This is a genomic window from Anaerovibrio sp. RM50, assembly GCF_000622005.1.
GTDB lineage: Bacteria > Bacillota > Negativicutes > Selenomonadales > Selenomonadaceae > Anaerovibrio.
Window position 1 is genome coordinate 288,358 of sequence record NZ_JHWV01000005.1, and the last position, 52,502, is coordinate 340,859.

At 46.7% G+C, this 52,502-nt stretch carries 47 protein-coding genes and 3 tRNA genes; 43 read left to right on the forward strand and 7 right to left on the reverse strand.

What is annotated here, in order from left to right; translation table 11 throughout:
• The first annotated feature begins 33 nt into the window (after positions 1-33).
• From atpB to atpC, 8 genes are all read left to right on the forward strand, one after another.
• Complete coding sequence (gene atpB / locus T525_RS0103325) at positions 34-702, forward strand: F0F1 ATP synthase subunit A (RefSeq protein WP_027406037.1); 669 nt, start codon at positions 34-36, stop codon at positions 700-702.
• A 72-nt stretch (positions 703-774) separates the two neighbouring features.
• Positions 775-1,026 carry a F0F1 ATP synthase subunit C gene (gene atpE, locus T525_RS0103330; RefSeq protein WP_027397629.1) on the forward strand — a complete coding sequence of 84 codons (252 nt, stop codon included), beginning with the start codon at positions 775-777 and terminating at the stop codon, positions 1,024-1,026.
• A gap of 43 nt (positions 1,027-1,069) precedes the next feature.
• Positions 1,070-1,573 (forward strand): F0F1 ATP synthase subunit B, encoded by a 504-nt coding sequence (gene atpF, locus T525_RS0103335; protein WP_027406038.1) that lies wholly within the window; start codon positions 1,070-1,072, stop codon positions 1,571-1,573.
• The gene (atpH, locus tag T525_RS0103340; RefSeq protein ID WP_027406039.1) at positions 1,567-2,109 is read left to right on the forward strand and encodes an ATP synthase F1 subunit delta; all 543 of its coding nucleotides are present in this window, start codon (positions 1,567-1,569) and stop codon (positions 2,107-2,109) included. Before atpF ends, atpH begins: the two co-directional genes overlap by 7 nt.
• 22 nt (positions 2,110-2,131) lie before the next feature.
• Positions 2,132-3,649 (forward strand): F0F1 ATP synthase subunit alpha, encoded by a 1,518-nt coding sequence (gene atpA / locus T525_RS0103345; RefSeq protein WP_027406040.1) that lies wholly within the window; start codon positions 2,132-2,134, stop codon positions 3,647-3,649.
• Between the two features lie 19 nt (positions 3,650-3,668).
• Positions 3,669-4,529 (forward strand): ATP synthase F1 subunit gamma, encoded by an 861-nt coding sequence (atpG, locus tag T525_RS0103350; protein WP_027406041.1) that lies wholly within the window; start codon positions 3,669-3,671, stop codon positions 4,527-4,529.
• A gap of 12 nt (positions 4,530-4,541) precedes the next feature.
• Positions 4,542-5,954 carry a F0F1 ATP synthase subunit beta gene (gene atpD, locus T525_RS0103355; RefSeq protein WP_027406042.1) on the forward strand — a complete coding sequence of 471 codons (1,413 nt, stop codon included), beginning with the start codon at positions 4,542-4,544 and terminating at the stop codon, positions 5,952-5,954.
• Positions 5,955-5,957: 3 nt separating this feature from the next.
• Positions 5,958-6,386: an ATP synthase F1 subunit epsilon gene (gene atpC / locus T525_RS0103360; protein WP_027406043.1), complete on the forward strand. Its 429-nt coding sequence runs from the start codon at positions 5,958-5,960 to the stop codon at positions 6,384-6,386.
• Positions 6,387-6,529: 143 nt separating this feature from the next.
• Here atpC and T525_RS14045 read toward each other — a convergent pair whose 3' ends face one another.
• The gene (locus T525_RS14045) at positions 6,530-6,868 is read right to left on the reverse strand and encodes a hypothetical protein (protein WP_051533369.1); all 339 of its coding nucleotides are present in this window, start codon (positions 6,866-6,868) and stop codon (positions 6,530-6,532) included.
• A 257-nt stretch (positions 6,869-7,125) separates the two neighbouring features.
• Here T525_RS14045 and T525_RS0103370 point away from each other — a divergent pair, with 257 nt between their 5' ends.
• The 13 genes from T525_RS0103370 to T525_RS0103430 all read left to right on the forward strand — a co-directional run bounded on the left by T525_RS0103370 (position 7,126) and on the right by T525_RS0103430 (position 19,129).
• Entirely contained in the window at positions 7,126-9,042 is a 1,917-nt protein-coding gene (locus tag T525_RS0103370; protein WP_027406044.1) for a sigma 54-interacting transcriptional regulator, read from the forward strand.
• A gap of 16 nt (positions 9,043-9,058) precedes the next feature.
• A complete protein-coding gene (gene trmB, locus T525_RS0103375; protein ID WP_027406045.1) occupies positions 9,059-9,709 on the forward strand; it encodes a tRNA (guanosine(46)-N7)-methyltransferase TrmB in 651 nt (216 codons plus the stop codon).
• On the forward strand, positions 9,706-10,920 hold the full coding sequence (locus T525_RS0103380; protein ID WP_027406046.1) for an FtsW/RodA/SpoVE family cell cycle protein: 1,215 nt from the start codon (positions 9,706-9,708) through the stop codon (positions 10,918-10,920). The genes trmB and T525_RS0103380 overlap by 4 nt, the downstream gene beginning before the upstream one ends.
• A 38-nt stretch (positions 10,921-10,958) precedes the next feature.
• On the forward strand, positions 10,959-11,786 hold the full coding sequence (locus tag T525_RS0103385; protein WP_027406047.1) for a pyridoxamine kinase: 828 nt from the start codon (positions 10,959-10,961) through the stop codon (positions 11,784-11,786).
• A gap of 31 nt (positions 11,787-11,817) precedes the next feature.
• Positions 11,818-12,480, forward strand: a complete 663-nt coding sequence (locus tag T525_RS0103390) for a TatD family nuclease-associated radical SAM protein (protein WP_027406048.1) — start codon at positions 11,818-11,820, stop codon at positions 12,478-12,480.
• 3 nt (positions 12,481-12,483) lie between these two features.
• Positions 12,484-13,329, forward strand: coding sequence for a selenium-dependent molybdenum cofactor biosynthesis protein YqeB (yqeB, locus tag T525_RS0103395; RefSeq protein WP_027406049.1), 846 nt, complete (start codon positions 12,484-12,486; stop codon positions 13,327-13,329).
• A gap of 12 nt (positions 13,330-13,341) precedes the next feature.
• Positions 13,342-13,701 (forward strand): hypothetical protein, encoded by a 360-nt coding sequence (locus T525_RS14050; protein ID WP_037324949.1) that lies wholly within the window; start codon positions 13,342-13,344, stop codon positions 13,699-13,701.
• Between the two features lie 74 nt (positions 13,702-13,775).
• A tRNA-Arg gene (locus tag T525_RS0103405) sits at positions 13,776-13,853 on the forward strand.
• Between the two features lie 121 nt (positions 13,854-13,974).
• On the forward strand, positions 13,975-14,625 hold the full coding sequence (locus tag T525_RS0103410; RefSeq protein WP_051533370.1) for a TetR/AcrR family transcriptional regulator: 651 nt from the start codon (positions 13,975-13,977) through the stop codon (positions 14,623-14,625).
• Positions 14,626-14,696: 71 nt separating this feature from the next.
• Complete coding sequence (nirJ1, locus tag T525_RS0103415; RefSeq protein ID WP_027406051.1) at positions 14,697-15,887, forward strand: putative heme d1 biosynthesis radical SAM protein NirJ1; 1,191 nt, start codon at positions 14,697-14,699, stop codon at positions 15,885-15,887.
• Entirely contained in the window at positions 15,887-16,879 is a 993-nt protein-coding gene (nirJ2, locus tag T525_RS0103420; RefSeq protein WP_027406052.1) for a putative heme d1 biosynthesis radical SAM protein NirJ2, read from the forward strand. The genes nirJ1 and nirJ2 overlap by 1 nt, the downstream gene beginning before the upstream one ends.
• Before the next feature lie 537 nt (positions 16,880-17,416).
• Positions 17,417-18,214 carry an HAD family hydrolase gene (locus tag T525_RS0103425; protein WP_027406053.1) on the forward strand — a complete coding sequence of 266 codons (798 nt, stop codon included), beginning with the start codon at positions 17,417-17,419 and terminating at the stop codon, positions 18,212-18,214.
• 63 nt (positions 18,215-18,277) lie between these two features.
• On the forward strand, positions 18,278-19,129 hold the full coding sequence (locus tag T525_RS0103430; RefSeq protein WP_027406054.1) for a PHP domain-containing protein: 852 nt from the start codon (positions 18,278-18,280) through the stop codon (positions 19,127-19,129).
• A 131-nt stretch (positions 19,130-19,260) separates the two neighbouring features.
• On the opposite strand, the gene T525_RS0103435 is transcribed toward T525_RS0103430, so the two are convergent.
• Positions 19,261-19,824: a hypothetical protein gene (locus T525_RS0103435; protein ID WP_027406055.1), complete on the reverse strand. Its 564-nt coding sequence runs from the start codon at positions 19,822-19,824 to the stop codon at positions 19,261-19,263.
• Positions 19,825-19,997: 173 nt separating this feature from the next.
• Here T525_RS0103435 and T525_RS0103440 point away from each other — a divergent pair, with 173 nt between their 5' ends.
• The 6 genes from T525_RS0103440 (at position 19,998) to T525_RS0103465 (ending at position 25,785) form a co-directional block, all read left to right on the forward strand.
• Positions 19,998-20,870, forward strand: a complete 873-nt coding sequence (locus T525_RS0103440; protein ID WP_027406056.1) for a hypothetical protein — start codon at positions 19,998-20,000, stop codon at positions 20,868-20,870.
• Positions 20,871-20,900: 30 nt separating this feature from the next.
• On the forward strand, positions 20,901-21,842 hold the full coding sequence (gene metA, locus T525_RS0103445; protein WP_027406057.1) for a homoserine O-succinyltransferase: 942 nt from the start codon (positions 20,901-20,903) through the stop codon (positions 21,840-21,842).
• A 79-nt stretch (positions 21,843-21,921) separates the two neighbouring features.
• Complete coding sequence (locus tag T525_RS14055) at positions 21,922-22,635, forward strand: hypothetical protein (RefSeq protein WP_051533371.1); 714 nt, start codon at positions 21,922-21,924, stop codon at positions 22,633-22,635.
• Positions 22,636-22,677: 42 nt separating this feature from the next.
• Positions 22,678-23,391: a DUF2225 domain-containing protein gene (locus T525_RS0103455; protein WP_037324950.1), complete on the forward strand. Its 714-nt coding sequence runs from the start codon at positions 22,678-22,680 to the stop codon at positions 23,389-23,391.
• A 23-nt stretch (positions 23,392-23,414) separates the two neighbouring features.
• Positions 23,415-24,086 carry a hypothetical protein gene (locus T525_RS0103460; RefSeq protein ID WP_027406059.1) on the forward strand — a complete coding sequence of 224 codons (672 nt, stop codon included), beginning with the start codon at positions 23,415-23,417 and terminating at the stop codon, positions 24,084-24,086.
• 22 nt (positions 24,087-24,108) lie between these two features.
• Positions 24,109-25,785: a DUF4127 family protein gene (locus T525_RS0103465; RefSeq protein ID WP_027406060.1), complete on the forward strand. Its 1,677-nt coding sequence runs from the start codon at positions 24,109-24,111 to the stop codon at positions 25,783-25,785.
• 105 nt (positions 25,786-25,890) lie between these two features.
• Here T525_RS0103465 and serC read toward each other — a convergent pair whose 3' ends face one another.
• Complete coding sequence (serC, locus tag T525_RS0103470) at positions 25,891-26,982, reverse strand: 3-phosphoserine/phosphohydroxythreonine transaminase (RefSeq protein ID WP_027406061.1); 1,092 nt, start codon at positions 26,980-26,982, stop codon at positions 25,891-25,893.
• A 211-nt stretch (positions 26,983-27,193) separates the two neighbouring features.
• Here serC and serA point away from each other — a divergent pair, with 211 nt between their 5' ends.
• The 10 genes from serA (at position 27,194) to T525_RS14060 (ending at position 38,606) form a co-directional block, all read left to right on the forward strand.
• Positions 27,194-28,774, forward strand: coding sequence for a phosphoglycerate dehydrogenase (gene serA / locus T525_RS0103475; protein ID WP_027406062.1), 1,581 nt, complete (start codon positions 27,194-27,196; stop codon positions 28,772-28,774).
• A gap of 134 nt (positions 28,775-28,908) precedes the next feature.
• Positions 28,909-29,361: a YaaR family protein gene (locus T525_RS0103480; RefSeq protein WP_027406063.1), complete on the forward strand. Its 453-nt coding sequence runs from the start codon at positions 28,909-28,911 to the stop codon at positions 29,359-29,361.
• A complete protein-coding gene (gene holB / locus T525_RS0103485; RefSeq protein WP_027406064.1) occupies positions 29,361-30,371 on the forward strand; it encodes a DNA polymerase III subunit delta' in 1,011 nt (336 codons plus the stop codon). The genes T525_RS0103480 and holB overlap by 1 nt, the downstream gene beginning before the upstream one ends.
• Position 30,372: 1 nt before the next feature.
• On the forward strand, positions 30,373-31,200 hold the full coding sequence (locus tag T525_RS0103490) for a stage 0 sporulation family protein (protein WP_027406065.1): 828 nt from the start codon (positions 30,373-30,375) through the stop codon (positions 31,198-31,200).
• The gene (locus tag T525_RS0103495) at positions 31,190-31,963 is read left to right on the forward strand and encodes a tRNA1(Val) (adenine(37)-N6)-methyltransferase (protein ID WP_037324951.1); all 774 of its coding nucleotides are present in this window, start codon (positions 31,190-31,192) and stop codon (positions 31,961-31,963) included. The genes T525_RS0103490 and T525_RS0103495 overlap by 11 nt, the downstream gene beginning before the upstream one ends.
• A 32-nt stretch (positions 31,964-31,995) precedes the next feature.
• Positions 31,996-32,853: a 16S rRNA (cytidine(1402)-2'-O)-methyltransferase gene (gene rsmI / locus T525_RS0103500; protein ID WP_027406067.1), complete on the forward strand. Its 858-nt coding sequence runs from the start codon at positions 31,996-31,998 to the stop codon at positions 32,851-32,853.
• A gap of 26 nt (positions 32,854-32,879) precedes the next feature.
• Positions 32,880-34,835, forward strand: coding sequence for a methionine--tRNA ligase (gene metG / locus T525_RS0103505; RefSeq protein ID WP_027406068.1), 1,956 nt, complete (start codon positions 32,880-32,882; stop codon positions 34,833-34,835).
• 155 nt (positions 34,836-34,990) lie between these two features.
• Entirely contained in the window at positions 34,991-35,782 is a 792-nt protein-coding gene (locus T525_RS0103510; protein ID WP_027406069.1) for a TatD family hydrolase, read from the forward strand.
• Between the two features lie 182 nt (positions 35,783-35,964).
• Positions 35,965-36,732 carry a G5 and 3D domain-containing protein gene (locus tag T525_RS0103520; protein ID WP_051533372.1) on the forward strand — a complete coding sequence of 256 codons (768 nt, stop codon included), beginning with the start codon at positions 35,965-35,967 and terminating at the stop codon, positions 36,730-36,732.
• 182 nt (positions 36,733-36,914) lie between these two features.
• Positions 36,915-38,606, forward strand: a complete 1,692-nt coding sequence (locus T525_RS14060; protein WP_051533373.1) for a bifunctional diguanylate cyclase/phosphodiesterase — start codon at positions 36,915-36,917, stop codon at positions 38,604-38,606.
• A 48-nt stretch (positions 38,607-38,654) separates the two neighbouring features.
• On the opposite strand, the gene T525_RS14065 is transcribed toward T525_RS14060, so the two are convergent.
• Positions 38,655-39,032 carry a hypothetical protein gene (locus T525_RS14065; RefSeq protein ID WP_037325031.1) on the reverse strand — a complete coding sequence of 126 codons (378 nt, stop codon included), beginning with the start codon at positions 39,030-39,032 and terminating at the stop codon, positions 38,655-38,657.
• Positions 39,033-39,298: 266 nt separating this feature from the next.
• On the opposite strand from T525_RS14065, the gene T525_RS0103535 reads away from it, so the two are divergent.
• The 5 genes from T525_RS0103535 (at position 39,299) to T525_RS16695 (ending at position 45,899) form a co-directional block, all read left to right on the forward strand.
• Complete coding sequence (locus tag T525_RS0103535) at positions 39,299-40,657, forward strand: amino acid permease (protein WP_027406071.1); 1,359 nt, start codon at positions 39,299-39,301, stop codon at positions 40,655-40,657.
• 36 nt (positions 40,658-40,693) lie between these two features.
• The gene (locus T525_RS0103540) at positions 40,694-42,166 is read left to right on the forward strand and encodes a hypothetical protein (RefSeq protein ID WP_027406072.1); all 1,473 of its coding nucleotides are present in this window, start codon (positions 40,694-40,696) and stop codon (positions 42,164-42,166) included.
• Between the two features lie 64 nt (positions 42,167-42,230).
• Positions 42,231-42,306, forward strand: a tRNA-Thr gene (locus T525_RS0103545).
• 293 nt (positions 42,307-42,599) lie between these two features.
• Entirely contained in the window at positions 42,600-45,482 is a 2,883-nt protein-coding gene (locus tag T525_RS0103550) for a transporter substrate-binding domain-containing protein (protein ID WP_198022596.1), read from the forward strand.
• A gap of 291 nt (positions 45,483-45,773) precedes the next feature.
• Complete coding sequence (locus T525_RS16695; RefSeq protein WP_255346600.1) at positions 45,774-45,899, forward strand: hypothetical protein; 126 nt, start codon at positions 45,774-45,776, stop codon at positions 45,897-45,899.
• Positions 45,900-46,145: 246 nt separating this feature from the next.
• On the opposite strand, the gene T525_RS0103560 is transcribed toward T525_RS16695, so the two are convergent.
• The 3 genes from T525_RS0103560 to T525_RS0103570 are packed head-to-tail and all read right to left on the reverse strand — an operon-like array spanning position 46,146 to position 52,161.
• The gene (locus T525_RS0103560; RefSeq protein ID WP_027406074.1) at positions 46,146-48,572 is read right to left on the reverse strand and encodes an amino acid permease; all 2,427 of its coding nucleotides are present in this window, start codon (positions 48,570-48,572) and stop codon (positions 46,146-46,148) included.
• Positions 48,573-48,585: 13 nt separating this feature from the next.
• Positions 48,586-51,048: an amino acid permease gene (locus tag T525_RS0103565; RefSeq protein ID WP_027406075.1), complete on the reverse strand. Its 2,463-nt coding sequence runs from the start codon at positions 51,046-51,048 to the stop codon at positions 48,586-48,588.
• A gap of 12 nt (positions 51,049-51,060) precedes the next feature.
• On the reverse strand, positions 51,061-52,161 hold the full coding sequence (locus T525_RS0103570; RefSeq protein WP_027406076.1) for a chemotaxis protein CheB: 1,101 nt from the start codon (positions 52,159-52,161) through the stop codon (positions 51,061-51,063).
• Between the two features lie 262 nt (positions 52,162-52,423).
• On the opposite strand from T525_RS0103570, the gene T525_RS0103575 reads away from it, so the two are divergent.
• Positions 52,424-52,499 (forward strand) — tRNA-Gly (locus T525_RS0103575).
• The last annotated feature ends 3 nt before the right edge of the window (positions 52,500-52,502 follow it).

The following is a 52,502-nucleotide window of genomic DNA, read 5'->3' on the forward strand; positions in this document are numbered from 1 at the left end:
ATGGTTCGGATACAGTAGAAGGGGGTATAGGTTATGCATGAAATCGGTGTTCGCGAAACAGTGCAGTTTGCCGGCCTGACCTTCAATTGGGAGACACTGGTGATGACCTGGATAAGTATGGCTATTGTTTTGTTTATAGCTATACTTGCCACCAGGAACCTCAAAATGGTACCAACTGGTGCCCAGAACATTGTTGAGGGACTCATCGTGTGGCTTAGGGAACAGACGCTTACCAGTCTTGGGCCAAAGGGAGAATTCCTTTGTCCATTGATTGTAACATTGTTCCTTTTCCTGATTGTAGCCAATTGGCTTGGTTTGGTGCCTACTATGGCATCGCCGACAAATGATCTGAACACCACCTTGGGCCTGGCGCTCTTCATTATCGTTATGGTACATACTTTGGGTGTGTACATGAAGGGAATGCATTATATTAAGCATTTCTTCCAGCCGTTCCCAATTTTTGTTATCATCAACGTTATTGAGGAAATAGCCAAGCCAATCACACTGGCCTTCCGTCTATTTGGTAACATTCTGGCAGGTGAGATTCTCATCATTATTTTGCTTATGCTGGCTAAATGGGCAATTCTCCCATCTGTAGCATGGCTGGCCTTCAGTTTGTTTATCGGCGGAGTACAGGCATTTATCTTCACCAGCCTTTCCCTGGCTTATTTGGCCAATGCAGTAAAGGACAGTGAGGAGTAAGAACGTTTTCTCGATATTTTTATCACGACGAAAACAGAAAAAATCGTTATTTATTTTAAGGAGGATTATCTAATGGAACATTCAGTTATGGTAGCGGCAGCTATGATCGGTGTAGGTATTATTATGGGTTTGGCAGCAGTTGGTGCAGCTTTGGGCGATGCACTGGTAACCAGTAAGTTTATTGAGGGCTTGACCCGTCAGCCAGAGGCAAAGAATGCACTCTTTACTAACACCCTGATTTCCGTAGGTCTGATTGAGGCAATGTGTATTATCGCAACCGTTATTGCCCTGATTATTCTCTACGCTAATCCGCTCATCAAGTAATTAACGCTACCGATGAGGCTATTAAGTAGAGGGGGCAATAGAATTGATTGATATTAACGCAACATTAATTGCGCAGATGCTGAACTTCTTGGTTCTTGTTGTTCTTCTCCGTATTTTTGCGTATAAGCCTATTGTTAAGATGCTGAAAGAGCGTGAGGAAAGAATCGCCGGCAGCATTAAAAAAGCTGACGACGATGCCGCAGCTGCCGAAGCTACCCTGAAACAGTATCAGGACCAGCTGGCAGGTGCCCGGATAAAGGCTCAGGAGATTATCGACAAGGCAGAAAAGCGCACCCGTGAAGATCATGAGGCCAGCATGCAGACAACAAAAGCTGAAATCGATCAGATGAAGCATGCTGCCCAGCAGGAAATTCAGAGGGAACGCGCTCTGGCAGTTGAAAAACTCAAGGGACAGGTTGCTGCACTTTCCATTGCCGCAGCTGAGAAAATCGTTTCCAAGAATATTGATGCTGCTGAGAATGAAGCACTTATCAAGGAGTTTATCGACCAGCTCGATAAGGACAAGATTGGTGATTTGCCATGTTAAATATACAGCTTGCCCGTAAATACGGGGTTGCAATCTTTGAGATTGCCAAAGAGGAAAACCAGCTTGAGAAGTACGGCAAGGAGCTTACCCAGGTGAGCCATGACCTGTTTTCCCAGGCTGATCTTAAGGGCTTCCTGACCAACCCGCAGGTACAGCCTCAAGCCAAGAAAGACCTTATTTCCAAGCTTTTGAAGGGTGAGGTTTCTGACTTGATGTTTAAGTTTTTGCTGCTTCTGGTGGACAAGCGGCGTATTGTTCTGCTGGAGGCCATTAACGAGTGCTATCAGGAAATGTCCAACAAAGCACAGGGCATTGTAATCGCTGATGTAACCAGTGCATTTGATTTGAAGTCAGAACTCAAGGCAAGTCTTGGCAGCAAATTGGAAGAGGTGACCGGCAAAAAGGTACAGCTTCGCATGCACCAGGATAAGGGTATCATTGGCGGCGTAGTTGTAAAAATCGGTGACAGACGCATCGACGGCAGTGTGACCGGCCGTTTGCAGGCACTGAAGGCTGAATTGATGGCAAGTAATTGAGAAAATGGGGTGACAGCGAAGTATGAAAATGAATCCGGAAGAAATAACAGCCATTATCAAGGATCAAATCAAGAACTACAATGTTGATTTGAATGTTGATGATGTAGGCACTGTTATCGAAATCGGTGATGGTATCGCCCACGTTCATGGCCTCAGCAAGGCTATGGCCGGTGAGCTGCTGGATTTCGGTAACGATATATATGGTCTTGTTCTTAATCTGGAGCAGGACAACGTTGGTGCAGTTATTCTTGGTGGCGATACTGCCATCAAGGAAGGCGATATGGTAAAACGTACCGGCACCATCATGCAGGTTCCTGTAGGCGAAGCCATGGTTGGCCGTGTAGTTGATGCACTGGGCCGCCCTGTGGATGGCAAGGGACCTATCAACACAACAGAATATCGTCCGGTAGAGTATAAGGCTCCTGGTATCGCTGACAGAAAGTCAGTACATGAGCCACTCCAGACCGGTTTAAAGGCTATTGATGCCCTGGTACCTATCGGCCGTGGCCAGCGTGAGCTGATTATCGGTGACCGTGGTACTGGTAAGACCGCTATTGCCGTAGATACTATTCTGAACCAGAAGGGACAGAACTGTACTTGCGTATATGTGGCAATTGGTCAGAAGGCATCCACCGTTGCCCGCGTAGTTAAGACATTGGAAGATGCCGGTGCCATGGAGTACACCATCGTAGTTGTTGCTACAGCATCTGACAGTGCTCCACTTCAGTATCTGGCTCCTTATGCCGGCGTTGCTATGGCTGAGTACTTCATGTACAAGGGCGGTCACTGCCTCTGCGTATATGATGACCTTACCAAGCATGCGGCTGCATATCGTGCCATGTCACTGCTGCTCCGCCGTCCACCAGGACGTGAGGCATATCCGGGTGATGTATTCTACTTACATTCCCGTCTGTTGGAGCGTGCTGCCAAGCTCTCCGATAATTTAGGTGCCGGTTCCATTACCGCCCTGCCTATTATCGAGACTCTGGCAGGTGACGTTTCTGCATATATTCCTACCAACGTAATCTCCATCACCGATGGTCAGATTATGCTGGAGACTGATGCGTTCTATTCTGGTATCCGTCCTGCCATCAGCGTAGGTCTGTCCGTATCCCGTGTAGGTGGTAGTGCTCAGATTAAGGCTATGAAGCAGGTTGCCGGTACCATGCGTTTGGATCTGGCTCAGTATCGTGAGTTGGCTGCATTCGCACAGTTCGCTTCCGATTTGGATAAGGCCACCAAGGCTCAGTTGGACCGCGGTGCCCGTATGGTTGAGACTTTGAAGCAGGCCCAGTATTCCCCACTGGCTGTTGAGGAACAGGTTGTTGTAATCTTCTCCGCAGTTCGTGGCTTCCTGACTGATATTCCGGTGGACAAGGTTGTTACCTTCCAGAGTGACCTCCTGAAGTTCATGCACAACGAGCATGAGGCTGTTCTCCAGAAGGTTGCAGATCAGAAAAAGCTGGATGATGCTTTAGAGGCTGAGATTTCCAAGGCTATTGAGGAATTTAAGGAAACTGTAACCTACAAAATGGCATAAGGCAGCGAGGTGATTTTATTTGGCTAGTTTACAGGACATACGCCGTCGTATCAAGAGCGTAAAGAGTATACAGCAAATCACAAATGCCATGAACATGGTAGCAACCTCCCGCCTTCGTCAGGCCAAAGAGGCTGCTGTTGCCAATAAGCCTTATGCAGATAAAATGGCCCAGGTCGTATCTGATGTTGCCAAGAATGTGACTGATTTCAGTCATCCCCTTCTGGAGGTTTATCCGGGGGGAAAACGCCTTATACTGGTAATGACTTCTGATAAGGGACTTGCCGGAGCATATTCCAGCAATGCCATCAAGGAAGCCGTTTCCCAGGTGGTGGATAAGGGCAATACCCAGCTTATAACTGTGGGCCGTAAAGCAAGAGATTATTTTTCCAACCGTGGCTATGATGTTTGCAGCGAATACATCGGTGTCAGCGAACGCCCTAAGTTCGATAACGCCAAAGACATAGCTGAAAATATCATTGAACGTTTCAAGTCCGGTGAAATTGAAGAGGTGTATATGGTTTATACCAGATTCATTTCTGCAATTAACTGTGTTCCTGAAACTGTCAAGCTGCTTCCTTTTGGCAATCTTGCCACAGAGGAGGGCGAAGAGAAAAAGATTCGTTCAGAATACATCTATGAGCCTAATGCAGCAGAGGTACTGGGGTATCTTCTGCCACAGTATCTCGTTACCACCATTTATGCGGCGCTCCTACAGGCATCTGCCAGTGAGCTCAGTTCCCGCATGAATGCCATGAGTAACGCTACGGATAATGCTCAGGAGCTTATCGCAAAACTTGATTTGCACTATAATAAAGTTCGTCAGGCCGGCATAACCCGCGAGATCACAGAGATCGTGGGCGGTGCTGAGGCACTTAAATAAGGGGGTTTACCATTGGCAAACGGTAAAGTCGTACAGGTAATCGGACCTGTCGTAGATATTGAATTTCCCGCAGGTGAACTGCCAGAGATTCTTAATGCAATTACAATCCAGGGTAAAGCCGGCGACGTGGAAATAGATCTGGTGGTAGAGGTTATGCAGCATTTGGGTGACAGCGTTACCCGTTGTATCGCCATGAGCTCTACTGATGGTCTTACCCGTGGCATGGAAGCTGTAGATACTGGGGCTCCAATTAAGGTTCCAGTAGGCGATGCTTGCCTTGGCCGTGTATTTAACGTATTGGGTCAGACAGTTGATAATAATCCAGCACCAGTTGGCAACAAGGAATTCTGGCCAATTCATCGTCCGGCTCCTAAATTTGATGAGCAGGAGACTGCAACCCAGATTCTGGAGACTGGTATCAAGGTCGTTGACCTTATTGCTCCATATTCCCGCGGCGGTAAAATCGGTTTGTTCGGTGGTGCCGGCGTAGGCAAGACAGTTCTTATCATGGAGCTGATTCATAACATTGCTACCCAGCACGGCGGTTATTCCGTATTCGCCGGTGTAGGCGAGCGTACCCGTGAGGGTAACGATTTGTGGACTGAGATGACCGAGTCTGGCGTTATTGACAAGACTGCTCTTGTTTACGGCCAGATGAATGAGCCGCCTGGAGCCCGTATGCGTGTAGGTCTTACCGGCCTCACCATGGCGGAGTATTTCCGTGATGTTCAGGGTCAGGACGTGCTTCTCTTCATTGATAACATTTTCCGTTTCATTCAGGCTGGTTCTGAGGTATCCGCACTGCTTGGTCGTATGCCATCTGCAGTAGGTTATCAGCCAACCCTGACTACGGATATCGGTGCCCTTCAGGAGCGTATTACCTCCACCAACAAGGGTTCCATCACCTCTGTACAGGCTGTATATGTACCAGCCGATGACTTGACAGACCCAGCACCAGCTGGTACCTTTACCCATCTGGATGCAACCACAGTTCTGTCCCGTCAGATTGCTGAGCTGGGTATTTATCCGGCAGTGGACCCACTGGATTCCACTTCCCGTATTCTGGATCCAAATGTTATTGGCTCCGAGCATTACGAGGTTGCCCGTGGCGTTCAGGCAGTTCTCCAGAAGTACAAGGAGTTGCAGGATATTATCGCAATTCTGGGTATGGAAGAACTTTCCGATGATGATAAGCTGACAGTAGCCCGTGCCCGTAAGATTCAGAGATTCCTGTCCCAGCCATTTGCTGTAGCAGAAATCTTCACAGGCACACCTGGTAAATATGTTCCGCTTCGTGACACCATCCGTGGCTTCAAGGAGATTCTGGAGGGCAAGTACGACGAACTGCCAGAGGCTGCTTTCTATATGGTAGGCGGTATCGAAGAGGTTCTGGAGAAGGCAGAGAAGATGAAAAAGGAGGGATAATCCATGGCTACAATAAAGCTAGAGATTGTATCTCCGGATAAGATCGTTTATTCTGCTGATATTGATATGCTCATTGTCCGTTCCACTGACGGTGAGCTGGGTATTCTCCCTCATCATGCCCCATTGGTAACCGGCCTTGTGCCTCATGCCATGCGGGTAAAGATGGAAGGTACCGAGAAGCTGGTGGCTGTTGGCGGTGGCTTTATGGAGGTTCAGCCGGAAAAAATTTCCGTACTGGCTTCCGTTGCCGAGCTTCCTGAGGACATCGATGCAGACCGTGCACGTAAGTCCATGGAACGTGCCAAGCAGCGCATTGAGGCCTATAAGGCTGGCGGCGAGGCCCGTGGGGATATTAATCTTCTCCGCGCCGAGGCTTCCCTGCAGCGGGCATTGGCCCGTCTTAAGGCTCTTGGAACCAAGGGTGATATTTAATAACCAACAAAATTATGAGACTGGTCTACGGGCCAGTCTTTTTATTTGCAAAAATAGCCAGATAGGTCTGACTTTATTGCAAAAAAAACCAGCTTCGCGAGGAAGCTGGCCCAAAAATCCAATTATAATTTTTTACTTTGGTTTTATGCAAAATACTGCATGTATACGCTGAGACCCAAGAGACCGATGGAAGCAAAGAGGGTACCCATGCTTACGCCCACCAGAATTCTGTGAACCTTGTCGGTGAAGTTGCCGTGACGGTTAATGTAAACCACCAGCATACCAATCATAAGGCAGGTATACATAGCCACACCGATCTGGTCCAGAGCCTGCCAACCCAAAGCCATAACGAACATGGTAAGGGCAATCATAATGAGAAGCAATAAATCCTTGGAAGCCTTTGGCTTCATGTTGGCCTTGCTGTTTGTTCCCTCAACGGCGGGGGAAATGTTCTTCTGAATTTTCTTATATTGAGTAGACATTAATAAACCACCATTCTCCTTTTTATTCATATACATTATAGTACGAACAATGAGATTATATCATAATTAAACCTTTGAAAAAAGCCAGTAAACAAAATATTACATTATATAGGGCAAAATTGAAGGATAATTGTAACTTTTAGGCCGGAAAATTTGCAGAGAAAAATCACTAATGTTAAAATAGGTGTATATGTATAGTTTTAGAATTATTTTGCTTTTGAAATACAGAATATGATAAAGGGGAGAGTGAAGGTTTTATGATTAGAGAGCGTCGAAGTCGTGAAAAACTGGAAGCATATTATCATAGATTTATTGAAACTGGTGAAATTGACCCCAACGTGCACCCATGGGTGGCAAAGTCCTGGGAGAAAAGTGCTGCTTTAAAGGTGCCATACGATAAAATGTCCACTTCCAGGCGCCTTTCTGCGGAAGAGCTGCAGGAGGCCCAGAAGCTTCACGGCCCGGCAATAAAATATCTGGAGGATATCAGCGGTAACGTGCGTGAGTTTTTCCAGAAATACAACATCAGCCTGCTGATACTGGATGCCAACTGCACCGTTTTAAAGAGTTATTCCATGCCCTTTTATCAGATGACCCCGGGTGAGATTGAAGGGGTTCGGGTGGGCATAGAGGAGGTAGGTACCTCTTCCATCAGTATTGCCTATGAGCACAAGGCACCATTCTGGCTCTTTGGCCCTGAGATGTGGGCGGCAGAGTGCCAGCAAAGTGATGCCTGCTCTGCACCGATTATTGTTGATAATGAGCTGCAGTATCTGATTTCTCTTGTGGCAGTGGAGCAGACTGATATGCCTCAGGATGCCATTATCGCCATGCTGCTTACTATTAAGGAGTCCCTGGAGGTTTATCTCCATCAGTTTACCCGCATCAAGGCCCAGGAGGCTATTTTGGATGCAACTCCTTTTGCGGTGTACCATGTTATGGCCGGGGATGAGGTGGCCTATGCCAATAAGCTGGGCATGAGCAGACTAATGGGGATTGGGGCTCAGCCTCAGGACAATAATGAGGTGAAGACAAACCTTAACGAGGTTATAATGAATTATCGTCACACCCCTATTTATCGTGGCTTTAAGGGGGTGCCTTCCTATAATAAGGAGGTGACCTGGATTACCCAGGCCAAGACATACGAGGATATTACCACGGTAGTTCCATTGGATTATAACGGGGACGAGACGGTACACAGCGTAGTGGCAGTATCTATGCCAATCGAGGACCTTCGTACTCTGGTGGCTCACGCCGCTGGCTTTACGGCAAAATACAGCCTTAATTCCCTTGTGAGCGCCGGCACCAACTTCAGCTCCATTAAGGACAAGGCTCTTCGCATTGCCAGAAATAAGCATCACATGCTGATTCAGGGGGAGGCAGGAACAGGCAAGCAGCGTATGGCCCATGGTATTCATCAGGCCAGTCCGCGTGCGGCGGGACCTCTTATTACCATTCATTGCGGGGATACCACTCCGGAAATTCTGGAGCAGGAGCTTTTCGGCGTGGCCCTGAATTCTGAAATCAGCCATCCTGGCAAACTGGAACTGGCTTCAGGCGGCACTCTCTTTATTGATGAAATCGAGAAAATGCCAAAAAATATTGCCATTGAGCTGGCAGCAGCCCTTAATACCTCCCAGTCCAACCGTGTGGGGGAGGATGTGGACCGATCCATTGATGTGCGCATTGTGGGGGCCTGTGACAGCGATTTGAAGCGTCTTACTGAAAGAGGCTTGTTTGCAAGAGAATTATATGATATCATTTCGAGAAGTGTGATTCGTATACCGTCCTTGAGAAACCGTCGGGAGGATATACGGGATTTGGCAGTCCACATTGTCAATGAGCTGGCCAGCCAGCACCAGATGCCGCAAAAGACCATTGCGGAGGAAACTGTAAATATTCTCACCAATTACGATTGGCCGGGGAATATCAAGCAGCTTCAGGGGGTACTGGAGGTGGCCTTCTTCAAGACCACTGATGGTGTTATCAGACCAGAGGATATTAACCTCATGGGTGATGTTAAGCCTGACAATAAGTGGAAGGAAGATAAGGATATTTTCGTGAAGGCCTGGAAGGCTGCGGGGGGGAACGTGTCCCGCATGGCCAATCTCCTTCATGTAAGCCGTGTTACACTTTATCGGTATCTGAAAAAATACGGATTCGAAAAGAAATAGAATAGGAGCGATAAGTTTGCGTTTACGTAGAAAGCCTTGGGTTGACCAGGCTATTCATGATTTTGAGGATTTTGTGTTCCCTAAGGACAAGCCGGCTTCTGAGGAACAGAAGGGCAAGTGGGCTGAGGTCTTTGGCCGCCAGGCTGATCTTCACGTGGAGCTGGGTACAGGCAAGGGGGATTTTATCAGTCAGATGGCCCTCCGTCATCCTGATATAAATTTCATTGGCATTGAGGCACAGCAGGATGTGCTTTACATGGCAGCAAAGAAGATTCGGGAGCTGGGTATTACCAATGTTAAGCTTCTGGTATTTGATATAAATAATATCGAAGAAATTTTCGCTGAAGGGGAGGTAGACCAGTTCTACATCAATTTCTGCGATCCATGGCCAAAGGCAAGACACGCCAAGCGCCGCCTTACCCATGTGGGTTTTTTGAAGCGTTATTCCAAGCTGCTGAAGCATCCGGGCAAGCTGGTATTTAAGACAGACAACCGCCCTCTCTTTGACTTCTCACTGGAGCAGTTTGAGGAGGCCGGCCTTCAGGTGGATGATGTGTCCTTTGACCTTCATTCTGAGAATAGACCAGACAATATTATGACTGAGTATGAACGCAAGTTTAGCGGATTTGGTGAAAAAATAAATCGTTGTGAGGTAACCTTTCAGTGAGTAAAGTAGAGCCACTGGCAGCACGAAGACGAGGCCTGAAATTATGGAAAAACAACCATGAAGCCGTTTTGACTCTGGTGATAATACTGCTTATAGCAGGGCTTTTTAACGTGTTCAGTTCAACCTTCGTAATGGCTGAACGGGATTACGGAAGCCCCTATGCTTTTTTGATAAGGCATGCTGTCAGCATGTTTTTGGGGCTGGTGCTTTGTTTTGTGGGTGCCAGGGTGGATTATCACAAATGGCGCTCGCTGATAATGCCAGTGACGGTAATCCTTTTGGGCTGCCTTTTGGTGGTACTGCTCTTTACTGATCCTGTAAACGGTGCCCGCCGCTGGATTCCTTTACCGGGCTTTTCATTCCAGCCTGCGGAATTTGCCAAGCTGGTTAGTATTATGCTGGCTGGATATTATATTTCCTACCGAAATGGTCTGGGAAAAGAACTTAATCTTTTTAATCGCCAGCTGGGTGTAGTGGGCTTGTTGGCTCTTCTGGTTTACGTTGAACCGGATATGGGGACCGCCTGTATCGTTATGGGTATTCCCGTAATCATGCTTATGGTTGGCGGCCTCCGTTTAAGCAAGGTTAAGTGGCTGATTTTGGGCGGTTTTATATTGGTAGCCATTATGATTTACATGCAGCCATACCGTCTGGAGCGTCTCATGGTTACCTATGACCCTTGGCCCTATGCCCAGGATCAGGGCTATCAGACAGTGCGTTCTCTGATGTCCATAGGTTCCGGCGGACTTTTTGGCATGGGTATAGGAGAAGGCCTCAGCAAGTATGATTACCTGCCGGAGGCCCATACGGACTTTGCCTTTGCTGTGTTCAGCCAGGAAATGGGCTTTTTTGTGGTTTTGGCAATTTTGATAGTATATATGCTCTTTTGCCGTTATGCAGCCGCTATTGCCAAGCAGGCCCAGGATATGTACGGACAGATGCTGGCGGTGGGGGTTCTGCTCCTTATTGGGGGTCAGGCGGTGGCCAATCTTATTATGGTCAGCGGCATGATGCCCGTGGTTGGTGTGCCTCTTCCCTTTATCAGCTATGGCGGTACTTCTTTAGTTATGTCCTTGTTTTCTGTGGGAATTTTGGTGAATATCAGCATACAGACTGCCCGAGAAAAGGAAAAGGAGCTTATCCGTGAGATGCTGAAAAAGGAGCCTCAGCTTATTAGACGGCCGGGGCCAAAGCTCAGACGGGTTAAATGATTGATATTGTATGACAGATGATAGAAGGTAGATGTTTCATGAAAAGGCAGAAGCGTATTGCGCTGGTTAATGATATTACGGGTTTTGGCAGATGCTCAGTTACGGTGGAGCTGCCCCTGATTTCCGCCATGAAGATTCAGGCCTGTCCATTGCCAACGGCCATATTGTCTGTTCATACGGGCTTTGAGAATCCTTTTATTGACGATTACACTTGGCGTATGATTCCCTATATGGACAGCTGGGAACAGCATAATATTGAATTTGACGGTATTTGCACTGGCTTTTTGGGGAGCCTTGACCAGATTAATCTGGTGGAGGATTTTATACATCGCTTCAAGGGTGAGAATACCCGGGTTATGGTGGACCCGGTGATGGGTGACTATGGACGGCTTTATTCCTCATATACTCCTGAAATGTGCCGGGAAATGCGCCGGCTTTTAAAATGGGCTGATTTGGTGACACCAAATCTTACAGAGGCCTGCCAGCTGCTGGATGTGGAATACCCGGAAAACGGCAGTATTACTGAGGATGAGCTGGCCAAAATGGCCAGGGCCCTGTCCCAGCGCGGCCCGGAGCAGGTGGTTATTACCGGCCTCAGCGATGATACCCACATCAAAAATTACCTTTATGAAAAGAACGGTGTACAGCGCATTGTGAAAAAGGACAAGGTGGGAGATGACCGTTCAGGCACAGGGGATGCCTTTGCTGCCATTGTGGCGGGAAGCCTTGTAAATGGGGAAACATTGGAGGAGGCGGTTATAAAGGCCGCTGACTTTATTAATAAGGTTCTGGAATATACCTGCGAGCTGGAGCTGCCGTGGAATTACGGACTGGCCTTTGAGGAATTTTTAACAGAGCTGAAATAATTTTGAAGTATATATAGTGTGGGGTGGCAATATGATAGTTTATGCAACTCATGAAGGCGGCAGATATTTGCAGGTGGCGGACAGCTTAAAGGAGCAGCCCGAGGGCAAGCGGGGAATTTACGTTAATCTTACCAATAAATGTAATTGTGCCTGTACCTTCTGTCTGCGCAATATGAAGGAAATGGCGGAGCAGAGCTCCCTTTGGCTCAAGGAGGAGCCATCTGTTGATGAGGTGAAGTCACTTCTTGCTGAGCTTCCCTGGGATATGGTATCGGAAATCGTTTTTTGCGGCTTTGGTGAACCCACCTGCCGTATTGAGGCAGTGGTGGAGCTTTTAAAATATGTTAAGAGCACCCATCCTGAGGTGAAAACCAGACTTAATACCAACGGCCTGTCTGATTTGATGTATGGCCGCAGTACGGCGGGAGATTTTGCCGGGGGAATTCTTGATACTGTTTCCATCAGTCTCAATGCCTCCAACAGGGAGCGTTATCTGGAGCTGACCCGTGCCAAATATGGCATAGAGTCCTTTGATGCCATGCTGAAATTCGCAGTGGACTGCAAGGACTATGTGCTCAATGTGGTAATGACTGTGGTGGAAAAGGTGGAAAATCAGCAGGAAATTGACCTTTGCCAAAAGATTTGTGATGACCGGGGGCTGAAGCTTCGGGTTCGTATATATGAGGACAGTTAAGAAATGAAACAACTTATTATGATCAGGGGCGGCGGCGAGCTGGCCACCGGCATTGCCCATCGGCTGCATAATTGCGGCTATAAGGTGCTGATGCTGGAGCAGCAGTATCCTTCTGCCATTCGTCGCAATATCGTATTTTCTGAGGCCATTTATGACGGTGAAGCTACTGTGGAAAGGGTCACCTGTTATAAGGCGGACAATGCCAAGGAAGCCAGCAAAATGCTTAAAGAGGGTAAGCTGGTTATTATGGTGGACCCGGGGCTGGAAAGTCTGAGCTATTTTAAGCCAAATATATTGGTGGATGCCATTTACGCCAAGCGGAATCTTGGCACACACAAGGATATGGCCCCGCTGACTATCGGTATAGGTCCCGGCTTTGTGGCAGGGCAGGATGTGACCTGCGTGGTGGAAACCGCCAGAGGACATAATCTGGGACGCATACTCCATGAGGGAATTGCCCTGCCTGAAAGGGATATTGCCGAGTCAAGGGCTATTATGAGGGCTTCCCACTCCATAAATTCCCCATGTGACGGCTATCTGGAGGGGGGTCACCCCACAGCCTATATTATTGATAAGGATGAGCTCATTGGCCGTCTGCATGTGGACGGGGGCCATGTAATGGAGATAAGAACTCCTATTGCCGGTGTTTTAAGAGGCATGCTTCACGATAATTGTCCTGTGCGTACGGGCCTTAAGATTGCGGAGATTGATCCAAGCACCAAGCCCGCTAACTGCATGAGTATTTCAGCCAAGACCCGTTGCGTGGCAGGGTCGGTGCTGGAGGAAGTGGTGGCCTGGGAGCACAACCATGTGAAGAAGTCCCATCTGCTGCCATGGAAAAAGAAATAGAGGATGATTTAGATGTCTTATATAGTTACAAAACTTTTGACCACAGAGGACAGCACTGACTTCTTTCTTATCGGCAGTTTTTCCGATATGAAGCAGGCTGCTGCAGCGGCCACAGATGAATACAAGGAGTACAATAAGCAGGCCTCCTTTATGAATCTGGAAATGATTAATGAATGGCTCAGCACACGTGGGGAGTATTCCTTCCGCAAGGACAAAAACAACCGCATTCAGCTGGACATCAGCATTGCAGAGGAAAACCAGATTATTCAGAAGGACCATCAGAGGATTTTCACCTGCACCGATGCGGACAAGGAGTTTGTTAAGCTCAGCAGTGCCCTTGTATCTGATGGGGAGAAAAAGGCTGAGATTTAAATTCTCAAAAAAGTATTTGACAAATACCATTTATTAAGGTAATATACTCGTGTTGGTTATTTAAGGCCGACCATGACTCAGTAGCTCAGCTGGATTAGAGTACTTGACTACGAATCAAGGGGTCGGGGGTTCGAGTCCCTCCTGGGTCACCATTGTATATTAAGCGCAGAGCATTTGCTTTGCGCTTTTATTTTGTGCTGTTTTGTGTTATACTTAGAAAGCTGTTAAAAAGTGAATTGGATTCATTAATTATGAATCTACGGAGGTAATGTAATGGCAGGACATCCGGAGATGCTGGATAATACAGAAATACAGGAAAATAACGGGGAAAAGCTGGGCCGCCGGGAGCAGAAAAAGATAAAGGCCCGTAATGATATATTAAATGCGGCGGTAATTCAGTTCAGTGAAAAGGGGTTTCAGGCCACCTCCATTGCAGATATTATGGCTGCGGCGGATATGGGGCTGGGAACCTTTTATAATTACTTCAACTCCAAGGAGGATATTCTCATCAGTCTGCTGAACAGATTTGCAGGGGATATGTCCGAGGAGCTTCATGGTCTGATGAAATCCAGGCCGGGCTACAAGGTTATTCTTCGGGAAATGGTAATGCTTACTGCCAAGCTGGTGGGAGAGAACAGATACCTTCTGCCCCTGCTCTTCACCGGGGCCATGACCCAGTCAAACCCACGGGGCGGCCACAAGATAGATATGCCGGCACCAAAGTTTATGGGGAGGTTTTTGGAGCTTTTGAAGGCAGGGCAAACCAGTGGGGAGTTCCGCAGCGATATTTCCCCTGAAATTATGGCGGAAATGTTTCACTCCATGTTTCAGGCGGCAGCCTTCAGCCACATTCCCGTGACCTTTGAAAAGAACATTGAAATGAAGCTGACATTGCTGCTGGCAGGGATTTGCTGCAAGGATTAATTTTGTGTGTGATTGTTTTATATAGTGTGTGATTTATTTTTTATATAGGGTTATATTTAGGTGATTTTAAGATGATTAGTGTTACGAAGTTGTTGTTTAAAAGAGAGTACTATGGGGATTCTTTAAGGTATACCAGGAGTGCCCACGCCCAGAAAAATGGTGCCGGTGAGGGCATGGGGCCTGTGGTGGTGTGGAATTCCACCAAGACCTGCAATTTAAAATGCCGTCATTGCTACATGAGCTCCGATAACAAAAAGTACCAGAACGAGCTTACCACTGAGGAAGCCAAGAGTTTTATCGACGATTTGGCGGACTTTAAGGTGCCTGTACTTCTCTTTTCCGGTGGTGAGCCGTTGATTCGCCCGGATTTCTTTGAACTGGCAGAATACGCCCAGAAGAAGGGGGTACGCCCAACCCTTTCCACCAACGGTACCCTTATAACCCGTGAAGTGGCCCGGCGCATAAAGGATATTGGCGTGGGCTATGTGGGGATTTCCCTGGATGGTTTAAAGGATGTAAACGACAAGTTCCGTGGTGTTGATGGTGCCTACGAGAAGGCCATGGCGGGCATTCAGAACTGCGTGGCTGTGGGCCAGCGTGTGGGCCTTCGCTTTACCATTAATCATCACAATATTCAGGAGCTGGATAATATTTTTGACTTTATTGAGCGGGAAAATATTAATCGCGTATGCTTCTATCATCTGGTTTATTCCGGCCGTGGCAATGCCATGATGGACGAGGATGTGACTCCTGAGGAATCCCGCAGGGCCATGGATACCATTATCCGCCGTACCAGGGATTTTGAGGAAAGAGGTCTGGAGAAGGAAATCCTCACTGTAGATAACCACTGTGATGGTGTTTATATGTACTTAAAGGCCTTGGCTGCAGGGGATGACAAGCTGGCTGCCCAGATAAAGGAATTCATTTCCATGAACGGAGGCAACCGCTCCGGCATTGCCTTTGGTGAGGTGGATCCATTTGGCTATGTCCATCCGGACCAGTTCACCCAGCACCATACCTTTGGCAATGTGCGGGACAGAAAGTTCAGCGAAATTTGGACAGATACCACCAATCCAATAATGGCTGGTCTTAAGGACAGAAAACAGCTCTTAAAGGGAAGATGCAGCAAGTGCAAGTTTCTTGATAACTGCAACGGCAATTTCAGAACCCGTGCTGAGGCCAGAACCGGTGATTTCTGGGAGTCCGATCCGGCCTGCTACCTTACTGATGAAGAAATAGGCCTTGGCGGAGGTAATGAATAATGATAGTTTCCTGGAATGTTACAAATGCCTGCAATATGTTTTGTGACCACTGCTATCGTGAGGCGGGCTGCAAGGCGGAGGAGGAGCTTTCCACAGCGGAAGCCAAGACACTGCTTGATCAGATCGCCAGAGCAGGCTTTAAAATAATGATATTTTCCGGCGGTGAACCCCTCACCCGTCCGGATATTCTTGAGCTGGTGGAATATGCCACATCTCTGGGCCTTCGCAGTGTATTTGGTACCAATGGTACTCTGATAACTCTGGAAATGGCCCGGAAGCTGAAAGAAGCAGGAGCCATGGGCATGGGGATTTCCCTTGATTCCATGGACAAGAAGAAGCACAATGAGTTCCGTAAGTTTGAGGGGGCCTGGGAAGGTGCTGTTCAGGGCATGCGCAACTGCCGTACCGTGGGACTGCCATTTCAGATACATACAACTGTAATGGACTGGAACAACCATGAATTGGAGGCAATTACTGATTTTGCCGTGGCAGAGGGGGCTGTGGCCCACCATTTCTTCTTCCTTGTGCCAACGGGCCGTGCCAAGACAATTGAGGCTGAGTCCCTGCGGGCAGAACAGTACGAGGAAACCCTTACCCGCATTATGAAAAAACAAACTGAGGTTGACATAGAACTGAAGCCTACATGTGCCCCGCAGTTTATGCGTATTGCGGCCCAGATGGGGGTGAAGACCCGCTTCCGCCGGGGCTGTCTGGCAGGCACGGCATACTGCATCATCAGTCCACGGGGCAAGGTTCAGCCATGTGCATATCTTAACATGGAGCTGGGGGATGTTCGGGAGACCCCATTTGACGAGATATGGAAGAACAACGAGGTTTTGAATACCCTGCGTACTTTGGAGTACAAGGGGGGCTGCGGTGAGTGCAGCTTCAAGAAGTCCTGCGGTGGTTGCCGGGCAAGGGCTGCATATTATCATGATGGGGACTATATGGCAGAGGAGCCATGGTGCCTGTATCACGGCCGCAAAGGATAAAATCTTAAGACCACATCAATGTCAGGAGACATCGTAAAGGGCAGGGACTACTGTCTGTAGCGTCGGTCATGAGTCTAAAACTTTTTGTTCGATGATATAAAAAAATCATAACTCGCTTCGCTCAAACAAATGATTTTTTCCACTAATATTTAGGTACGAACAAAAGAGTTTCTTAACGACTCATGCCCTAATTGCTACAGCCATCAGCCCCTGCCCTTTCTTTATAAATGTTTCTGTATTAATTGGGAAGGGGGAACCTTTTCGCCTGCAAGAACGTAGTCCACCTGCCGGAGGCTCATCATGGGCAGTACATAATATTTATGTCTGGATGTATATAAGGCACGGCGCTTGCACCCAGTGCCGTACTTCGTATAAGACTATTTATACTGTACATGATGATTTGGACGAAGTGATGAAGCCGAAAAGATTTCCCCTGACGGTGATGATGACATAATTTTATATGCATATTGAAATACTGTGATTAACTGTTATAATTAAAAATATATTATACTTACAGTGCGTATTACAGGTGATTTTATGATAAAGATTATTTTTTCGGACATGGATGGCACATTGCTGGACGAAAATGGTGAGCTGCCCGGGGAATTTCCCGAGATTATGGCAGAGCTGAAGAAGCGCGGTGTTATCTTTGCCCCTTCCAGCGGTCGCCAGTATTATGCCCTTCTGGAGCAGATGGGTGAATATAAAAATGAGTTCATGTTTTTGTCGGAAAACGGTGCCTTCAACATCTATAAGGAAAAGGAAATCTGTTCCTCCGTTCTTGACATGGACCTGGTGCATCGGGTCATTGCAGAGGCGGACAAGCATCGTATCTTCGCCATTCTCTGTGGCAAGAAAAATGCCTACGTAAGAAAGGAATGGGAGCCATATATCCATGAGGCCCGCCGTTTCTTTACCCACAGTATTTTCGTGGACAGCTTTGATGAAGTGGAGGACGAATTCGTCAAAATGGCCTTTGCGGACTGTGAGGGACTGGACGCTGAGCGTAATCTTATGCCGGTGCTGACCCAGTTTGAGCCGGAGCAGCAGGTGTCACTTAGCAGCAACTACTGGGTGGATGTGCTGAATCCTGGCATTAATAAGGGCTGGGCCATTAAACACATTCAGGAAAGATTCGGCTTTAAGCCGGAGGAATGCGCCGCCTTTGGGGACTACATGAACGATTACGAAATGATGCAGTCAGTGCATTACAGCTACGCTATGGACAATGCGCATCCTGAGCTTAAGAAGGTGGCGCGGTTCATCACCAAAAGCAACGTGGAGCATGGCGTTATTTACCAGATCAAGGAATTAATCAAGCAGGGCTTGATTTAAGAGGTTTTAAGATAAGTAGATATTTGGGGATTTTAGTGTACTAGGGGTAGAGGAGAAAAGTGTATGAAATTCGATTATCATATGCATTTTGAAAAAGGTGATTATGACGTTGACTGGGCCAAGGGGTTCTTTGAGGCTGCCGCCGAAAGGGGCTTGAATGAAATCGGTATCTCTGAGCACAGCCACACCTTTCCGGAGTTTAAGCAGCTTTATTACGATGACCTTATTTTGGACGATTCCTTTGTGGGGAAATTTCAGCAGCAGTGGCTGAAATCAAACAAGTTCAAGCATACTCTGGATGATTATTTTGAGTTTATGGAAAAGCTGAAGTCCGCCGGCTACAATGCTAAAACCGGCATTGAGGTTTGCAACTTCCAGAATCAGGAGCAGGTGGCGGAGATTTTGAAGGAGTACGATTTTGACTATATTATCGGCTCCATCCATTTCATTCGCGGCTGGGCCTACGATTCTGAGGAAATTATGGCGGAATGGAACCATCATTCGTTGGATGAAATTTACGAGGCTTATACACAGGAGATTGAGCACATGGTGGCCAGCGGCCTTTACGATGTGCTGGGTCACCCGTATAATATACGCCTTTACCGCATGATACCTTATTTTGATGCCACCCCATATCTGGAAAGGGCAGTGGCTGCATTAAAGAAGGCCAATATGTGCGTTGATGTTAATACGGGCACAGTTTACCGCTATCCAATTGCGGAAATAACCCCTTACTACAAGTTTATGAAGCTGGCAGCCAAGGCCGGTCTGCAGATAATAACCAGCTCTGATGCCCACAAGCCTGAGGATTGCGGCAGTTATATTGACGAGGCCATAGAATATGTTGCCCGTTACGGTTACTCCCAGGGGGTAATGTTCGACAAGCGGAAACGTACACTTGTTGATTTGGGTTAACAGACACAATAAAAACGACAATAACAAAAGCTGTTGCACTTCGTTAGCATATCGCTTCCTTGTGCAGCAGCTTTTCGCATTTTGATTAAGCATTTTGGGCTTAAATCCATATTTTGGTTTAAATTCGATATTTAGTTCAAAACCGGCGGGGCGGGGATGTTCATTTCCACAGTCTGCTTTATCAGGGCTTTTTCGCTCATGTCCTTGGAGCTGTGATTTTTCCAAACCCGCTGGAGGGTGGTGACGAAGGCTCCCGGGGAAATTGAGCTTTCCAGCTGCTCCTGAACCTTTTTCTGAAGCATTTCGTGGAAGGACTGGTCCAGTGTAATGGTGCGCTGGGCCAGAAGAATCTGCAAATTGGTATCCACCAGATAAAGGTGCATAACGGGATCATCCAAATCTGCAATACATGGCTTCATGCCCGGCGGCAGGAGATGGATGCCCAATGGGGAATCACCCCAGCCCTCCTTGAATATGCCGTCAATCTTGTAAAGGAAGAATACGATTCCCTCAGCCTCAAACAGTCCCAGCTCCATGGCCCCTGTGCGGAAGGCCTCAGTGGCAATTACGTCTGTGTGACTTAGCTGCAGGATAAACATGGCTCCGTTGGAATCAATCTGAAAGAGGCCCCCGTCTCCCTGATTATGAATAGGCAGTGGAAATTTTTCCCCCACCTGGAAATTTGTATAATTCATGGCTAAAACCCCCTATATTACTGAAAGAAGTTTACCATATTCGGGATTATCTCACAAGGTTACAAGGCTTTTCTGTAAAAAAATCCTATTTTATGGTAAAATGTATAGTGCTGAAGTATTTCTATTTCTTTATTCGTTTTTTGAATTTTAAGGATGATTAAGGAGTGATATATATGATACGCCGATTCATAGCCACCATGGTTTTTATGTGCAGCCTCATGATGATGTTTGCGGTGGGGTATGCTGCAAATAATAATGCAGAATGGTATTGGATTTCTTCCGATGATAAATACAGCAAATTTTATGCCACGGATAAGGTGCAGGTGCTAAGGTCCTTTGGCAATATTGCAGTTCAGATAAATGCCTGGACAAAGACTACCTATAGTTCTGCCGGGGCTCAGGAGACCCTTGATAATTATGGAATCAAGGATATTGACCCTGCCCAGCTGGCCTACAGCCTTGCGGAGGTGGAGGTAAATCCCCAGAACCGCACTCTGGCTTATTTAAGTGAGGCCTTTTATGACAAGGATGACAACAAGCTGTGGGAAAAGGTGTACAGTCCTGTGCGCCCCAAGGAAATGAATTCCCAGGAGTTTGATGAGGATTTCTATTGTCACATTGTGGACCATGTCTTTGAACAGGGAGAAAACGAGCACCGCAGGGCCGGTGACCGCTGGCTTTCCCTGTGGCAGGATACCACTATGGACGGCGGAGTAGTTTACAGCATGGCAGACACATCCACCATGCGCCTTAAGGGACAGAATATTATTTTCTGGGAATGGCAGGAAAAGAAAACTTCTGCCAGCGAAGTTGAAAGCATTATTTTCCGGAAAAAGGCCATAAATATACCTATGTATACAGAAAAGGTGATTCGGGTTATGTCCTGGAATGCCAATACAGGCTGGAAGGATATAACAAATACCACTGATGGTATGTACCACGTAATTGAGAATGGTACCAACAGTGAAAAGGCCCTCAATGCCATCAAGGCCTATGAGAGCGCCCATGAAAGCTGGGTAAAACGCTACAGTCTGGATGAAGCGTAAGCTTTCATAGTATGTTTTTGAGGTGATTTCGTGCCAATTAAGATACCCAACAACCTTCCGGCAACAAAAATTTTGGAGGGTGAGAATATATTCGTCATGGATTCTGACCGTGCCTACAGTCAGGATATCCGACCGCTGAAATTGTTAATTTTAAATCTTATGCCCATTAAGCAGGTGACTGAAACCCAGCTGCTGCGCCTTTTGGGCAATACACCTCTTCAGGTGGAAGTGGATTTTATATATACTGAGTCCTATGTGCCTACCCATACCACTACGGACTATTTGACTGAGTTTTATGGTACCTTTGCAGAGGTTCGTCATAAAAAATATGATGGCTTTATTATCACTGGTGCACCGGTGGAGCAGATGCCCTTCGAGGATGTGGCTTACTGGGAGGAAGTGGCTGAAATAATGGAGTGGAGCAAGTCACACGCCTATTCTACCTTCCACATCTGCTGGGGAGCCCAGGCGGGGCTGTATTACCATTATGGCATCAAAAAGTACGATGTGGCTCCGAAGATTTTCGGGGTATACAAGCATCATTTGTGCGTGGAAAATGAGCGGCTTTTCCGGGGCTTTGACGATGAGTTCTACGTACCACATTCCCGTCATACTGAGGTACGCAAGAGGGATATTGAGCAGGTTCCGGAGCTTACTATTATGGCTGAGTCCGACGAGGAGGCCGGGGTTTATGCCATTGCCAATCTGGATAAGCGTCAGTTCTTTATTACGGGTCATGCAGAATATGATCCATTGTCACTGAAGGCCGAGTATGATCGGGATATGGCGGCGGGCATGCCAAATGTTAACGTGCCGATTAATTATTATCCCGATGATGATCCGTCCCAGCCACCTGTTGTAAGATGGCGCTCTGTGGCCAATTTGCTTTTTGCCAACTGGCTCAACTACTATGTATATCAGGAGACTCCGTATGAACTGGATACTCTTGCCCCGTCAGATGACCGGGTTTAAGGAGGTATTTTCATAAGTTTTTCATGTTAAGGGGTTAAATTAAACTTTTGAAGATGTATATATGGAGGCATATTTTGTTATGAAAAAATCTTTGGTTGTTTTATTTGCGATTCTGTGCACTCTTTGGACTGCTGCGGCCAGTGCCAGTCCTCAGGTGGACGAGACAATATTCAAATGGGTTCAGTCCTCTGCCAGATGTGATTATTACTTTAACACCCAGCAAATTTGCTATGGCAAGGATGATGAAGGAAATTTTGACTACGATAAGCTGGTAGTTCCTGTACTGAAGATATATGATTATCTCATGATTGACGATGTGGTTGCCAAGCGCCGTTGGAACGGCAATTCCACAGAGGGGTTCAGCGATCTGGTGGGTGCTGCGGAATATTATGTAATTAACCTTAAGGATAATACAGTTTATTTTAAGCAGCAGGATTTCATCGATTCCACCTGGACCACCCTGGCGGTAAATAATCCTGACCGCACAGTGCAGCTTGATCAGCTTTCAGAAAAAAGCTTTGACAGCAGTTTCTACAAGAGAATTATTGATTATGCCCTTCGCAATCGGGTGAAGCTGGCTATAAGGAGCAACGGCCACATCAGTGATGAGCTTCTTGCCAAGATGCAGGCAGAACAGGATGAATACAGAGCCCAAAACAAAGCTTATGATGCCAGGGACAATGAGGAACTGGACGAAAAGAGCGCAGACAGGGTGAAGGCTGCCATAGAGGCTCAGAACAAGGACGAAGACAAAGATAAGAAGGATAAGAAAAAAGACAAGAAAAAGAAATAAGTTGTTGGTTGTTGTATACTGACCAAATGAGGGATGATGACTATGTCAAATGAATTTACCTTTGTGGTGGAGAAAAAATGCCCTGTTTGCGGCAAGGAAACCAGAGTTGTGAAAGTAAAATCAAGGCTGATGATTTCACGGACAGATGACGATTACTGCAACCACTACCGTGATTTCAACCCATATTTCTACACCATCTGGGCCTGTGAGCATTGCGGTTTTGCCGCAGATGAAAAGCACTTCCTGTCCCCGTTGCCGGACAGACATCGGGATATGTTGGCAAAATTCCTTCATGAAAGACGGGCACGCTTCGTTTTTTCCGAGACCAGGGGGCTGCCTGAGGCCATTGCTTCCTATCAGCTGGCAATTTATTGCGCTGAGGCCATTTCTGCGCCGCCTTCAAGAATTGCCGGCCTTTCCCTGCGTATGGCATGGGTATTCCGTACGGTGGGCATCAAGGACCAGGAAATGGAGTGGACCAGAAAGACCGTACAGCTTTACGAGCGTTCCATAATGACTGAGCGTTATCCGGTGGAAAGCCTTTCGGATAACACGGTTATGTATTTGTTGGCTACACTGTTTAACCGCCTTGGGGATAGGGATCATTGTACCCAGTATCTTGGCAGAATGATTAACGACAAGTCATTAAAGATGAATGATAACAAGCTGTATAATGATGCCCGTAAGCTGTGGCAGGATATCCGCGCTGAGGAAACTGAGCTCCAGAAGGCTATGGAAGCTTCTGCCAAAAAATAACTTAAAATGAAGGATGACCAAAAATGGATTTACCAGCAGCGATAATTGAAGCTGTTTCCAATGTGGACTGGGTTCAGGTGTCGGAGGTTATTGAAGATTATGGTCCGGTGGTGCAGGTGATACAGCACACCTGGAGCCATCAATCCCTTATGGATATTATGAACGGCAGTATTTCAGTGCCGGATTCCGTTATTAATGATGCTTTGGATCACCGCCTGAGCAAGAACGAATACAATGTAAAGTCCATGACTGTTTCTTCCCATGAAAACGGGAAGATTGATATTAAGGCCGATACCAAAAAGCTGGGACGGGTTGAGTTTTCCGGAACAATTGAGGAAATGGTCCACAACACCGAGGATTCCCACTTGACCTTTAAGGTGAAGGAAAGAGCCCTGAAAGACCACGGGCTGGCCTCCTGGTTCATTTCCCGTATGTCCCTTTCCATGGTACAGGATCTTTTCGGCAAGATTGAGGTTGAGGATATTCCCACCACCATCAAGGGCAATAAGGTCACTGTGGACCTAAAGCCTGTTCTGGAAAACACGGAGCTGGCTACCACAGAGCTTAAGGGGCATCGCCTGCTGGATATGTTCAGAGTTGAGTCGGCCACTCCCCATGAAGGATACATTACCGTCAAGACCAAGGTGGATGTACCGGATGATGTTAGGGAAATGGCATTGAATGTGTTGCGTTGAGGATTTGGGATAAAGAGTGAATATGAGAAAATTATTTGTGTTGTTTATATGCCTGCTGTGTCTGGTTGTGGCAACAGACAATGCGGCAGCCAAGAAGAAGGCAAATGTTAATAATTCCAAGGGGAAAATCGTATTTATTCCTCATGATAACCGGCCGGTATCAGATGAGATGCCGGCTGAAACTATCCGAAAGCTGGGTTACGAGGTGATTGTTCCCCCAGATGAGCTGCTGGGCTCCAAGGAAAATATGGGAGACCCTGAGAAGCTTTGGATGTGGCTGGAAAAGAATACAACGGAGAAAAGAAAGCCCAGCCAGCTGGAGAAGAAACGCTTTCATACAGGAGGACAGGTCTGGGGGCTGAAGCCTGATATAAAGGCCATAGTAATTTCTGCTGACAGCATGATTTACGGCAGTCTGGTAAGTTCCCGCAAGCACTCCATCACCGAGCGGAAGCTGAAGGAAAGGGTGGCTAATTTCTCCGATTACAAGTATCGACATGACGATGCCAATATGTATGTATTTTCCTCCGTTATGAGGACCCCTACCTCCGGGGAAAATTCCGGTTCCCAGGAGCCTGATTATTATAAGCCATACGGCTATGATATATTCCGCTATACCGCCCTTAAGGACAAGGCTGACGCCAAGGGGCTTTCTTCAAGGGAACAGAAGGAGCTGGAATTCCTTCAGGAGCTTATTCCCATGGCCTATATCAGGGACTGGGATACCCGTCGTGGCAAGAATTATCGTGTGAACGAGGCTCTGATAGATTTGGCTGCCAAAGATAAATTCCATTGTCTGGTACTGGGGAGAGACGATAATGCAGCCTGGTCCCAGACCCACATGGAGGCCCGCCATCTGAGGGATTATACCCAGAAAAAGGGAGCTGACAAGGTACAGAATATTGCGGGCATAGATGAAATGGGCCTGCTGCTTTTGACCCGTGCAGTGAATGAGATTGAGAAAAAGCATCCCGTAGTTACAGCGGATTATAATTGGGGCACCGGCAAGTATTTGATTCCTGCCTATTCCGATGAGCCAGTGGATACCACAGTGCGCTCCCATGTAAAACTTCTGGGAGGAGAGTATGTGGATTATGGTACGGATGTGGATCTGCTGCTTATGGTGAACACCAATCCTAATGGTGCCAACCTTGGAGCCAACTGGTTCAGCAATGCAAAGAAAGTCCGTCCCGATATTAAGACCTTTGTTTCCTATATGGAAAAGGCCATGGACAGAGGTGAGCCAGTAGGTGTGGCTGATATTTCCTTCGTAAACGGATCAGACAATTCCCTCATGGAGGAATTGCGGGACAGGGATATGCTGTATAAACTTCAGTCATATTCCGGATGGAATACTCCGACAAACAGCATTGGCTTCGCTCTGGCCCAGGGGGTGCTGGCCAAGGGTATGAAGAAGGAAGACAAGGATGAACTGCTTACTATCCGTTATATGGATGATTGGCTGTATCAGGCCAATATCCGTCAGATGGTAAGCCGTCAGCTCTCCTGGTTTAAGGAGGGGGGCGTTTATTCCGAGCTGGGTTCAGACAAGGGACAGGTTGAACAAAGAGCCACCTCACTGATGCATACCTTCGCCAAGGATAATCTTCCTGCCAGCAAAGCTGATTTTATAAAGCATATAAGGGTGACCAGTCCTTGGAACAGACTCTTTGAGGCAAAAATCAGTCTGGAAAAATGACATAACAATACAAGACAAGGCAAAAGCCAGCGACCTTCGCCAAGATGAAGGAAGCTGGCTTATTTTGTTGCGTCTTGTTCTGTTGCAGTTTATGTTGTTGTGGGATTACTTATTTGCCTTCTGGAATTTTTCCATAAAGTCTGCCAATTTTTCACAGCCTTCATAAGGCATTGCATTATAGATGGAGGTTCTCATACCACCTACACTTCTGTGTCCCTTTACGCCGCTAAGACCATTTTCCAGAGCCTCAGCTGCAAATTTCTTTTCCAGTTCTTCGCTAGGGAGTCTGAAGGTTACATTCATGAAGGAGCGGCTGTCCTTGTCTGCGTGGCCCTTGTAGAAGCCATTACTGTTATCGATTACGCCGTATACCAGGTCTGCTTTCTTTTTGTTGACCTTGGCAAGAGCCTCAAGACCACCCTGTGCCTTGATCCATTTTGCTGTCTTGCCCACCATATAAATGCAGAAGGCAGGTGGAGTGTTGTAAAGGGAATTCTTGTTGTAGAAGGTGTCATAGCGCAGCATAGTTGGAAGCGTCTCAGGACTCTTTTCCAGCATGGACTTCTTTGCTACTACCAATACAACGCCGGCAGGACCAAGGTTCTTCTGCACACCGGCATATATGAAGCTGAATTTCTTGAAGTCCAAAGGACGGGAAAGTATATCAGAGGACATGTCTGCAATTAAAGGTACATCCCCGGTTTCAGGAATATAATGGTACTCGGTGCCATAGATGGTATTGTTGTAGCAGAGATGGAGATAAGCTGCATCATCGCTCATCTTAATCTCCTCCTGGGTTGGAATGTGCTTGTAATCCACATCCTTGCTGGAGGCTGCTGAATAGCCCACGCCCAAGATCTGCGCTTCCTTAAAGGCCTTGGTGGCAAAGCTGCCGGACTGAACGTAGTTGCCACGCTTTTCCTTGGTGGCAAAATTCAAAGGAATCATGTCGAACTGCAGGCTGGCTCCACCCTGGATGAACAATACTTCATAATCATCACCTAAGCCCATCAGTTCCTTGATGTCAGCCTTGGCCTGATTGTGAACATCATCATAGGCCTTGGCACGATGGCTGATTTCCAATATGGACATGCCAGTGTTCTGAAAATTTAAAAACTCTGCCTGGGCTTCTTTTAATACCTCCAAGGGCAGCATTGAAGGGCCAGGATTAAAGTTATAAATACGATTTGCTTCCATGGGACAACCTCCTATTAATGTAAGAAAATTTTTAAAACGTCTATCTTTAATTTTACATCAGAGTTCGGAAAAGGGTCAAGAAAGATTAAACTTTTGTTACAAAAAGTTTTGCTCCAGAATACACTTGATTTTTTAAAATAAATAAAATATGATGTAAAGAGTAGTGAAATAAATATAAAAATTTATTCTCAATAATAACAGGAGGCTCAATATGAAAGTATTAATTGCAGATGGCGTATCCCAGATGGCTGTTGATATCCTTAAGGATGATTTTGAATGTGTAATTAAGGATAAGCTGCCGGCGGAGGAACTTTTACAGATTATTCCGGAGTTTGACGCTCTGATCGTGCGCTCAGCCTCCAAGGTTACGGCAGAGGTTATAGATGCGGCCACGAATCTAAAGATTATCGGCCGTGCCGGTGTAGGCGTGGATAATATTGATGTTCCTGCTGCAACTGCCCGGGGCATAATCGTTATTAATTCACCAGGTGGAAATACAAATGCAGCCACCGAGCATACATGTGCCATGATGCTGTCCATGGCCAGAAATATTCCAATAGCTAACGAAACACTGCAAAAGGGCGAGTGGAATCGCAAGCAGTACACAGGCGTGGAATTAAAGGATAAGACCCTGGGAGTTATCGGTATGGGTCGTATCGGCAGTGGTGTGGCCAAGAGAGCCCTGGCCTTCGAGATGAAGGTTATTGGCTATGACCCATATATCAATGAAGAGCGTGCCAAGGATATGGGAGTTGAGGTTGGTACCTTTGATGATGTTATAGCCAAGTCTGATTTCATCACCGTGCATATGCCTCTTACTGATTCCACCCGTGGCATGATCAATAAGGAAGTAATGTACAAGATGAAGAAGGGGGTTCGCCTCATAAACTGTGCCCGTGGTGGCATTATTGTGGAGGAGGACCTGCGTGATGCTGTCCTTGATGGACAGGTGGCCGGAGCGGCAGTGGACGTATTTACCAGTGAGCCGATTCCTGCGGACCATCCTCTTCTTGGTGTAAAGAACATCTTTGTTACCCCTCATCTGGGTGCTTCCACTGTTGAGGCACAGGTGGGTGTGGCTGTGGATGTGGCCCAGGGGATCAAAGCAGCCCTTCAGGGTGACCCTGTAATGACTGCTGTTAATATGGCTCCTGTTTCCAAGTCTGTAATGCAGGTTATTGCACCTTATTTCGATCTTGCAGAGCGTCTTGGCTGTGCAGCCCGTGCTCTGGTGGAGGGCGGCATCAAGAAGCTTGATGTGACCTACAACGGTGAAATTGCTGATGTAAGTACCCGCATGATTACCACCGCTGTTTTGAAGGGTATTTTAAGCAGTGAACTGGACGACGTGGTGAACTTCGTAAATGCCCCAGGCCTGGCCAAGGAGCGCAATATTAAGGTCAGCGAGGTCAAGAACAAGAATACGGAGCGTTTTGCCAATACAGTTACCGTAACCGTTACTGCCGGGAAAAATCAGAGCGTAAGCATTATGGGTACCCTCTTTGGCGATAAGGCCCGTATCGTACAGATTAATGATAACAGAGTTGATGTGGCTCCGCGCCGTTGTCTGCTCCTTTGCCCTCACAACAACCGTCCTGGTGTTATTGGCCAGGTGGGCTCCATTATGGGTGCAGCAGGTGTTAATATTTCCGGCATGCAGGTTTCCACCACTTCCAAGGAAGATGTAAACCTTATGATTCTTACTTTGGACAGTGAAGTACCAGCTGACGTGCTGAAGCTCATCACTTCAATGGAAGAAATTTACGATGCCAAGATGATCATGTTTAAATAAAAAATAAAAAAATTCTGCAGGGACTAAGGGACTTAGTCCCTGTTTTATATTGCCATGAGTACTAAAACTAAGCTATAATTAGATTAGGTATGTATGCTTAAAATTATGTTTTCTACTTTTAGGGATAACAGGTGATAGATATGAAAATAGAAGGCTTAGGAACCAGAGGCACCATGCCTGCCATGGGCAGCAGCTCCAACAGAAAAGCTAATGCCATGGAATCTGATTTTTCCTCGGAATTTGAGGACCAGCGCAGCAGCGCTTCACATGAGCAGCTGCAGCGACTTCTTGATCAGATTGATGAACAGGGTGCAAAGCTTACCAAGACCCCAACCTATGATGAGCTCATTGAATATCGCAGCCTCATCAAGAACTTCGTGGGAACTGTGGTAAGCCAGATGTATGATGTAAGTACCCAGTCAGGCTGGGACCGCATGGGTCGTCAGAAGGTTTACACTACAGTAAGAAAAATCGATACTGAGCTGGAGAATATGGCGGAGAAAATCCGTCTGGGCCAGTCGGATCAGCTTGATGTGGTGGCCAGTCATGATGCCATCCGTGGAATGCTGGTAGATTTATATATGTAATGAATATTTCTTGGAGCAATATTACAGGCCATAAACAAAATATTGAACGCCTGAAAACCCTTTGCAGGGAAGATATGGTACCCCACTCCATGCTTTTTTTCGGCATTGATGGTATTGGAAAGATGCTGGCTGCCCAAGCTATGGCGGCCACTCTTTTATGTCATCACCCTGTGGATGGCAATGCCTGTGGTGAATGTCCTTCCTGCAAAGCTCTTATAGCCGGGACACATCCGGACTTTTTTACTGTGGAGCCGGAGGAAAAGGGCATTATTACCATTGGCTCTGTCCGTGAAATGCAGGGGAAAATTGCCAGGGTGCCTATTATGTCCAAGGTGAGGGCTGTGATTATTGACGATGCCCAGACCATGAATGATGCGGCGGCCAACAGCCTTTTAAAGACCATTGAGGACCCGGGCGGAGAGATTTATTTTATTTTGGTAACCAATTCCACAATGGCCCTGCTGGAGACAATTATTTCCCGTTGTATGCGGGAGGAATTTGCCGGACTGAGTCCGGAGGATATCAGCTCTGTACTGGTAAAGCAGGGTGTAGCTGAACAGCAGGCCAGATATCTTGCCACATTTGCGGACGGCAGTGTCCGTCAAGCCATTCTCCTTAATGATGAGGAGGGGACTTCCCTGCAAAAAAGCGCAGTGGAATTTTTTGAAAACTGTGCCGGCCATGAACTGGACATGGAAATGGTGTGGAGTCAGGGCAAAAGCTTGGGGGCTCTGGGGAAGAAAGAAAAGGATAAGCTGAAGCAATGGTTCAGCTTTCTGGCTATGGTGATAAGGGATCAGCTGGTGCTTTACAGCGGCAGTGAGATTATCCTTTACAACCAGACAGACATTTCGAGAATAAATAAGCTTACAGGTCAGCTTTCACAGCATCAGCTCATTGCCTTGCTGAAGCTGGTGAGGGAGTATCAGGGGAGACTCAGATACAGCGTAAGTCCCCAGCTGATGGTGGAGAGCTTTATTATAAAGGTTAAAACGTTATTGGAGGATTAAGGTGCAGACAGTAGTAGGTGTTCGCTTTAAGCGGGCTGGAAAGATATATTATTTTAGTCCGGGAAAACTGGATATTGAAACAAATGATGATGTTATTGTGGAGACAGCCAGAGGTGTTGAATATGGCACAGCTGTAATTGGCCCAAGGGAGGTGCCTGACAGCGATGTGGTACTTCCGTTAAAGGAGGTTCTCCGCAAGGCCACTGAGGCAGACAAGAACAAGGTTATTGACAATGGCCATAAGGAGCATGAGGCCTTTGGTATCTGCGAGGAGAAAATCAAAGCCCATGGCCTTCCTATGAAGCTGGTACAGGTGGAATATACCTTTGATGTAAATAAGATTATTTTCTACTTTACCGCTGATGGCCGTATTGACTTCAGAGAACTGGTAAAGGATTTGGCGGCGGTATTCCGTACCCGTATTGAGCTTCGCCAGATTGGCGTAAGGGATGAGGCAAAGCTCATGGGGGGCATTGGCTGCTGTGGCCGTTCTTTGTGCTGTCATACTTTTTTGGGTGAATTTGAGCCCGTATCTATCCGCATGGCCAAGGAGCAGAATCTGTCCCTTAATCCAACCAAGATTTCCGGTATCTGCGGCCGTCTCATGTGTTGTCTGAAGTACGAAAACGAGTGTTACTGCGGCAAGTCCCAGAAGCGTGTCAAGGTTAAGCCGCCAACCCAGGGCTGTAAGGTAATCACTGCGGAAGGCGAGGGCAAGGTTATTAATCTGAACCAGCAGCGACGGACCGCCACCATTCTTTTGGATAACAGCAAGACCATTGTTGCATCCTGGGAGGACGTAATCGAGAAGGACGAAGATGATATTTAATGAGGAAGGCCTTGGCGATATGAAAATAGAGCTGGGGCCTGATGAACGCCTGGACGATTTGCTTTTGGGAGGCAGAAAGATAATCCAAAATACAAAGGAATTCTGCTTTTCCATTGATGCGGTGCTTCTTGCCCATTTTCCCAAGTATCATAAAAACTGGCGGGTTTTTGACCTTGGCACAGGCACTGGGGTAATGCCTCTTTTGATTGCAGATGAGGTGAAGGAAATCCACGGCCTTGAGCTTAATCGCGTAATGGCGGAGCTGGCCCGACGCAATGTGAAGCTGAATAATCTGGAGGATAAGATTACTGTCAGTCAGGGGGATTACCGAAAAATCCGGGAGCTTTATCCACCGGAATCCTTTGACTGTGTTATAGCCAATCCTCCATATCGTCCCGTGAATCAGGGCACTTTAAGCGCTGAGGACGGCGTGGCAAGGGCGCGACATGAAATAACCGCCACCCTTGATGACGTGGTTAAGGCCGCCAGATATCTTCTGAGATTTCGTGGCAAGTTTGCCATGGTGCATCTGCCGGAGCGGCTGGGAGAAATCATTGTGGCCATGCACGAAAACCAGATAGAGATAAAAAGACTGCAGATGGTACAGCCCAAGCCAGGCAAAACCTCCAATCTTATGCTTGTTGAAGGTATAGTGGGGGCGGTGCCAGGGGGGATGAAGGCTGAGGTTCCTCTCATTGTCCATGAGGAGGACGGCAGCTACACTGATGAAATTTTACGTATATACAACATGAAGCGGGATTGAAGGTCCTGAACAAATGAAGGAATGACACATTTATGTCAGAGGAAAGCAACAATAAAACAGGTATGCTGTATTTGTCAGCAACCCCTATCGGCAATCTGGAGGATATGACCTACAGAAGTGTGCGGCTGCTGGGGGAAGCGGATCTTATTGCCGCTGAGGATACCAGACATTCACGCAAGCTGATGTCTCACTTTGATATCCATACCCCCCTGACCAGCTATCATGAACATAACAAGCTGGAAAAGGGGCCGGAGCTGGTGGAGAAAATGCTGGCGGGAGATACCATTGTGTGTATCAGTGATGCTGGCTTGCCGGGGATTTCCGACCCAGGAGCCCATCTGGCCATGCTGGCCATTGAGGCGGGGATTAAGGTGAGTCCTTTGCCAGGAGCCAATGCGGCCTTGTCTGCCCTTATATGCTCCGGACTTGACACCACGGCCTTTACCTTTTATGGTTTTTTGCCAAGAACTGGAAAGAAGCGGCGGGAACTGCTGGAGCGCATTACCCGCAGTCCTGAGACCCTGATTTTTTATGAGGCCCCCCATCATTTAAAAGGAACACTGGGGGATCTTATTAAGGCATTGGGGTCACATCGCAGGGCAGTGACTGCACGGGAGCTTACCAAGACCTTTGAGGAATTTAACCGACGTACTCTTGGGGAACTGGCAGAGTATTATAATGAGCATGATCCCAAGGGTGAGTTCGTTATTATAATAGAGGGCTTTGATACAGAAAATGAAGTTGTATCTGAACCTGAACAACAGCTTTCACCAGTGGAAATGGTGGCAAAGCTGGAAGCGGAAGGCATGGGACGCAAGGAGGCCATGCGTGAAGCTGCAAAGAAGCTGGGTATCAGTCGCCGGGATGTATATCAGGCGCTGTTGAAATGATATATTAGTTTAGGAGGAATTCTTTCGTGAGCAACAAGAGTTTTTATATAACTACCCCAATTTATTATCCAAGTGCAAAGCTGCACATTGGCCACGCATACTGCACCACAATCGCAGACGCTGTGGCACGGTTCCATCGTCTGGCTGGTGATGATGTGTTCTTCCTTACAGGCAGTGACGAGCATGGCCAGAAGATTCAGGAGAAGGCTGAGGCTGAGGGGATTAAGCCTATTGAATACACTGATAAAATCGTGGCAGGATTCCAGAATCTCTGGAAGCTGCTGAATATTTCCAATGATGATTTTATCCGTACCACCCAGCCACGTCACGAGAAGGTAGTTCAGGAGATTTTCCGCCGTGTTTACGATAAGGGAGATATTTACAAGGGCTCCTACAAGGGATTGTACTGCACCCCATGTGAGAGCTTCTGGACTGAGCTGCAGCTGGATGAAAATGGCTGCTGCCCGGATTGTGGACGACCTGTTAAGGAAGTAGCCGAGGAGGCTTATTTCTTTAAAATGTCCAGATATGCAGACAAAATTTTAAAGTACATTGATGATAATCCTGAATTTATCCAGCCTGTGTCCCGCCGCAATGAAATGATTAATTTCATAAAGCAGGGGCTGGATGATCTGTGCATTTCCCGTACCTCCTTTGACTGGGGTATTCCTGTTCCTATTGATGAAAAACACGTTATCTACGTGTGGTTTGATGCTCTTACCAACTATCTTACCCCAATTGGATTTTTGGATGATCCTGAAAAATTCAAGAAGTTCTGGCCAGCCAATGTTCATTTGGTGGGCAAGGAAATAGTCCGCTTCCACTCCATTATATGGCCTTGTATCCTTATGGCCCTGGATTTGCCATTACCTAAGCAGATTTATGGCCACGGCTGGCTGGTGGTGGACGGCACCAAGATGTCCAAGTCCCTGGGCAACGTTATTGATCCTCTTGAGCTCATTGAAAAGTACGGTCCTGATGCTATCCGTTATTTTCTGCTTCGCGAAATTATTTTGGGGCAGGATGGCAACTTCTCTGAGCTGGCTCTGGTACAGCGTATTAACTCCGATCTGGCTAATGATCTGGGCAATTTGCTCCACCGCAGCCTTAATATGGTGGGCAAGTTCCAGAATGGGGAAGTGTTTGCTCCCGAGGGACGTTCTGAAATTGACGAATCCCTTATCAGTGATGCCATGAATGCTGTAAAGGCCTTTGAGGAAGGCATGTCTGACATGAAAATCAGCAATGCTGTAAAGGCTGTATGGGCATTTATCGGCAGGGCCAACAAATATATTGATGAAACTGCTCCATGGGCTCTGGCCAAAGATGAGTCAAAGAAGCAGGAGCTGGCCAATGTTATGTATAATCTCATTGAGTCCATGCGCATTATCAGCGTAATGATTTCTCCATATATGCCTGTAACCGCCGAAAAGGTATGGCAGCAGCTGAACATTCCTGGTGACTTTAAGGACGTGCGTCTGGAGGATATTAAGGCATGGGGCGGCACTCCTGCGGGCATGCACATTGGGGAAGCCCAGCAGCTGTTCCCACGTATTGAGCTTGATCCGGAGGATAAGGCTCAGGCCCAGGCTCCAAAGAAGGAAAAGCAGCCTAAGAAGGAAAAGACTGAGAAGACTGGGAACAAGGACGAAAAATCTGCTGATGGTCTCATTACCATTGACGATTTTGGCAAGGTGAAGCTTCAGGTGGTGGAAATCCTTGAGGCAGAGCCTGTTCCAAAGGCTGATAAGCTTCTTAAGCTCATTGTGGATACCGGTGCAGAAAAGAGACAGGTGGTATCCGGCATTGCGAAGCATTATGAGATAAGTGATCTCATTGGTAAAAAGGTTATTTTGGTAATGAACCTGAAACCTGCCAAACTCCGCGGCGTAGAGTCCCAGGGCATGATCCTGGCCGCCACCAAGGGTGATGAACTGGAAGTTGTAACTGTGGATATGCCGGTGGGCAGTATTGTAAGATAAGAACGTTTTTTGTAGGGTTGCTGCATTTGTGGCAGCCCTATATTCATATAGTAGGAAACTTTTTTATTGTTAGTAAAATACCGAAAAAAACGTTGTAATTAAAGTGGAAAAGTTTACGCAAAAATTTAAAAAATTATTTTTGGAGATTATTATATATGAAAGAAAATATTTTAATTGACACCCACGCCCATATCAATAGTGAAAAATTTGACCAAGAGAGAGGAAAAATTATTACCAATGCCATTGAGAATGGAATTGGGGGTATTATAAATATGGGGGACACCATGGAGTCTTCCCAATACGTTCTGGAATTGGCCCAAGAGTATGATATTTGCTATGCCGGGGTAGGGGTGCACCCTGAGGAAGCCTTTGAAATGGGAAAAAGAGATTTTGACCAATTGGCAATTTGGGCGAAAAATAAAAAAGTCGTGTGTATCGGTGAAATCGGATTGGATTATTATTGGGAAAAGGATGGGGAAAAAAGAGCCCTTCAGCGTCGTATATTTATTCAGCAGCTGGATCTTGCCAGACAACTGAATCTGCCGGTGTGCGTCCACAACCGTGATGCCCATGGGGATACCATGGAAATCCTTAAAAAAGAAGGTAGGGGTATCCGTGGCGTGATGCATTGTTTTTCGGGAAGTCTGGAAATTGCCCGGGAACTGGTGAAAATGGACTGGTATATTGGGGTGGACGGACCTCTGACCTTCAAAAATGCGGCAAAACTGCCGGAAATAGTCAAAGAAATTCCCCTGGAAAGGATTTTGGTGGAAACGGATTGCCCGTATATGGCCCCTCAGCCAGTGCGGGGAAAGAGAAACGAACCTGCTTATGTGAGGTTTGTGGCGGAAAAATTAGCTGAATTGAAAGGACTGGATTTTGAGACCGTTCAAAAGCAAACTACACTTAATGCAATATCCCTGTACCCAAGGCTGGAACAGGGCTAAGAGGACAAAAATATACAAAAGTGGGAGACGGCTGTTATTTTTCAGCCGTTTTTTCATGTTCTTTTCATGTTTTGAGTATATTATTACCCCCGAAGTGGTGATTGGAAAAATTAAAAATTTGACAAAGCAATTTTTTGCTGATATACTAACAACCATGTTTGCAAAACAAAGGGAGGAATTGAATGAGTTTTGACAAATTTCATGTCCGATGTATCCGGGATATCCGGTTCCTGATTTGCATTGGCTTACTGGCTGTGATGACCATGGTAACAGGTTTTGTGTCACACAGGCATGTAACAATTTCAGTGGATGGCCAGCATATTGAGCTGAGCACTCCATATCACGTTGTGGACAATATCCTTACCCAGGCTGGTGTTACCAGACATGAAAAGGATATATACAAAGTAACTGCTGATGAAAATGGCGATGAGGTCATCAACATCAGACGGGCTGTACCAGTTGTCGTTGAGTACAAGGGAGAGCAGAAGGAAATCATTACTGCAAATGCTACTGTGGACGACATTATGATAGAGCTTGGTTACGTAGGTAACAGATATAAGATTGATAAGGCCGGAGAAACAGACGTTGTAGCTGGTATGCACATCAAGGTAACTGATGTACCAGTTGTTCCGGTAAATGCAGTAAATACCCCACAGGGTACCATGACTTACAAGAGTCATCTGACGATGGAAGCTACAGCATATATTCCAAGCGATGGTGGCGGCAGCGGCATAACTGCTACCGGCATGGTTGCACAGCATGGAGTGATTGCTGTCGATCCAAATGTGATACCGCTGGGATCCCGAGTGTTCATTCCGGGCTATGGAATGGCAATTGCGGCAGATACTGGCGGAGCTATCCGAGGCAATAGAATAGACTTGTGCATGAATACTTACCGTGAGGCAATTAACTTTGGCCGCGGTGTGGTGGAAGTGTACATATTAGACTAAAACCGGAGATTGTTTCCTGAATGGAAGCAATAGGAAGCGGGGATTAGTAAGGGTAACAACGGCCTTTACTATTCCCCGCTTTCTATTTTTTAAGCTAAAAGTGATATTGCTAAAAAGTAGTATTTGTTTTACAATAAAAATTATCAATAGATATTTTGGTGTTGGATAAATGGGGCTTTAATATGGCTTTAAAAGTTGGAATAGACAATCTTAATAAAGCAACGGAAAAGTTGATAAAGCGTCTGTTTTCTGAGGGTGTGGTGGATGCCATATCTGATGTGCTGGATGATAATGTTATTGGCTTCAGCCCTTCAGGCCATTATTATTCCCGTGGCAGCTGGGAAGTAAAGCGTTTTTTACAGGCAGAGTATGAGAGCCTTGCTCCTTGTAACATCAGCAAAATCCGCAGCCGCCAATTCGTAAGGGAGGGGCAGCTCTCCATAGAGTCTCACGTTATCATGACCAGCCTCCAGCAACGGAAGCTATTGCTGTTAAATATTACCACCATGTACCGCATGGTGCCGGATGGCTTTGTGATTAATGGCATCAATATGGCTCTTGATTATGACCGGGAAAAAACCTACAAGGTCCTGACAGAGGCCGCCATGAATGATTTGGATTTTCTGGCTTCCTATGACGGTACCACAGGGCTTTTGAACCGTGATGCCTTCTGCCGCCGGGCGGCGGATATGATGACGGATTATCCGGACAAAAGCTTCGATATTCTTCGCATCAATATTGAGCGCTTTAAAGTAATAAATGAGGTTTTTGGCGAGCAGCAGGGAGACAGGCTGCTGAACTATATTGCGGGTTTTCTGAAAAGCATTGATTTGGAGCTGTGCCTTTCCGCCAGATTATATGCGGATAATTTTGTGGTATGCTTTGAGTCTGCCGAGGGGGATGCGGAAAAGCTAATCTACACCATGCAGATTGTGGCCAACAGCTTTGAAATATCCCATCATACGGTCCTGTCCTTTGGCCTTTATCATGTGGACGACAAGAGCATTCCTGTCAGCACAATGATAGAGCGGGCCAACATGGCTCTTAATCAGGCCAAGGGCAACCACATGACCCCGTATTTCGTATATGATAACAAGATGCGTGACCAGATGCTGTTGGAGCAGAATATAGTCAACGAATTTGATGCCGCACTGGAACATGGTGGCTTCAGGCTGTATCTTCAGCCAAAATACGATTTGGAGACGGAGCAGATTATGGGCTCTGAGGCTTTGGTGCGCTGGATTAAGCCCGATGGCTCCAGCGTGCTGCCATCCTTATTTATACCGGTTTTGGAGAAGAACGGCTCTGTTTACGCCGTGGACCGTTTCATTTGGGAGGAGGCCTGCAAGTGTATCAGACGGTGGATGGATTCAGGGAAGCTGGTTAAACCGGTGTCAGTTAATGTTTCCCGCATCGACCTGTATGACCCGGAGCTTATTAACGTATTGGTGGGGCTTACAAGAAAATACAGGATTCCAAAAGATTTGCTGGAGCTGGAGATAACTGAATCTGCCTACACTGATGACCCAAGAATGATAATGTCAGTTACGGAAAAGCTCCAAAATGAAGGTTTTCTGATTCTCATGGATGACTTTGGCAGCGGGTATTCTTCCTTGAATATGCTTAAGGATATTCATATAGATATATTGAAACTGGATATGGAGTTCTTACGTAGTACAGACCAGACCGGCAGAGGGGGCAATATACTTAGTGCCATGGTGCAGATGGCCAAGAGCCTGAACCTTCATACCATTGCTGAGGGAGTCGAGACCAAGGACCAGGCGGATTTTCTGAAATCCATTGGCTGCAATTGGGTGCAGGGATATTATTTCTCCCAGCCACTAACAGTAGAGGAATTTGAAAAGTTAATATAAAAAATAACAGGGGCTGCCGTGGCGGTCCCTGTTATTTTATTTGATAATTTAAAGCAGTGCTTTCAGCTGTTCAACTTTTCGCTGGTGGGCCTTTATGGCAAAATCCATTCTGGCATTTTCCTCATCGGAAAACTTGCCGCTTTTAAGGGATGTTTTTATTATTTCAGCCCTGGCCTCAATATCCTTTATTTCGTCCTCCAGAGGCTTTTTCTCCTTCAGGGCAATTCCGTAAACGGTATGGATATTGTCTATGATATGCTGGGCGTAGCCCCTTTCTGCGGAAATATTTTCAAGATAATTGGCAACCTCATAAAGAATGTCATAAGGGCTGGCGGCCTGCTGAATCATTTCCAGCATTTTCATCTTTATGTCTTCCTGCATGCCGTGGGCCATGTCTATTAGCTGCTGATTGTTGTTTTCCTCCATAATCGTCACCTCTGAAAGTAATTAAAACATAAGCTGAAGTATACATCAAGAGGTTATTTCTTTCCAAACTGAAAATATGTTATAATGTTAATTGTCATTTGTCACGTATTTATCCACAGAAAAAAGTGAAAAGTTGACGAAAACATGGCTGAAATATGGGGTTATCCACTAAGTTATTCACAAAATACGGTATTTTGTGAATAACTTATCAACAATATCCACAGAAAAAAGCTATGTAAAAATGTTCAATATTAGGAGTTGGGTTTATGGAAAGCAAGAATCTTAAACGAGGCTTGAAGAACCGACACCTGCAGATGATGGCACTGGGGAGTGCTATCGGTACAGGTCTTTTCTATGGTTCAGCCTCAACTATTGCCCTTACGGGGCCGTCGGTTATGCTGGCGTACCTGGTTAGCGGCATAGTTATTTATTTCATCATGCGCATGCTGGGAGAGATGTCAGTGCATGAGCCGGTGGCAGGCTCCTTCAGCTATTATGCCACCAAGTATTGGGGTGGCTTCCCGGGCTTTCTGGCAGGATGGAATTATTGGTATTGTTATATAATGGTAAGCATGGCGGAGATTACTGCCGTTGGTATATATGTAAACTATTGGTGGCCTGATGTGCCCCAGTGGTTGTCAGCACTTATTTGTCTTATTGTTATTACTGCCATTAACCTTGTAAATGTCAGTGCTTATGGCGAGACGGAATTCTGGATGGCCCTGATAAAAGTGGTGGCTATCCTCAGCATGATTCTTTTGGGTGCATATCTCATTATCACCAATCCTTTGGGTTATCCGGCAAATATAAGCAATTTGTGGAGTTACGGCGGGTTTATGCCTAATGGTGTTTGGGGCCTTGCCATGGCCTGCGTTGTGGTTATGTTCTCCTATGGCGGTATCGAGCTTCTTGGTATTACCGCCGGAGAGGCAGAGGATCCCGACCGCTCCATTCCAAAGGCCATTAATCAGGTTATCTGGAGAATTTTGATATTCTATGTGGGTACCATGTTTGTGCTGATGTGCCTATGGCCATGGAATCAGGTGGGTATGGAATCATCTCCTTTTGTTCAGATTTTTGATAATGTGGGGATTCCTGCGGCAGCCCATATATTGAATTTCGTTGTATTGTCTGCGGCGGTATCCGTTTATAATTCTGCCATATACAGTAATGCCCGCATGCTTTACGGTTTGGCAGAAAAGGGTGATGCCCCAAAGGTATTTATGAAGTTGTCCGGACGTGGTGTGCCGGTTGTGGGAACATTGGTGTCCTCCTGCATTACTCTCATTATCGTGGTTATGAACTATCTGTTCCCAAGCCAGATTTTCATGTATCTGTTTGCGGTGGTGGTAATTTCTGCCGTAATTAACTGGGTGTGCATTACCCTCACTCACATGAAGTTCAGAAAGTATTGCGAGGAAAATGGGGTTCACTCCAAGTTCCGCTCCGTTCTTTATCCGCTGACCAATTATTTGAGTCTGGCCTTTTTGGTGGGGTTAATTGTAATGATGACCCAGATTCCGGATATGCGGATGGCTGTTATTGCCCTGCCTATATGGCTGTGTATTCTTTATGCAGGCTATCGCTTTAAAATGAGCCGCGATAGTAAGGGCAAAGTGGAATAAGTCGACTAAAATAGGGGTATTATAGGGGATTTTACTATGTCAGAGAATTTATCAATTTATAATAGAATTAAAGAGGCATTGCTGCCGGATGGTACTTTGCCGGAGGATTTTGTGCTGCGCCAGCTGCCGGAGCAGGGGCTGCGTTTTGCTGATGGTGCCATTGATGGTACTGTCCGCTATCATATGGGCCCTACCAAGAATCCTGATATCAGTGCCTTGACACTGGTGCTGGAAATGGCTTCCCAGGAACGGTTTAAGGATTCTGCCAACGCACTGATAACCCATTTTCAGAATGGTGGTGTAATGCTGCCAGTAATGGATGCCCTTCAGGACTGGGTTTTTGATCACCCGGAGAAGCTTTCCCCGGAGGCTCTGGGCCGTTTTTGCATGACTTTGCTGGTACAGAGCGAGGACGTGGAATCCGTAAAATTTGCCATCACCATTTTGGAGCTTCTTGATCGGGAGGAGACCCAGGAGCTGAGGGATATCCTGCTGGTACTGGCAGCCTCCGAGGAGCTGACCCTGTTTTGCCTGTTCCTCTTAAGTTCCTTTGAGGACGGCAATGCACTGATTTATTCGGTGGCGAAGCGTCTTAAGGGGTGGGGCAGAATTCATGCGGTCAGCATGCTGAAGCCGGAAAATGACGAGATGGCCCAGTGGCTGCTGAACGAGGGCTGGAGAAATGAGATTATGCCGGAATATTCTGCCATTGTGGCCATTAAGCGGGGAGGCCTTTTGGACCGTTTGGCAGCTGATGATGTGACCAAGGAGGATTTTCAGCTGGCAGGCGAGCTTATCGGCGCTTCCCTGGAGGATAATCCTGTTCCTGGCCTCAGCAAGTACAAGAAATCCAATGAGCTCCTTACTGCTTATTTGAAGCTGGCTGATAAATATGCTGACAGTCTGGATGACTACAGCAATATTTTTGATCTTCGGGATTTTCTGGAGAGAAGTGAACTTTCCGATAAGGACAGCCTCTTAAAGAGTGCCGGTGCCATTCTTGATTCCAAGGACTGCATTGATTGTGTGGAATCTGCCATGAATGTGGGAGAGGGCTTCTACCTGGGTAAGGCCCTGGGCCTTGATTATGCAGAAAGGGCCATGGATACCCTGCGCCGCGAGTGGCGTACAGAATACGATATAATTGATTTACTGCTGCCGGAAAAGCAGTATGTGGATGAAATCATAGAGCTCTTTGAGGATAAACTGCCATTGGAGGAGATGGCCTCCGGTCCTGAAAATGAAATGGGCAACGATGAAAGGTTTGCTGACTATGGCATTCTTTCGTATGTTATCCAGGGGTTGCAGGCAGTTCCTGGAAAGGGCGAAAAACTCATTTGCGCCGGTCTCTATTCACCTGTTATCGGTACCAGAAATATTGCCCTGAATACCCTTGATAAGTGGAGAAAGGCTGATTTTCAGCTCACCGGTGCCATGGAAAGTACACTGATGAAGCTGAAAAACTCCGAGGTAAATCAGCAGACCAAACAGAGATTGGAAAAATTCTGATATATGAATATTTTCCATTTCTGATGGAAAAATTTGAACAATTGCGTTATAATTACATAGTATCGCTGGTGTAACTCAGTTGGTAGAGTACCTCATTCGTAATGAGGGAGTCGCGGGTTCAAGTCCTGTCTCCAGCACCAGATTATTACGGGGATGTCTTCCGACGGTTTTTCGTCAGAAGGCAGCCCCTTTCTTTTTGTCCAAAATTGAATGAAATAATGTTAAAATATTTTTAACGTAAAAGTACGAAAAAATGCAGGACTTATCCGTTGATATGGAGAATAGAGACAAATAAGTATGACTCTGTTTTTTCTGGGATTAGAGGTGCAGTAAAATGCGTCAAGGACATGGATGGTATTTAAAATATTTTAATATAAAGAACCTCCTTTGCCTCATTACCATATTGAGCTGTCTATTGGGCGTGTATAAGGTTATGCCTGTCATGAAGGCCACTGCCTACGATGAGAAGATAGTCCGGGTGGGATTTTACGAGGAGGAAAATTTTCAGACGGGTTCTGCAGATGATGCATTGAAGAGCGGTTATGCTTATGACTATTTGTCCCGTTTGAGACTTTACAATAACTGGAAATATGAGTATGTTTATGGCTCCTATGCCAAGCTCTACGACAAGCTGGTAAAGGGTGAAATCGATATTTTGGCAGGGCTGGACTATACCCCGGAGCGTACGGCGGTGGTCAGCTATCCAAGTGACCCTATGGGAGCAACGGAATATTATTTTTTGAAGCGTTCCGCCGATGAACAGATTACCTCCGATCCGGCCACTATAAATGGCAAGCGGGTGGGGGTTCTTAAGGGCGCCCAGGTGCGGGCTTTGAACCGTTATCTCACCTCCAACAATATCAGCGTTCAGGTTACTGAATTTGGTGATACCAAGGAACGTGACGAGGCCATTATCAGCGGCAATATTGATATTATGATGGCTGAGGATGAAGGTACCTTCCCGGATATAGGCATAGAGGTATTTGCCGATGTGGGGGCCGTGGATTTTTACTGTGTGGTAAATAGGGGCCGTCCGGATATTCTTGAGGACCTTAACCGGTCCCAGAAGCTGATGAAGCGTGAAAATCCGCATTTTATTAGTGCGCTTAATCAGAAGTGGAACCATGATACGGTGCTGACCAACACCTTGCTGCCTAGCGAACGGAAATGGCTGGCGGACCATGATACCTTTACTGTGGGATATTTGAATGACTATCTGCCATATAGTGCCCAGGACAGTGACGGAAATGTTATAGGTGTTATTAAGGATATTATCCCCGAGATTTTTGGTGCCCTGAGAGATACGGATATTAAAATTGAATATAAGGGCTACGAAACTACCCAGGACCTGAAGGAGGCCCTGCACAATCAGGAGGTGGACGTGATTTTCCCTGCCCTGTCAGATTACTGGATTACCGAGCGCAATGACTTGGTTCCAAGTGACCCGATAGTAAGCGCCAACTTCAATATCATATATACGGGTGCATATCCTGACATGAGCAAGGCAAGGATTGCCGTTTCCCGCCGTAATGGTATTATGGAGCCCTTTAGGCGTCTTCACTATCCAAAAAATGATGTGGTTTACTATGACAACGTCTATGATTGCATGGAGGGAATAAAAAAAGGTGAGGCTGACGTAATTATTATCACCAGTCTCCGTTGTGACTATGTATTCCGTACCATGAACAACGATACGGAGTTAAATACTGCCCAGTTAACAAATGAGATGTCTTTGGGATTGGCGGGGCTCAGCTCCTTCGATGAAGGCATACGCATAATCAATCATGGTCTCAGCCTTATGGACAATGATTTTGCCATGGCACGGGCCTACGGTTATATGCCGAAGAACGAGGTTACTATATTCGGCTTTTTGAAGCAGAATATCTGGATTCCTATTGGTCTGGTAATCCTGATTGCCGCCATGGTTGTATACTTTATTTCCAGAGAGAATGTTAAGAACCGTGAGCATCTCCAGGAATCGGAGCAGCACCGCAAAGAACTGTCTGACAAGGTGGAGGAGATTTCTGTACTCAATGCGGAGCTTCAGGAGAGAAAGGACAAAATCGAGCAGTACGCCGCCGAGACGGAAACCCATCTCATGGAGACCCAGGTACTGAATGATTTGCTGCAGGAGCAGCAGACCAAGCTGGAGGAGACCATAGAAGCGGCCGAGGCCGCCAACAACGCCAAAAGTGCGTTCCTCTTTAACATGAGCCACGATATCCGTACTCCGCTTAATGCCATTATTGGCTTTACTGAGCTGGCGGAACGGGAGCCGGACAATTTGGAAAAGCATACGGAATACCGCCAGAAGATTAAGATTGCCAGCAACCAGCTGCTGGATATCCTGAACAGTGTTCTGGAAATGGCCCGTATCGAAAACAAGGATTTGCTCATTGATGAGGAGCTGACAGATGCCTATGAAATGTTTGATTCCTGTCTGATGATGTTTGAAGGGGATATGAAGGCCAAGAATATGGCTTTTACCCATTCCTTTGATGTGGAGCACCGCTTCCTGTACATGGACAGAACCCATCTCTCCGAGGTGGTAATGAATGTCATAAGCAATGCTGTAAAATATACTCCTGATGGTGGCAGCATTTCTGTTGTGGGCAGGGAGCTTACCAGCGACAATGAGGGGGAGTGTATCCTCGCATTTACTGTAAAGGATACGGGCATAGGCATGTCCGAGGAATTTATCCAGGAAATATTCGAGCAGTTCTCCCGTGACCGGAACAGTACCCAAAGTGGCATTAATGGCACCGGTCTTGGTATGGCCATTGTTAAGGCCCTGGTTGACAAAATGGGTGGCACCATTACTGTCAACAGTAAGCTGGGCGAGGGCACCGAGGTTATTATCTGCACGCCTCATCGCATTGGTGAAATTCCTGTGGCCGAGGTGGAGGAACAGGTGGCCGAGGAAGCCATGGATTTCACTGGCAAGAGAATTCTCATGGCAGAGGATAATGAACTGAACGCCGAAATAGCCACCTTCATACTGGAGGATGCGGGCTTTGAGGTGGAAAGGGCAGAGGATGGCATGATTTGCTTCGATATGGTGGTGAAGCATGATGCAGGGTATTATGACCTGGTACTGATGGATATTCAGATGCCAAATCTGGATGGCTATGGCGCCACCGAAAAAATAAGAGGGCTGGAGGATGAGGCCAAGTGCAATATTCCTATAGTTGCCCTTACAGCCAATGCCTTTAAGGAGGATCAGAACAAGGCCTTTGAGGTGGGTATGAATGCCCATCTGGCAAAGCCGATTGACATTGAAAAGACACTGGCAACTTTAAAGGAGATACTGAAATAACCGGTGTTTCAAGGGCGATTTTTGGAATGATTTTCCAGGGAAAATTTTTAGTTTTTGAAAAGGAATTGCCCAATTGATGTAGAAATGGACGAGTATATATACAACGGATTAGGAAGGTATAGCAGAGGAAAGAGAACGGTTTTATACAAGTGAATATGGGTGTGTGATTATGAATTTCCTGCAGCATATCAAAGTGGGGTATAAGCTGTCCTTAATTGGGCTTGTGGCTTTTTTGCTACAGTAATTGTTGGGGCAATGGGGTATCATTATCTCCATGAGGCCCAAAGAGATATGGAAAGCGTTTCCGCTGCAGCTCAGGAACAGTCCGCCGCTGCCGAAGAAATTGCTTCCGCCAGTGAGGCACTGTCCCAGTTGGCTCACAGCTTACAGAATGCTGTAGGCGAGTTCAAGGTGTAGGTAGTGTACACAAAACATAGGTAAAGTAAAGCTCCCCTTATCATCTGATAAGGGGAGCTTTTAATGTGCTTTTTAATGTTTACATTGATGCTATTTTTATAACGCCATTGTTCAAATTTTTCTTCTTTAGAAGAAAAATCTTCCAATTAGCGTTTCAACGAGCTGGGAGATATGCTCGCCAGCTGTTGTAGTTTGTTTTCCCCCACCTAAAGAGGTGGGGGACATCTTAAAGCTCGTTATATATTTCTAGGCCAGACTTTCATGTCTGGTATATGATACAGCTGATTGTTTGGCCAGATCCAGAGTGAGATGGATAGTCATTTCTGTCCCCCTGTCCTGGGAGGTGGTTATGGTGAAGGTGCCATCCATCATTTCTATCAGCTGTCCGGCAATGGCCAGTTCCTCCTCCGGCATTTGGGAGCCATTGGTGTATATCCACAGTTCGTAGTCGGCACATAACCTGTATTTTTTTGTTTCCCCTTCCTCTTGCAGCCTGTGACGGGCAAAACCCTTTTGGGACAGGGTTACCAATACCTTTCCGCCTATTGGGGCATTGTCATAGGAAAGGCTTACCAGATTTAACAGAATTCGCTGGAGTAAATTATTATCGCAGTAAACATAGGCGTTTTCCAGCTGTGACGCATCTACCCGGAAGTCAATGCCCTTGTCCTGCATCTGGATGACGAATATATCCTTCACTTGTTGGAGACTATAGTGTATGTCTGTGGCCACAGGATATAGGGTCGTACTGTTGGCCGTTATCCTGTCTACCATACCCATTTCCCGTACCAAATGAAGAAAATAGTTGCTTACGGAATCAGCGTGGCGTATGGCCTGCCAAAGGCTGTCCAGACTTTCCGGCGGGCATTTTCCTTCTATGGCCTGATACTCGCTGCCAGTGTTTTTGGCCAGCTTTACGTAGCTCATAATGGACTGCATCATGAGACCAATATCATGGGTTACATTGGCCAGAAAGGCATTGCGGCTCTGACTGGCATACTGTTCTGCCTGTACCTTTACGTTCAGCAGATATTCCCGTTGGCGCATGGTGGTAAATATATCCGCCATAAATATCAGTATCAGTATAATGAGAACTATTTGTATTACGCTGGTGGTATTCAGTGTTTCATGAAGGTTGCCATATCCCGTTAAGTAGAGCTGAGGTATTTTGGTCACCATCATCTGTCGCAGCCACAGGGATGCGGTAAAGAAGTTCAGAAACAGCAGCACTGTACACATGGAGAAGGATTTGCCGAAGCGGTTGTGCTGGTCGTGTTTGAATATGTACCAATAATAGATGAGGCCCAGGACACTCCATACTGCCAGCAGCAGATATGATTCTGTGTTAAGGGCACTGCCCAGCAGGAGATTTGGGATAATAGGACAGAAGAAGAAAAATATGGATATGATGAAGCCGCTGAGCCCTAAAAGCTCACCAGTCTCATCCTGTTCGGCTTTCGCTACCTTATAGCGGCACAGGGATACATAGGCGTAAGCAATGGAGCCACTGATGGTAATGGCATCCACCAGCCATACAATGGCGGTGCGCCCCAAAAACGGAATAAGCAGGGAAATGCCTATAATAAGCATAATGGCCTTACGTGGAGTGCCGTCCTCAGTTACTTCGGCTATGACCGGCGGCAGAAGGTCGTCCTGGGCCATGGCCCGCAGCAGGAAGGAGGCACCGCGGTAAAATCCGATTATACCGGTCAGAATTCCCGCCACAACGGTCATAACCAGCATTGTCAGACCTCCGCTTCCCAGAAGGGAGCTGACACTGTAGAATACCGGTAATGATTTTATTCCGCCCCCTGTATTGTCAAGATTGTGGATATATTCGTTCCAGCCGTGATACTCTGCTGGAATGCCCATAACAGCCGTGGCTATAGGCAGGCAGTAGGCCAATATGGTGGCCACTACTGCAGCCACAATCAGCGGAAACATGTAATTATGGGGAATATTATATTCCTGGCTTCCGTGGGTTATGGATTCATAGCCGAAGAACATCCATGGAGCCACCATCAGTATGCTTATTATCTGCAAAAATGGAGTACCCCCGATATCCGGATCAAAGGCCGGGTAGAAGCTGGCGTGCTGCGGGCTCATGGCCAGTACACCGCAAAACAGGGCCATAACACCACCAATAAGTACGAGAGCCAGCAAGGTGTTGGCTAGAGATTTCATCTTGCCACCGTAGGCGGCGAAGAGACCAAAGATTATTATTATTGTCCAAGTGGTAAGAATTTCCCCGCCATATACATCAAAGCCTGCCACCTGATAATGGAAGCCACATTGAAGCACACTGCCCAACATAAAGCGTATCAGCAAAATCACTGCAGTGGCATTGGCCCATAGTATGGACAAATATGTGATGATGAGTGCCCAGGCCATGAGAAAGGCATGGTCATGGCCCATAATCTTTTTGGCATAGGTGAAGAACCCACCGTTATCGTGATACTTTCCTGCCAAAGCGCAGAAGTTGGCACCGATAATCAGCATAATCAATCCACCCAGCCCAATGGCCAGAATACTGCCCACGGGACCGGCGTGGGGCAGGAACAGGTTCCCCGGCATCATAAAGGCCCCCCAGCCTACGGCACAACCGAAGGACAGTCCCCACACATTAAGGGCAGTGAGCAGGCCTGTATTGTTGTTTTCCTTTGGCGTATTCATAAGCATATCTCCTTTACTGGGCTACAGGAAGGGTGAGCTTAATAATTATTTCCTTGCCCGGCTGATCCGGGGTGGAGGCAACTTCGATGGTGCCATCCATTAGCTGTACTATACCACGGGCAATGTAAAGACCACCCATATCTGTACTGTCTGCTTCATAGGTTTCCATCAGGCTGTCCGCCACAACTGGCGGTATATCTATACCCGTGTCCTGAATGCGGAGCTCGTAATTTCCACAGAGTATTTTTTTTCCGGTGGCACTTTCATTGCTGGTGCCGGTTTCTTCCAATGTAACCATAACACCTCCGCCGGCCCGGTTATATTCATAGGCATTGCTGAGAAGATTTATGAGCAGACGCTCCAGACGTATTTTGTCACAGATGACCATTGGATGGCTTAGTTCTGTAGGGTATACCTCGAAAAACAGATTTTTTTCCTGCATTTGAAGGGCAAAGAGCTCCTTGGTCTGTTGCAGTGTTTCCTGTAAATCCACTGGGCATTCATTTAGGGAAACTTTGTCTACCTTGGTATCATCGGTGACGTTGCCCTTTTCCACCATATTGTCAATAAAACCCATCAGCTTATTGCTTTGAACATCCAGTTTGCCCAGACAGTCCACAAGACGGTCGGGGATCCGCCGAGGGCAGTCATCCTCAGGACAGCCGGCACAGAGAGCACAATTTTCCAGTGCCATATTTACCGAGTTTTGGGCGGCTTCCATTGGGATACGGATATCATGGGACAGACCGGACAGGAACTTGTTTTTGGCCTGATTGATTTCGTGTTGAAGCTGTCTGGCCTGGGCCGTACTCTGTTCCCGCCGTTTTATGGTGATAAAAATATCCGCCATAAGCAGTAGAATAATCAAAATCATGGCCATTTGTACCATGCTGTTATCAACCAGATTTTCAGTGGCAAAATCGCTGTAGGATAAAGAGTCGTTATCATATGCCAAAACCATCAGATTATGCTCAATCTTTTGCCGGAGCCAAAGGCTGGTGGAAAAGAAATTAAGGAAAAGCACAATTATAACCATGGAAGTACTATTGCCAAAACGGTTCTGTTTGTCGTGCTTGAATACATACCAGTAGTATATAAAACCAAGAAGACTCCAGCCCGACAACATTAAGTAGGATTCAGTATCAAGGGAACCGCCCAAAAGGATGCCCGGAATAAGAGGGAAGAAGAAGAACAGGAGGGAAATGGCCACGCCGATTCCGCCCAGCCACTGACCCCGTTTGTCCATTTCCCGCTTGGACACTATATAGGAGCAAAGTGACGCATAGCCATAGGCCACAGAGCCTACCACTGTAATAACATCACAAAGCCAAACTACGGATACCCGCCCAAGGAATGGAATCAGCAGGGACACCACCATAACCAGGAGTATGGCATTTCTTGGAGTGCCATCAGAAGTTTTCCGCTTGAAGCATTCGGGGAAAATTTCACGTTGACCAATGTAATGAACAATAATGCCGGTAATGCGATAAAGTCCCAGCAAACTGGTGGAGATGGCACATATAATAGACATACACAGCATGGCCAGCCCCTGCTCCCCGAAGGTACTGTATACGCTGTTAAATACCGGCAGGGCCTTTATTCCTTCCAGATGGTTCTTCTGTGCTAGATAGTCGGTCCATGAAGAGAATTCCCCAGGGATAGCCATTACCGCCATTGCTGCCAGCAATACATAAATTATGCCTCCGGCCACAACTGCGGCCACCAAAATAGGAAACAGCTTTTTGACGGAAAAGTTGAAATGGCTCCTGTTATGGGTAACGGCCTCAAAACCGAAGAACATCCAAGGGGCCAGCATAACCATACTGAAAACCTGCATAAAAGGTGAAGTGTTTTCCTGGAAAGGTGGTTCAAATACTCCCACGGGTGTATGGGTGTAAAGAGCCACGAAGAGCATAACCACTGTCAGAAAAAATACCACTGCCATAAGAGTATTGAGAATTCTGCGCAGGGCACCCCCATAGCAGGAGAAGAGACCAAAAATAATAAACACAAGCCAAGTGAATAATATTTCCCCAAGGTTGATATCAAAACCGGCAATGGTGTACATATAACCCCATGCCAGTACATCCCCCAGCAGGAATCTGGACAAAAGCACTGTGGCTGTGGCGTTGGCCCACATTATGGAAAGATAGGCGATAATCACTATCCATCCGGTGAGAAAGGCGTGATCTGACCCTAAAATACTTCGGGTGTAAGATATAATTCCTCCATCATCATTGTACCTTTTTGCCAAACGGCAGAAATTGGCAGCAATAATGAGGAGAAGTACAGTAGACAGTACCATTGCCAGCACAGTGCCCATCGGTCCTGCTGTAGGAATAAACAGATTGGCAGGTACCATAAAAGCACCCCAACCCACGGCACACCCCAAGGACAGTCCCCAGATAGTTAAGGGAGATAACAGTCCTTTGGGATTTTCGTTGCCGGAAAATCCATTTGTGAATTTGTTATCCATAGTCCTGCTCCTTTATCTGGCAATTTTGTGAATGGCTTTAGGAATACTGAGAAGTGGTAGCTGCTGCTGCACAGCCCCTATATCAAAGGCCACCTTTGGCATGCCGTAGACTGTACATGTGGCGGCATCCTGTCCTATGGTAGGGGCACCGTTTTTACGCATCTTCAACAAGCCCGCGGCACCGTCCTTGCCAATACCTGTGAGGATGACTCCCAAAACATTTTTTCCCGCCGCCTCGGCCACGCTGTCAAACAGCACATCCACGGCCGGGCACACACTGTGAATTGGTGGTCCTGGCTGGCAATGGATGGCATAGCTTCCACCCTGTTTGGTAACAGACATGTGCTTGCCTCCTGGTGCTATATATACGTGGTTAGGCTGAACAATATCCCCGTCAGCGGCTTCTTTTATGGTAAGTGCGCATATTCCATTAAGACGCTCCGAAAACAGCTTTGAAAATCTTGGAGGAATATGTTGTACGATGACGATGCCGGGCAAAGGAGGCTGCAGTGCAGTCAGTATCGCTGAAAGAGCCTCGGTTCCACCAGTGGAAGCACCAATAGCAACAAGGTTAATGGAACCATTGCCCGCAGGAATGGTAATTTCCGGCTCCACCGTCGGCGCTGTTGGCTTAGGCGGTGGCGGTGCTCGATGTATGTCTGGCCGTGGAGTAAACTGAGGAGCAGGAGACGCCCCCCGTGACGGTGAAGCAGATGCTGCGGCTGGCTTTCCCGCCTGCAGGGCCTCTATAATACCATCATAAAATGGCTGCATTGGCTCACCTGCAGAAGGCTTCTTCAAATATTCGGAGGCTCCCAGATATTTTGCAGTGCTGCCAACATTGGCGGATATACCATAAACAATAATGGGGACTGACGGGAAATGTTTTACCAAAAGCGGTAGAAATTTCTCCTGATTTACCATCATTGCACCCAGAGCCAAGTTCATTACAATGGCTGTGGCTCCAAAAGAAGAAAGCTTCTTCTGGGCTTCCGCAGGCTGGGTGGCACTGTCAACGGCACTGCCTTCCGGCAACCGGTGATTAAGCTCCTGGACCAAGGCATTCTGAAAAGCTATGGAATTGTCAATCACAAATACTCGCAGATTGCCCATAATGTTCTCCTTATTCTACAAATTGTATCACTTTTATATTTCAATATTGGTCAGTAAAATCCTTTTTTAAAACCATTTTTTATGTTGTAATTGACGGGTTGCTTCCTAATAATTTAGCAAGTGGGTGAATCAATGCCTTGATACATAATGAAATGAAAAAAATATAAAAAAATGTTGACAAGCATGTCTTAAAACAGTAGAATATGTTTTGTCAGTCAGCGGGACACCGAGAGGTTGGAACTGCTGATAAATACATAAAAATGCGGAAATAGCTCAGTTGGTAGAGCATCACCTTGCCAAGGTGGGGGTCGCGAGTTCGAGTCTCGTTTTCCGCTCCATAT

Excerpts from the sequence above, each read along its gene's own strand:
- atpB (WP_027406037.1), top strand. The coding sequence starts at position 34 with ATGCATGAAATCGGTGTTCGCGAAACAGTGCAGTTTGCCGGCCTGACC.
- atpE (WP_027397629.1), top strand. The coding sequence starts at position 775 with ATGGAACATTCAGTTATGGTAGCGGCAGCTATGATCGGTGTAGGTATT.
- atpH (WP_027406039.1), top strand. The coding sequence starts at position 1,567 with ATGTTAAATATACAGCTTGCCCGTAAATACGGGGTTGCAATCTTTGAG.
- atpA (WP_027406040.1), top strand. The coding sequence starts at position 2,132 with ATGAAAATGAATCCGGAAGAAATAACAGCCATTATCAAGGATCAAATC.
- atpC (WP_027406043.1), top strand. The coding sequence starts at position 5,958 with ATGGCTACAATAAAGCTAGAGATTGTATCTCCGGATAAGATCGTTTAT.
- T525_RS14045 (WP_051533369.1), bottom strand. The coding sequence starts at position 6,868 with ATGTCTACTCAATATAAGAAAATTCAGAAGAACATTTCCCCCGCCGTT.
- T525_RS0103370 (WP_027406044.1), top strand. The coding sequence starts at position 7,126 with ATGATTAGAGAGCGTCGAAGTCGTGAAAAACTGGAAGCATATTATCAT.
- T525_RS0103385 (WP_027406047.1), top strand. The coding sequence starts at position 10,959 with ATGAAAAGGCAGAAGCGTATTGCGCTGGTTAATGATATTACGGGTTTT.
- T525_RS0103390 (WP_027406048.1), top strand. The coding sequence starts at position 11,818 with ATGATAGTTTATGCAACTCATGAAGGCGGCAGATATTTGCAGGTGGCG.
- yqeB (WP_027406049.1), top strand. The coding sequence starts at position 12,484 with ATGAAACAACTTATTATGATCAGGGGCGGCGGCGAGCTGGCCACCGGC.
- T525_RS14050 (WP_037324949.1), top strand. The coding sequence starts at position 13,342 with ATGTCTTATATAGTTACAAAACTTTTGACCACAGAGGACAGCACTGAC.
- T525_RS0103410 (WP_051533370.1), top strand. The coding sequence starts at position 13,975 with ATGGCAGGACATCCGGAGATGCTGGATAATACAGAAATACAGGAAAAT.
- nirJ1 (WP_027406051.1), top strand. The coding sequence starts at position 14,697 with ATGATTAGTGTTACGAAGTTGTTGTTTAAAAGAGAGTACTATGGGGAT.
- nirJ2 (WP_027406052.1), top strand. The coding sequence starts at position 15,887 with ATGATAGTTTCCTGGAATGTTACAAATGCCTGCAATATGTTTTGTGAC.
- T525_RS0103425 (WP_027406053.1), top strand. The coding sequence starts at position 17,417 with ATGATAAAGATTATTTTTTCGGACATGGATGGCACATTGCTGGACGAA.
- T525_RS0103430 (WP_027406054.1), top strand. The coding sequence starts at position 18,278 with ATGAAATTCGATTATCATATGCATTTTGAAAAAGGTGATTATGACGTT.
- T525_RS0103435 (WP_027406055.1), bottom strand. The coding sequence starts at position 19,824 with ATGAATTATACAAATTTCCAGGTGGGGGAAAAATTTCCACTGCCTATT.
- T525_RS0103440 (WP_027406056.1), top strand. The coding sequence starts at position 19,998 with ATGATACGCCGATTCATAGCCACCATGGTTTTTATGTGCAGCCTCATG.
- T525_RS14055 (WP_051533371.1), top strand. The coding sequence starts at position 21,922 with ATGAAAAAATCTTTGGTTGTTTTATTTGCGATTCTGTGCACTCTTTGG.
- T525_RS0103455 (WP_037324950.1), top strand. The coding sequence starts at position 22,678 with ATGTCAAATGAATTTACCTTTGTGGTGGAGAAAAAATGCCCTGTTTGC.
- T525_RS0103460 (WP_027406059.1), top strand. The coding sequence starts at position 23,415 with ATGGATTTACCAGCAGCGATAATTGAAGCTGTTTCCAATGTGGACTGG.
- T525_RS0103465 (WP_027406060.1), top strand. The coding sequence starts at position 24,109 with ATGAGAAAATTATTTGTGTTGTTTATATGCCTGCTGTGTCTGGTTGTG.
- serC (WP_027406061.1), bottom strand. The coding sequence starts at position 26,982 with ATGGAAGCAAATCGTATTTATAACTTTAATCCTGGCCCTTCAATGCTG.
- serA (WP_027406062.1), top strand. The coding sequence starts at position 27,194 with ATGAAAGTATTAATTGCAGATGGCGTATCCCAGATGGCTGTTGATATC.
- holB (WP_027406064.1), top strand. The coding sequence starts at position 29,361 with ATGAATATTTCTTGGAGCAATATTACAGGCCATAAACAAAATATTGAA.
- T525_RS0103495 (WP_037324951.1), top strand. The coding sequence starts at position 31,190 with ATGATATTTAATGAGGAAGGCCTTGGCGATATGAAAATAGAGCTGGGG.
- rsmI (WP_027406067.1), top strand. The coding sequence starts at position 31,996 with ATGTCAGAGGAAAGCAACAATAAAACAGGTATGCTGTATTTGTCAGCA.
- T525_RS0103510 (WP_027406069.1), top strand. The coding sequence starts at position 34,991 with ATGAAAGAAAATATTTTAATTGACACCCACGCCCATATCAATAGTGAA.
- T525_RS0103520 (WP_051533372.1), top strand. The coding sequence starts at position 35,965 with ATGAGTTTTGACAAATTTCATGTCCGATGTATCCGGGATATCCGGTTC.
- T525_RS14060 (WP_051533373.1), top strand. The coding sequence starts at position 36,915 with ATGGCTTTAAAAGTTGGAATAGACAATCTTAATAAAGCAACGGAAAAG.
- T525_RS14065 (WP_037325031.1), bottom strand. The coding sequence starts at position 39,032 with ATGGAGGAAAACAACAATCAGCAGCTAATAGACATGGCCCACGGCATG.
- T525_RS0103535 (WP_027406071.1), top strand. The coding sequence starts at position 39,299 with ATGGAAAGCAAGAATCTTAAACGAGGCTTGAAGAACCGACACCTGCAG.
- T525_RS0103540 (WP_027406072.1), top strand. The coding sequence starts at position 40,694 with ATGTCAGAGAATTTATCAATTTATAATAGAATTAAAGAGGCATTGCTG.
- T525_RS0103550 (WP_198022596.1), top strand. The coding sequence starts at position 42,600 with ATGCCTGTCATGAAGGCCACTGCCTACGATGAGAAGATAGTCCGGGTG.
- T525_RS16695 (WP_255346600.1), top strand. The coding sequence starts at position 45,774 with ATGGAAAGCGTTTCCGCTGCAGCTCAGGAACAGTCCGCCGCTGCCGAA.
- T525_RS0103560 (WP_027406074.1), bottom strand. The coding sequence starts at position 48,572 with ATGAATACGCCAAAGGAAAACAACAATACAGGCCTGCTCACTGCCCTT.
- T525_RS0103565 (WP_027406075.1), bottom strand. The coding sequence starts at position 51,048 with ATGGATAACAAATTCACAAATGGATTTTCCGGCAACGAAAATCCCAAA.
- T525_RS0103570 (WP_027406076.1), bottom strand. The coding sequence starts at position 52,161 with ATGGGCAATCTGCGAGTATTTGTGATTGACAATTCCATAGCTTTTCAG.